This window comes from Candidatus Krumholzibacteriota bacterium, from assembly GCA_016932415.1.
GTDB lineage: Bacteria > Krumholzibacteriota > Krumholzibacteriia > Krumholzibacteriales > Krumholzibacteriaceae > Krumholzibacterium.
Window position 1 is genome coordinate 1 of the sequence record JAFGCX010000031.1, and the last position, 57,671, is coordinate 57,671.

Annotated in this window: 48 protein-coding genes (1 of these 48 running past the window's edge); 36 read left to right on the top strand and 12 right to left on the bottom strand. The window is 50.3% G+C overall.

What is annotated here, in order from left to right:
• Positions 1–162: 162 nt before the first annotated feature.
• From recJ to rseP, 15 genes are all read left to right on the top strand, one after another.
• Positions 163–1,881 (top strand): single-stranded-DNA-specific exonuclease RecJ, encoded by a 1,719-nt coding sequence (gene recJ / locus JW814_10750; protein MBN2071925.1) that lies wholly within the window; start codon positions 163–165, stop codon positions 1,879–1,881.
• Positions 1,878–2,330, top strand: coding sequence for a D-tyrosyl-tRNA(Tyr) deacylase (locus JW814_10755; protein MBN2071926.1), 453 nt, complete (start codon positions 1,878–1,880; stop codon positions 2,328–2,330). Before recJ ends, JW814_10755 begins: the two co-directional genes overlap by 4 nt.
• Positions 2,331–2,361: 31 nt before the next feature.
• Entirely contained in the window at positions 2,362–2,979 is a 618-nt protein-coding gene (gene maf, locus JW814_10760; protein MBN2071927.1) for a septum formation inhibitor Maf, read from the top strand.
• Positions 2,976–3,395 carry a YjbQ family protein gene (locus tag JW814_10765; GenBank protein MBN2071928.1) on the top strand — a complete coding sequence of 140 codons (420 nt, stop codon included), beginning with the start codon at positions 2,976–2,978 and terminating at the stop codon, positions 3,393–3,395. The genes maf and JW814_10765 overlap by 4 nt, the downstream gene beginning before the upstream one ends.
• Before the next feature lie 6 nt (positions 3,396–3,401).
• Positions 3,402–4,514 carry an S-methyl-5-thioribose-1-phosphate isomerase gene (gene mtnA / locus JW814_10770; protein ID MBN2071929.1) on the top strand — a complete coding sequence of 371 codons (1,113 nt, stop codon included), beginning with the start codon at positions 3,402–3,404 and terminating at the stop codon, positions 4,512–4,514.
• A 145-nt stretch (positions 4,515–4,659) separates the two neighbouring features.
• On the top strand, positions 4,660–5,091 hold the full coding sequence (gene rplM / locus JW814_10775) for a 50S ribosomal protein L13 (protein ID MBN2071930.1): 432 nt from the start codon (positions 4,660–4,662) through the stop codon (positions 5,089–5,091).
• A 58-nt stretch (positions 5,092–5,149) separates the two neighbouring features.
• Entirely contained in the window at positions 5,150–5,542 is a 393-nt protein-coding gene (rpsI, locus tag JW814_10780) for a 30S ribosomal protein S9 (protein ID MBN2071931.1), read from the top strand.
• 63 nt (positions 5,543–5,605) lie between these two features.
• The gene (rpsB, locus tag JW814_10785; GenBank protein MBN2071932.1) at positions 5,606–6,454 is read left to right on the top strand and encodes a 30S ribosomal protein S2; all 849 of its coding nucleotides are present in this window, start codon (positions 5,606–5,608) and stop codon (positions 6,452–6,454) included.
• A 24-nt stretch (positions 6,455–6,478) separates the two neighbouring features.
• Positions 6,479–7,075, top strand: a complete 597-nt coding sequence (tsf, locus tag JW814_10790) for a translation elongation factor Ts (GenBank protein ID MBN2071933.1) — start codon at positions 6,479–6,481, stop codon at positions 7,073–7,075.
• Between the two features lie 93 nt (positions 7,076–7,168).
• Positions 7,169–7,882 (top strand): UMP kinase, encoded by a 714-nt coding sequence (locus tag JW814_10795; protein ID MBN2071934.1) that lies wholly within the window; start codon positions 7,169–7,171, stop codon positions 7,880–7,882.
• Positions 7,883–7,892: 10 nt separating this feature from the next.
• Positions 7,893–8,456: a ribosome recycling factor gene (gene frr / locus JW814_10800; protein MBN2071935.1), complete on the top strand. Its 564-nt coding sequence runs from the start codon at positions 7,893–7,895 to the stop codon at positions 8,454–8,456.
• A gap of 35 nt (positions 8,457–8,491) precedes the next feature.
• Entirely contained in the window at positions 8,492–9,247 is a 756-nt protein-coding gene (locus JW814_10805) for an isoprenyl transferase (GenBank protein ID MBN2071936.1), read from the top strand.
• Positions 9,248–9,252: 5 nt separating this feature from the next.
• A complete protein-coding gene (locus JW814_10810) occupies positions 9,253–10,131 on the top strand; it encodes a phosphatidate cytidylyltransferase (GenBank protein ID MBN2071937.1) in 879 nt (292 codons plus the stop codon).
• Positions 10,132–10,151: 20 nt separating this feature from the next.
• A complete protein-coding gene (locus JW814_10815) occupies positions 10,152–11,315 on the top strand; it encodes a 1-deoxy-D-xylulose-5-phosphate reductoisomerase (GenBank protein ID MBN2071938.1) in 1,164 nt (387 codons plus the stop codon).
• A gap of 10 nt (positions 11,316–11,325) precedes the next feature.
• A complete protein-coding gene (gene rseP / locus JW814_10820; protein MBN2071939.1) occupies positions 11,326–12,666 on the top strand; it encodes an RIP metalloprotease RseP in 1,341 nt (446 codons plus the stop codon).
• Here rseP and JW814_10825 read toward each other — a convergent pair whose 3' ends face one another.
• A complete protein-coding gene (locus JW814_10825; GenBank protein ID MBN2071940.1) occupies positions 12,667–13,023 on the bottom strand; it encodes a hypothetical protein in 357 nt (118 codons plus the stop codon). It abuts the gene before it with no gap.
• Positions 13,024–13,118: 95 nt separating this feature from the next.
• On the opposite strand from JW814_10825, the gene bamA reads away from it, so the two are divergent.
• From bamA to JW814_10845, 4 genes are all read left to right on the top strand, one after another.
• Complete coding sequence (gene bamA / locus JW814_10830; GenBank protein MBN2071941.1) at positions 13,119–15,056, top strand: outer membrane protein assembly factor BamA; 1,938 nt, start codon at positions 13,119–13,121, stop codon at positions 15,054–15,056.
• A gap of 14 nt (positions 15,057–15,070) precedes the next feature.
• Positions 15,071–18,964, top strand: coding sequence for a translocation/assembly module TamB domain-containing protein (locus tag JW814_10835; GenBank protein ID MBN2071942.1), 3,894 nt, complete (start codon positions 15,071–15,073; stop codon positions 18,962–18,964).
• Between the two features lie 76 nt (positions 18,965–19,040).
• Entirely contained in the window at positions 19,041–22,292 is a 3,252-nt protein-coding gene (locus JW814_10840; GenBank protein MBN2071943.1) for a PD40 domain-containing protein, read from the top strand.
• Between the two features lie 116 nt (positions 22,293–22,408).
• On the top strand, positions 22,409–24,568 hold the full coding sequence (locus JW814_10845) for a UvrD-helicase domain-containing protein (GenBank protein ID MBN2071944.1): 2,160 nt from the start codon (positions 22,409–22,411) through the stop codon (positions 24,566–24,568).
• Between the two features lie 84 nt (positions 24,569–24,652).
• Here JW814_10845 and JW814_10850 read toward each other — a convergent pair whose 3' ends face one another.
• From JW814_10850 to JW814_10865, 4 genes are all read right to left on the bottom strand, one after another.
• The gene (locus JW814_10850) at positions 24,653–26,677 is read right to left on the bottom strand and encodes a glycosyltransferase family 39 protein (GenBank protein ID MBN2071945.1); all 2,025 of its coding nucleotides are present in this window, start codon (positions 26,675–26,677) and stop codon (positions 24,653–24,655) included.
• 13 nt (positions 26,678–26,690) lie between these two features.
• On the bottom strand, positions 26,691–27,725 hold the full coding sequence (locus JW814_10855; GenBank protein MBN2071946.1) for a PD40 domain-containing protein: 1,035 nt from the start codon (positions 27,723–27,725) through the stop codon (positions 26,691–26,693).
• 108 nt (positions 27,726–27,833) lie between these two features.
• On the bottom strand, positions 27,834–28,355 hold the full coding sequence (locus tag JW814_10860; protein MBN2071947.1) for a LemA family protein: 522 nt from the start codon (positions 28,353–28,355) through the stop codon (positions 27,834–27,836).
• A gap of 63 nt (positions 28,356–28,418) precedes the next feature.
• Positions 28,419–30,380 (bottom strand): DUF2207 domain-containing protein, encoded by a 1,962-nt coding sequence (locus JW814_10865; GenBank protein MBN2071948.1) that lies wholly within the window; start codon positions 30,378–30,380, stop codon positions 28,419–28,421.
• 205 nt (positions 30,381–30,585) lie between these two features.
• Between JW814_10865 and gatC the strand changes: the two genes are divergently transcribed.
• Genes gatC through gatB form a run of 3 tightly spaced genes read left to right on the top strand, consistent with a single transcriptional unit; the run spans position 30,586 to position 33,816 of the window.
• A complete protein-coding gene (gene gatC / locus JW814_10870) occupies positions 30,586–30,879 on the top strand; it encodes an Asp-tRNA(Asn)/Glu-tRNA(Gln) amidotransferase subunit GatC (GenBank protein ID MBN2071949.1) in 294 nt (97 codons plus the stop codon).
• A 21-nt stretch (positions 30,880–30,900) separates the two neighbouring features.
• Entirely contained in the window at positions 30,901–32,361 is a 1,461-nt protein-coding gene (gene gatA / locus JW814_10875) for an Asp-tRNA(Asn)/Glu-tRNA(Gln) amidotransferase subunit GatA (protein MBN2071950.1), read from the top strand.
• Positions 32,362–32,373: 12 nt separating this feature from the next.
• Entirely contained in the window at positions 32,374–33,816 is a 1,443-nt protein-coding gene (gene gatB / locus JW814_10880; protein ID MBN2071951.1) for an Asp-tRNA(Asn)/Glu-tRNA(Gln) amidotransferase subunit GatB, read from the top strand.
• 15 nt (positions 33,817–33,831) lie between these two features.
• Here gatB and JW814_10885 read toward each other — a convergent pair whose 3' ends face one another.
• A complete protein-coding gene (locus tag JW814_10885; protein ID MBN2071952.1) occupies positions 33,832–34,425 on the bottom strand; it encodes a zf-HC2 domain-containing protein in 594 nt (197 codons plus the stop codon).
• Complete coding sequence (locus tag JW814_10890) at positions 34,418–34,990, bottom strand: RNA polymerase sigma factor (GenBank protein ID MBN2071953.1); 573 nt, start codon at positions 34,988–34,990, stop codon at positions 34,418–34,420. The genes JW814_10885 and JW814_10890 overlap by 8 nt, the downstream gene beginning before the upstream one ends.
• 206 nt (positions 34,991–35,196) lie before the next feature.
• On the opposite strand from JW814_10890, the gene JW814_10895 reads away from it, so the two are divergent.
• From JW814_10895 to JW814_10940, 10 genes are all read left to right on the top strand, one after another.
• Positions 35,197–35,562: a hypothetical protein gene (locus tag JW814_10895; protein MBN2071954.1), complete on the top strand. Its 366-nt coding sequence runs from the start codon at positions 35,197–35,199 to the stop codon at positions 35,560–35,562.
• 169 nt (positions 35,563–35,731) lie between these two features.
• Positions 35,732–37,216 (top strand): WD40 repeat domain-containing protein, encoded by a 1,485-nt coding sequence (locus JW814_10900; GenBank protein ID MBN2071955.1) that lies wholly within the window; start codon positions 35,732–35,734, stop codon positions 37,214–37,216.
• Between the two features lie 167 nt (positions 37,217–37,383).
• Positions 37,384–38,025 (top strand): lamin tail domain-containing protein, encoded by a 642-nt coding sequence (locus JW814_10905; GenBank protein ID MBN2071956.1) that lies wholly within the window; start codon positions 37,384–37,386, stop codon positions 38,023–38,025.
• A 110-nt stretch (positions 38,026–38,135) separates the two neighbouring features.
• Complete coding sequence (locus JW814_10910; GenBank protein ID MBN2071957.1) at positions 38,136–39,863, top strand: hypothetical protein; 1,728 nt, start codon at positions 38,136–38,138, stop codon at positions 39,861–39,863.
• 80 nt (positions 39,864–39,943) lie between these two features.
• On the top strand, positions 39,944–40,468 hold the full coding sequence (cobO, locus tag JW814_10915; GenBank protein MBN2071958.1) for a cob(I)yrinic acid a,c-diamide adenosyltransferase: 525 nt from the start codon (positions 39,944–39,946) through the stop codon (positions 40,466–40,468).
• 76 nt (positions 40,469–40,544) lie between these two features.
• Positions 40,545–41,510, top strand: a complete 966-nt coding sequence (meaB, locus tag JW814_10920) for a methylmalonyl Co-A mutase-associated GTPase MeaB (GenBank protein MBN2071959.1) — start codon at positions 40,545–40,547, stop codon at positions 41,508–41,510.
• Between the two features lie 27 nt (positions 41,511–41,537).
• A complete protein-coding gene (locus JW814_10925; protein MBN2071960.1) occupies positions 41,538–43,196 on the top strand; it encodes a methylmalonyl-CoA mutase family protein in 1,659 nt (552 codons plus the stop codon).
• A gap of 38 nt (positions 43,197–43,234) precedes the next feature.
• Positions 43,235–43,630, top strand: a complete 396-nt coding sequence (locus tag JW814_10930; protein ID MBN2071961.1) for a cobalamin B12-binding domain-containing protein — start codon at positions 43,235–43,237, stop codon at positions 43,628–43,630.
• Between the two features lie 110 nt (positions 43,631–43,740).
• Positions 43,741–44,922, top strand: coding sequence for an acetyl-CoA C-acetyltransferase (locus JW814_10935; protein MBN2071962.1), 1,182 nt, complete (start codon positions 43,741–43,743; stop codon positions 44,920–44,922).
• A 55-nt stretch (positions 44,923–44,977) separates the two neighbouring features.
• Positions 44,978–45,832, top strand: a complete 855-nt coding sequence (locus JW814_10940) for a 3-hydroxybutyryl-CoA dehydrogenase (protein MBN2071963.1) — start codon at positions 44,978–44,980, stop codon at positions 45,830–45,832.
• 12 nt (positions 45,833–45,844) lie between these two features.
• Here the strand turns inward: JW814_10940 and mce are convergent, their stop codons facing one another.
• From mce to JW814_10955, 3 genes are read right to left on the bottom strand one after another with little or no spacing between them, the layout of a single operon-like run.
• On the bottom strand, positions 45,845–46,252 hold the full coding sequence (gene mce / locus JW814_10945; protein MBN2071964.1) for a methylmalonyl-CoA epimerase: 408 nt from the start codon (positions 46,250–46,252) through the stop codon (positions 45,845–45,847).
• Positions 46,253–46,289: 37 nt separating this feature from the next.
• Positions 46,290–47,969: a methylmalonyl-CoA mutase family protein gene (locus JW814_10950; GenBank protein ID MBN2071965.1), complete on the bottom strand. Its 1,680-nt coding sequence runs from the start codon at positions 47,967–47,969 to the stop codon at positions 46,290–46,292.
• Positions 47,970–47,980: 11 nt separating this feature from the next.
• Entirely contained in the window at positions 47,981–49,576 is a 1,596-nt protein-coding gene (locus tag JW814_10955) for an acyl-CoA carboxylase subunit beta (protein MBN2071966.1), read from the bottom strand.
• A 169-nt stretch (positions 49,577–49,745) separates the two neighbouring features.
• Between JW814_10955 and JW814_10960 the strand changes: the two genes are divergently transcribed.
• The gene (locus JW814_10960; protein ID MBN2071967.1) at positions 49,746–50,315 is read left to right on the top strand and encodes a hypothetical protein; all 570 of its coding nucleotides are present in this window, start codon (positions 49,746–49,748) and stop codon (positions 50,313–50,315) included.
• A gap of 14 nt (positions 50,316–50,329) precedes the next feature.
• Positions 50,330–53,173: a M6 family metalloprotease domain-containing protein gene (locus JW814_10965; protein ID MBN2071968.1), complete on the top strand. Its 2,844-nt coding sequence runs from the start codon at positions 50,330–50,332 to the stop codon at positions 53,171–53,173.
• Between the two features lie 16 nt (positions 53,174–53,189).
• On the opposite strand, the gene JW814_10970 is transcribed toward JW814_10965, so the two are convergent.
• A complete protein-coding gene (locus JW814_10970; GenBank protein ID MBN2071969.1) occupies positions 53,190–53,813 on the bottom strand; it encodes a hypothetical protein in 624 nt (207 codons plus the stop codon).
• A 143-nt stretch (positions 53,814–53,956) separates the two neighbouring features.
• Here JW814_10970 and JW814_10975 point away from each other — a divergent pair, with 143 nt between their 5' ends.
• Together JW814_10975 and JW814_10980 are read left to right on the top strand one after the other, a co-directional pair.
• Positions 53,957–54,628: a metal-dependent transcriptional regulator gene (locus JW814_10975; protein MBN2071970.1), complete on the top strand. Its 672-nt coding sequence runs from the start codon at positions 53,957–53,959 to the stop codon at positions 54,626–54,628.
• A gap of 32 nt (positions 54,629–54,660) precedes the next feature.
• Complete coding sequence (locus tag JW814_10980; GenBank protein ID MBN2071971.1) at positions 54,661–56,754, top strand: ferrous iron transporter B; 2,094 nt, start codon at positions 54,661–54,663, stop codon at positions 56,752–56,754.
• A gap of 2 nt (positions 56,755–56,756) precedes the next feature.
• Here the strand turns inward: JW814_10980 and JW814_10985 are convergent, their stop codons facing one another.
• Positions 56,757–57,671, bottom strand: the 3' portion of a protein-coding gene (locus JW814_10985; protein ID MBN2071972.1) for an isoamylase early set domain-containing protein. Its footprint extends 1,797 nt past the window's final position; 915 of the gene's 2,712 nt are visible here — the last part of the coding sequence; its start codon lies beyond the right edge, outside the window; the stop codon is at positions 56,757–56,759.

Below are 57,671 nucleotides of genomic sequence, written 5' to 3' on the forward strand. Positions count from 1 at the left end.
AGAAGAGGAGAAACGGCCCGTTTCGCTTGACTCTCGGGTAGGTCGATAGAGGCCGGTGGCAACTCCGGTCCCAGATAAATGATCACCGCCCGTCTTCACAGGCGGGGACAGGATCCGGCTTACAGGCCTGCTTTACCATTTCATATCGGAGAGATGCGAACAATGGAAAACTGGATCATCAACCATTATGACAACACTCTTGGTGACACCATCGCCGGAGCCCTGGGAATCGAGGCTGCCTGTGCCAGGTTATTGATCAACAGGGGGATCAGATCGGTTGAAGATGCACTCGAATTTCTTGAACCATCAATGACTCATCTTCACGATCCATTTCTTTTTTCGGAGATGGAAGAAGCGGTATCGCTGTTTGAAGGTATCGCCAATGAAGGCAGGAAGATCCTCATTCACGGCGATTACGATGCTGATGGCATATGCGGTACGGCACTTTTATATGAAGGACTGAAAAGGTACGGAGCTGATGTCCATTTTTTCGTTCCGGACAGGGCGAAAGACGGGTATGGCCTTTCAATGCGAGTGATGGAAAGAGGAATCGAGAAAAACCTTGGATTGCTGATTTCGACCGATTGCGGTTCGAGTGATGGAGAGGTGGTATCGTTCCTTTCCCGAAAAGGAGTCAAGACGATCATCACTGACCATCACGACATAGACGAAAGGATTCCCGAGGCAGATGTTTTTATCAATCCAAAGCTGCCGGGAGAAAAATACCCCTTCAGGGAACTCGCCGGAGTGGGAGTGGCGCTGAAGTTCCTTCAGGCTGTCGAGACGCGAACCGGTAAAGATCTCGGTCTTCCCGGGATGCTCGATCTTGTAGCCGTCGGGACGCTTGGTGATTATGTGAATCTGAATGACGAGAACAGGGTCCTGGTCTCGCTCGGGATGAAGACCCTGGGAAAATGGGAACGGGAGGGATTCAAGGCGCTTCAGGGCGCTTCCAATCTAGCCCGGAAAGGATTCACGGCGAGGCAGATCTGTTTTACCCTGGTACCCAGGTTGAATTCTCCCGGAAGGATAGGAAGCACGAGGGATACTGTTATCCTCCTGACCACTCATGACAGGGAAGAAGCAATCTCGATCGCCAGGACGATCGAGGAAAAAAATAATACGAGAAGATCGTTGGACAGTTCCGTAACGGAGGAAGCCTCGTATCTTGCCGATATAAATATCAGTAAAGGCGATCCGAACGCGCTCGTTTTTTCCTCGGAATCCTGGCATGAAGGGGTCGTAGGAATCGCCGCGTCGAGACTGACCGAAAAGTATTCGCTCCCCGCGGCTCTTATCGCGGTAAAAGGTGAGACTGGGAAAGGTTCGGTCCGGTCGGCGGGAAGGATCGACGTCAGAAAGACACTGGAATCGTGTTCAGAATATCTCGTAGCGTACGGCGGACACCGTGAAGCAGGGGGATTCAGTATCAGGAAGGAAGATATTTATGATTTCCGGAAAAAATTCAACATCGCTGCCGGAGATCAGTTCAACGTTGATGATGCCTGCGGGCAGCTTGTCATCGATATGGAGATCGAACCTGGCGATCGTGCTCATCAGCTGCTGGCGTTCCTTGATAGAATGGAACCATATGGACCGGGGAACAGGGAACCGTTATTCCTGGTCAGAAATATCAGGGTGATAGAGGGAAGCCGGATCGTCGGTAACGGCCATCTGAAAATATGCGGTATCGATACCAGTGGAATGACTCACGATTTCATTGGATTTTCCCTCGGACGCGCCTGGAATCCGGCTGATATAATGGGTAAATCGCTTGATATGGCAGTAAACCTGCGGATGAATTCCTGGCAGGGAAGAGAAGAACTCCAATACCAGGTGAAAGCGATAAGGTATTATCAGATAGAAAGCGTAATGCCATGAGAGTAGTGGTGCAGAGAGTCCGTGAAGCAAGTGTGGAGGTCGGCGGGAGGATTATATCCTCGATCGGACCCGGCGTTGTTGTGCTGGCCGCTTTTAAAAGCGGAGATACAGACGAAGATCTTGACTGGACAGCCAGAAAGATCCTTGAATTGAGGATCTTTGAGGACGATCAGGGAAAGATGAACAGGTCTCTGATCGATCTATCCGGTGAGGTGCTTGTCATCTCACAGTTCACGCTGTATGGTAATTGCAGGAAAGGAAGGCGTCCCGCTTACTCGGGCAGCGCTCCAGCGGAAGAGGCTATGAGGCTTTACAGGAGATTCATCGAGATCTCCACCGGCTATTATCCCAGAGTCGCTGAGGGTGAATTCGGTGCTCATATGAATGTCAGCCTGGTAAACGACGGGCCGGTGACACTGCTGATCGACAGGGAGACAGAGGGGATATGAAGGACGAAGTATCACAGGAAGGGCATAATTGATGAATCCGTTTTTATCATTTGAAGTCCAGCAGGACCTTATACTTGCCTCCGCGTCGCCGAGGCGCAGGGAGATCCTCGATAATCTCGGATTTGAGTTCGAGGTCTTTCCTTCTTCTGTCGATGAAGATGAAGTCATATGGACCGATCCGGTAAAAGTAGTCAGGCTCCTCTCGGAGTTAAAAGCAGTCGACGTTCAAAAGTCGCATCCTCTCAAGACTATTATAGCAGCTGACACAACGGTCGTCTGCGACGGCGAAGTGCTTGCCAAACCGGCAGGAAGGGATGACGCGGTCAAGATGCTGGAAACACTCTCGGGGCGCATGCATCAGGTGATCACCGGCGTTGTCCTAATATCCCCCCCTAATATCAGGTTCATAGAGGAAGAAACAACCGATGTCTTTTTCAGAAAAATATCATCAGCCGAGATATCGGAGTACATAGACACGGGGGAGCCTTTTGACAAGGCCGGGGCATACGCGATCCAGGGGTATGCTTCTCTTTTCGTGGAGAGGGTGGAGGGATGTTTTTACAACGTCGTCGGGTTGCCTGTGCCGAGACTTTTCAGGATGTTCAGGAAACTGGAAAAAGTAATATTGGCAGGGAAGGGGCAAGGATGACTGTTTTTGAAAAAGAAGCCAGATTCCCCACGGGGGGGGACGGAACGATAGTCGACATCACCGGCGACCTCAAGGCGGCTCTTGCCGAGAGCGGCATAAAATCGGGTCAGCTGAATGTCATAGTTCCAGGATCGACAGGAGCAATAACGGCTATAGAATATGAACCCGGTCTGATAGGAGATCTTCCCGAGTTTTTCGAGAAGATCATTCCATCGGGCAGATCGTATCGGCACGATGAGACCTGGGGGGATGGAAACGGATTTTCCCACCTGAGAGCGGCTCTCGTGGGACCATCCCTCTCGATCCCGGTCTCCGGGGGGAAGCTTGTCCTCGGGCAATGGCAGCAGGTCGTTTTTCTGGAATTCGACAACCGGCCGAGGAATAGAAAGATCCACATCAACATCATCGGAGAGTAAGAGGCGATGTTTTTTCGTACAGTAGATTATGTTGAAGGCGCGGTCAGGATCATCGATCAGACTCTCCTTCCTTCGGAAGAGAAGTATCTCGATCTCCGGACTGTAGAGGATGTCGCCGAAGCGATCAGATCTCTCAAAGTCCGCGGAGCACCGGCGATAGGGATCACGGCGGCTTATGGAGTGCTTCTTTCCCTTGAATCTGTTCTCATCAGGTCGGATCCAGATCTTCCGCGGTATATTTTCGATCGTGAGAAGGGAAGGACAGTCTCTGTATCCCGATCGGACGATTTTGACGCTCTGCGCAACGAGCTTTTTGGAGCGATAGATCTTCTTGCCGCGACCAGGCCAACCGCCATGAATCTTTTCTACGCTCTTGGGAGGATGAGGAGTATTGTCGAAAACGCCCCTGATGATATAGAGTCGCTCTGTGACAGGATAGAAAAAGAAGCATTTCTTGTATTCGAAGAGGAGATCGACCGGGAACTGATGATCGGCGAATATGGTTCTGGTATCATTGAAGACGGAATGAGAGTCCTTACGCACTGCAACGCGGGAGGACTGGCGACGGCGGGGTTCGGCACGGCTCTGGGAGTCATATATTCGGCGGTCTCCAGTGGAAAGAGGATAGAACTCTATGCCGACGAGACAAGGCCTCTTTTTCAGGGGAGCAGGCTGTCGGCATGGGAATCGATGAAAAAAGGTATCAAAACCACTATCCTGTGCGACAGCGCGGCCGCGTCGCTGATCGCCGCGGGGAAGATTGACGTGGTGATTACCGGAGCCGACAGAATAGCGATGAATGGAGATACGGCAAACAAGATAGGGACGCTCCCGCTGGCGATAATCTGTTCTAACTATGGAATCCCCTTTTACATAGCGGCACCGGTATCGACATTTGATCCTGAATCTGAAAGTGGAGAGGACATAGTCATCGAATACCGCGATAGTGAAGAATTGACCTCATATCAGGGAATCAGGATCGCTCCGGAGGGGGTAAACGTATATAATCCGGCGTTTGACGTCACCCCGGCTTCGCTGATTACCGCCATAATTACTGAAAAAGGATTGATAAAGAGCCCTTTTGATATTAATATAGGCAAAATGAGGTTATCGGAATGACAAAAGGCTAGTTTCAAATCCCGCTCTGATCGGCCTGTCTGCCATTTTAAGATAAATAATTAAAGAAACTTGACATATACAGGTGCCGGGTATATATTTTGATACTTAATTTTCCGGGGATAAGTGTGTTTTTCGGAGGAATATGATGCAAAAAACTACGGTATTAAAGCCGGGAGAGTTCGAAAGAAACTGGTATCTGATTGACGCCAATGGTAAAACGCTCGGCAGGCTGGCGTCGCGGATCGCCACGATTCTCAGAGGCAAGAACAAGCCAGGATATGCTCCTCACATGGATATCGGCGATTTTATCGTCGTTGTCAACGCCTCGAAAGTCAAGGTGACGGGCAACAAGCTTGAAGACAAGAATTACTGGTCCTACAGCGGGTATTCCGGTGGTCTGAGGTTGACGAGCCTCAAGGTCAAGATGGAAAAGGATCCGGTTTTTCCTCTGACGAACGCGGTCAAAGGCATGCTTCCCCATAACAAACTGGGGCGAAGACTGCTCAAAAAGCTTAAAGTTTATGCCGGAGCCCAGCATCCTCACAAGGCCCAGGCACCTGAGGTCCTTGAGTTTTAGTACGGACAGGTAAGGCCGGTAAGTCTTATACCTTTTAAACATGAGGGGAGGTGTTGATTTGTCGAAAGAAGTATTCCATTCGGTCGGAAGAAGGAAGTCATCTGTAGCGCGTATCTATCTTACAGAAGGAAAGGGTGACATCCTGGTCAACGGCGTATCTCTTCCCGAATACATGAAGAGGGAAAGCCTTACGCTTCTGGTCCGTCAGCCGTTGAATATTACGAACGCTGAGACCAAGTATGATATAAAGGCTACCGTCAAGGGAGGCGGAACCGCCGGACAGGCGGGAGCAATACGTCTCGGGATCTCAAGAGCTATCATATTGCACGATGAGACGATGAGAGGAGTCCTTAAATCAGGAGGATTTCTTACCAGAGACGCGAGAGAAAAAGAGCGTAAGAAATATGGCCAGCCAGGAGCGAGGAAGAAGTTCCAGTTCTCGAAGCGCTAGAGCCGACAATTCACACATCCCTTTTCGACCCATGGTGTCCCGTACGGGGATCGGGCCGGTAGAATGAAGGGGTGGAGGATAAACCAAAAGGAGAAAAAAGTGGAAGTCCAGATCAAGGATCTGCTGGAAGCGGGCGTTCATTTCGGGCACCAGACGCGGCGCTGGAACCCCAAGATGAAACCGTATATTTACAAAGAACAGAACAGCATTTATATCATCGACCTGCGTAAGACTCTCGATAAACTTAAAATCGCATATAGCATGCTTCATGAGATCGCCAGCGAGGGTAAGACTGTCCTTTTCGTGGGAACAAAAAGGCAGTCGAAGGAAAGCGTTCGCGATGATGCCACCAGATGCGGGATGTACTATATCAACGAACGCTGGCTCGGAGGCACATTAACGAACCACAAGACCATCGGCGCCAGTTTGAGCAAGATCGACGATTTTGAAGCAATGGAAAGAGATGGCAGGATCGAACAGTTGTCGAAGAAGGAACGGCTCGATATCGAAAAGAAGAAAGCCAAACTGTTGAAGATCCTTGCCGGTATTCGCGGCATGAGCAAAATGCCATCATGTGTCATAGTATTTGACACCAATAAAGAATCGATAGCTATAAGGGAAGCGAAAAGGCTGAATATTCCGATCATAGGCCTGGTCGACACGAACAGCGACCCTGATGAAGTCGACATCGCTATCCCTGCTAACGATGATGCCATACGTTCGATAAAATTATTCACAAAAACTCTGTCAGACGCTGTGATAGAAGGAAGAGCAAAATACCTGAAGAACAAGGATTTTGTCGAATCCAAGGGTAAGAAAAAGGAACAGGCGACAAGAGAGAATATAACGCCCGTCAGCAAAGCTCCCTCGGAGAAAGCTGTGACAGAACCGGAAGAGAAGAAATCAGAATAAAGATCAGCCCGGAGGAATTAATAAATGGAAATAACACCGAAATTAGTCAAGGAACTCAGGGACAGGACTAACGTTGGAATGATGGACTGCAAGAAGGCTCTTCAGGAGACCGGAGGAGATATCGAAGCGGCGATAAAGATCCTGCGCGAGAAAGGACTTTCTTCCGCTGCCAAAAGAGCGCACAGGGAAGCTAAGGAAGGTACGATCTTTTCATATATTCACAGCAATAACAAGCTCGGGGTCCTGGTCGAACTGAATTGTGAGACAGATTTTGTGGCAAGGACCGATGATTTCCAGGAACTGGGGAAGAATATCGCTATGCAGATCGCGGCGGCGAATCCTTCCGTTGTGAGCCGTGATGACGTTTCCGAAGAAGATCTTGAGCGTGAAAGAGAGATATTCAGAAACCAGGCGCTCAAGTCGGGAAAGCCGGAAAAGATACTTGATAAAATCGTTGAAGGAAAGATTGAAAAGTTCTACAGTGAGAATGTACTTCTTGAGCAGACCTATATAAAAGATGACAAGATCGTCGTCGGGGATCTGATCAAGGAAGTAATAGGGAAACTTGGAGAAAACATGGTTATTAGACGTTTTGTCCGGTTCCAGCTGGGAGAGGAATAATCCTGAACGGTGAAACAGGCTAAGTGAGACTGGTATAATAAAGAAAGCGTGGGAATATATAATTCCTGCGCTTTTTTATGAAGGGAGATCTCGATGACAGCGCGTCCAGAGATCAGGAGAGTGCTTCTGAAAGTAAGCGGGGAGGTCTTCGGTGGGGTGGAACAGAGTATAGATCTTGATATGACAGGAGAGTTCGCATCCGATTTAAAAGAGGCGCTTGAAACGGGAGTCGAGATCGCCGTGGTCGTGGGAGGTGGTAATATACTCAGGGGGTCGATGATCAGCGGAAAGAAGGTCCAGAGGATATCGGCGGACTATATGGGTATGCTCGGTACGGTCATAAACGCTCTCGCGCTCCAGGGTGTCCTGGAGGAAATGGGCGTGGAAGCAAGGGTGATGACTCCTTTCGGAGTAGGACAGGTCGCAGAACGGTTTATCAGGAGGGAAGCAGCCGGTCGTCTCCGCGAAGGGATGTTGCTGATTCTTGCCGGAGGAACGGGAAACCCTTATTTTACGACGGATACCGCGGCAGCGCTGAGAGCGGCGGAAATCGAGGCTGATATCCTGATAAAAGGGACAAAGGTGCAGGGTATCTATGACAGCGATCCAGTCAGGGATCCTTCAGCAAAACTGATAGAAGAGTTGAGTTTTTCTGAAGTACTCCGGGACGACCTTAGAGTTATGGATGGTACGGCGGTAGCATTATGCAGGGATAACGATATTCCGATCATTGTCTTCAATATAATGGAAAAGGGAAATCTCAAGAAGGTATTACAGGGCGAAAAGATAGGATCTATCGTAAGATAAGGAGGTTAAAATGGATCAGATTGACAAGATATTCTCGGAAACTGAAGATCATATGAAAAAATCGATTGAGATGACAGAGATGGAATTGGCTTCTATAAGGACTGGAAAAGCATCTCCCACGCTTCTCGACAGTGTAAAGGTCGACTATTACGGGTCTTCAGTACCTCTTAAACAGATCGCAAATATCGCGATCCCCGATGCCAGACTTATCACTGTTCAGCCCTGGGAAAAACCTATCGTAGGCGAAGTCGTGAAAGCGATACTCGCCTCGAATCTTGGACTGACTCCCCAGAGTGATGGCACCTTTATTCGAATACCCCTGCCGCCGCTGACTGAGGAAAGAAGGATCGAACTCGTAAAGTCAGTAAAGCACATAGTGGAGGACGGAAGGATAGCGATCAGAAATATTCGGCGGGAAGCCAATGACAGGGTGAAAAAACTGGAGAAATCCCATGATATATCAGAGGACGATTCTCATAAATACCAGAAGGAAATACAGGAAATGACTGATGAGTCGATCAAGGTACTCGACAATGTCTCTGACGTAAAAGAACAGGAAATAATGGAATTTTAATGACGAAGTGGTGGGAGGAGACGATCGGGACTGAGATGAAAGAAGAAGAAATAGAAAATGAGATAGAAGCCCTTAAAAAGACAAAAGGACTGCCGGAACATATAGCGATAATCATGGATGGAAACGGCAGGTGGGCCAGGAAAAGGAAATTGCCCCGGATCGCCGGACACAGGTCGGGAAGGGAATCAGTCCGCACGACCGTCCAGACATGCGCCAGGATAGGAATACCTGTCCTTTCCCTCTACACATTCTCGCTTGAAAACTGGAACAGGCCCGCGGGGGAAGTAAAAGCACTTATGTCGTTTCTAAGGAGAGTCCTTGAATCTGAATTCCTTGAACTCGACAAGAACAACATTCAGCTGAGGGCCATGGGAAGGCTCGACCTCCTCCCGAAGTCGACTAAAAAAGTCCTGGACGAGACGATTGAAAAGCTGTCCCGAAACGATGGAATGATCCTTAATCTATGTCTGAGTTACAGCGGCAGGGCCGAGATCGTCGATTCGGTGAAAGGGATCGCCCGTGATCTGATCGAAGGGAAAATCCAGGTCGATTCGATCGATGAGACACTTTTCAGGCAGTACCTTTACTCTCCCGATCTGCCCGATCCGGATCTTCTGATCAGAAGCAGTGGGGAATTGAGAATAAGCAACTTCCTTCTCTGGCAGATAGCCTATTCCGAAATTTTCGTCACGGATGTCCTCTGGCCCGATTTTCGGGAAGAGCACCTGTTGAAAGCTATCAATGAGTATCTGTGCCGTGATCGAAGATTCGGGGGTTTAAAAAGCAGGTAATAGGGATGAACGAAGATCATTCGGGCAGAGCCGGGAAGGCTGAAAAGTCCGGCGGCAAAAAAAGTACGATCCTTGACAGGCTGATAATGTCAGCGATATTCATTCCATGTTTTTTGATCACGGCAAGAAGAGGGGGGATCTATTACCTGATCCTGATCGATATGATCATCCTCGTGGGATTGTGGGAATTCTACCGGATGATGGAAGCAAAAGGGTTAAAACCATACAAGATAATAGGTATCCTGAGTGGAATAGCGCTTCCATGGTATATTTTCTTTCAGCAGGGTGTGTACGCCAACCTCCTTCTGACAGTCATCTTTATAGGAATTATGACGAGTGAACTCTGGAGAAAGGAAAAAGAAAGGGCTGTCTATCATATCTCCGTCACGATCTTTGGAGTCTTCTATGTCGCGTGGCTGGGAAGTCATTTTATACTCGTCCGCGAACTGCCGCAGATCCTCGGGCAGGATTATTCTGCTGGTTATTCATATGTCGTAATGATATTCGCTCTGACATGGAGCTATGACACGGGAGCTTATACGACAGGAAGGCTCTTTGGCAGGCACAAGTTATTTCCCTCGGTCTCGCCCGGCAAGACTGTCGAGGGCTCTATCGGGGGAGTCTTCTTCTCGATCGGTGGTATATTCATCGTCAGGGCTATAATGGCTCCTTACATCGGATGGATCGACGCAGTTCTTCTCGCCGTTGTAGCCTCTGTAATAGGACAGATCGGCGACCTGGTCGAATCGATGCTGAAAAGAGATGTCGATGTAAAGGATTCTTCCGAGACTATTCCCGGACACGGGGGAGTACTTGACAGGTTCGATTCAGTCCTGTTTACTGCTCCGGTGATATATTATCTGCTCAGATACTATTTGTTCTGATTACAGAGAAGGTAGCTACTTTGAAAAAAGTCGTCATTCTTGGTTCGACCGGATCGATAGGTAGAGCCGCGGTAGAGATCATTTCCCAGGCAAGTGATGATTTTGTCATAACGGGCCTGGCCGCGGAAAGCAATATCAATCAGATGCAGGAACAGCTTGCCGATTTTCCCGACGCATTTTTCTCGCTATACAGCGAGGCGGCTCTGAACAGGTTGATCAAAAAGGATCCTCTTCTTGGAAAAAGGGAGAGGGGGTCGGGATCGGATGGAGTCCTTGCCCTTGTAGAGGAAGGTGCCGCCGATATTGTGATAAATGCCATGGTAGGGATCTCGGGCCTGTTGCCGACGATCAAAGCTCTTGAAATGGGTAGCAGCGTAGCTCTGGCAAACAAAGAGGCTCTCGTAACCGGTGGTCATATAATAAACGACCTGATCCAGAATACTGCGGGACGGATCATACCGGTCGACAGTGAGCATTTCTCGCTTTCGCGATGCCTGAGGGGCAACAGGGAAGATACTCTGGAGATCATCCTGACCGCTTCAGGAGGACCTTTTTATAAAAGGGATATGACGGGCCTGTCAGACGTAACGGTAGAAGAAGTGCTCGACCATCCCACATGGAAAATGGGCAAAAAAGTCACCGTCGATTCGGCTCATCTTATCAACAAGGGACTTGAAGTAATAGAAGCGCACTGGCTTTTCGATTTCCCGTATGATTCGATAGGCGTGGTAATTCATCCTCAATCGATCGTGCATTCCCTTACCAGGATGAAAGATGGTTCGCTTCTGGCTCATCTCGGACCAGCGGATATGCGTCTTCCCATAATCAATGCCCTGTATTATCCCGTCGTAGCTCAATATCCGTGGGAACCACTGTCGGTAAATGATTTTGGAAGGCTTGATTTCGTCCAGTTTGAGAGGAAGGATTATCCAGGGTTCGATATCGTAATGCAGGCGGCGAAAGCCGGAGGCACCGCGCCGACCGTTCTAAATGCCGCTGATGAAGTAGCCGTCTCATCTTTTTTATCAGGAAAGACGGGATTTATGACGATTATAGATTGGATAAGAGAAGCGCTGGACGCGCATATTCCGTCTGAAGCTTCCTCTCTCGAAGATATTATTGAAGCGGACAGATGGACAAGAAGGTTTTTGAGTGAAAGACATAAAGATGCTGTTATAACCTGATGGAGGTTCCATGTTTCTAACAATAATCGCTTTTGTTTTTGTCTTGAGTATTGTTGTCCTGGTTCATGAACTGGGTCATTTTCTCGTGGCAAAGTTGAACGGGATTTACGTCATAACTTTTTCAATCGGTTTCGGCCCGAAAATACTCAGGTTCAAGTACGGGGAGACGGAATATGCGCTTTCAGCGCTTCCATTCGGCGGATACGTAAAATTTGCCGGAGAAAACGAGGGAGAAGAAGACAAGGAAGACGATTTCGAGAAGGATATTCCGGAAGAGAGACTGTATAAAAGCAAAAAGCCTGTCCAGAGGATGTCTGTTGTCCTCGCGGGACCGGCGATGAACGCGATTCTGGCTATCGTCCTTTACATATCGACTATATGGATACAGGGCATCTTCGTGAGGAATCCTGGCGATGTGGTCAGTGGTGTCATTGATGATTCTCCCGCCGCCGTGGCTGGCTTTCAGACGGGAGACAGGATTATAGAGATCAACTCGAAGATTTTAAAACCCGGCGAGGAGATAAGCGACCTGGTCGATTACACTGAAGGCGCGAGTTCCACATTCCGGTTTTTAAGAGGGATCGACACTCTTACCGCGCAAGTGACGCCCGAATGGAATGAGGAAGCGGGCCGGCTTACGATAGGGATCTTTTCGAGCAGCAGGCCGATAATCGGGGACGTAAAAAAGGACAGTCCGGCTTATAAAGCCGGGATCCGTAGCGGTGCGCTAATCCTGGCCATGAATGATACGACTGTCTATACCTACCTTGAAATGGCAGAGAAAATCTATTCGCGCAACGGGATCCCGATAGAATTCAAGTGGGAACTCAATGGGGAGATACACAGTTCCGTGATCACTCCCACATCGATGGACGCTCCATCAGGAGGAGAAAAACTCGATGTGATCCAGGTCGGCGCGATCGGTGTAGGGGAGTTTTACGAGAAGCAGAGAGTCTCTTTTCCCGTTGCCGTCAAATACGGGGCGAAGGCTTTCAGCAACCTCTTCGTGTCGATAATGAGTTTTCTCGGCAAACTGGTTACGGGAAAAGCCACACTCAAGGCTGTCGGAGGGCCGATAAGAGTCGGTGTCATGGCGGGGGATATGATCAGATGGGGATTCAGCTATCTGATTAACTTCCTGGCGTTTTTCTCGATGAACCTGGCGATCTTCAATCTGTTGCCGATCCTTCCATTTGACGGAGGCCATTTCGTCATTTTTGTGGTCGAGGCTCTGACCGGGTATAAACCCGGACCGAAGGTTCAGAATGTGATGGCCCAGACAGGATTTATCATCCTGATAATTCTAATGGTGTTCATACTTTTCCTTGATCTGTTCAATCTTGTGAGGTGATCACGGCTTTTCACGTTCAATGAGTAGTTCGATTCTGCTGAAAACGGCATGCCATCTCTCAGGGTTTTCCTTCAGGCTGTCAATTGTCCTGAGGATCCTTTCCTTATCGACACCTTCTTTGAGGGTATCCCATTTTTTTAGGCTGTCAGACGGATTATCTTGGAGATTTTTCTCTAATTCGTTTATTTTTACGTAGAGTTGGACAATATACCGTTCATCGGCTGTCAGAGTAAAATCCTTTTCCGGAGTTTTACCACCCGGGTTATCGCAGCCCGCGTGAAGAACAAGGAAGACCTGAATGACAGGAATGAAGATCAGTGATCTTATCCTCGAAATATTGCGAAACAAAGAACTCATGCTTTATCCGTGGTTGGTAGTTTCAATACAGTCTCACGAGATCCAGAGTAAGACATCATATCGCCACGTGAAGAACTTAAATATAAAATATGAAGTTGTCAATTAATATGGTGGCGAGGACAATCAATCAGAATTCTGGAAGAATCGTCATTATACTTTTTCTTGTAATGCTGATCGCCGGATATTCCTCCGATCTGTTATCAGATGATTTCGGTCTCGATCTCCCTTACGTCAAAAGGATCGTCATACTTGGCAACGTGACTTTTGACGACGGTATTCTCAAAAAGAGGATGAGGACCAGGGAAGCACGTTATTATAATATCTTCAACAAGCCACGTTTCAGAAGGGATTTCATCCGAAGGGACCTTGAAAGCCTGAAGACTTTCTATAGACTTAACGGATTTTTCGAAGTCACCGTTAATCTCGAGTCCATAGACAGGGATAAAAAGGGGAATCACGTCACATTACGTATCTTGGTGAATGAAGGTCCGCAATCGATTGTACGCAGTCTGCATTTTTCCGATCAGGATGCAGTCGCTCCGGAAACGCTGATAAAAGGCCTCAGACTTACAAAAGGTATGCCTTATAACCCGAACCTGGTGGAGACGGACAGGTACACCCTTTTCAGCCATTTTTTCAGAAAGGGATATCTTGGCGCGATGGTCGCCTGCAATACGAGGGTAGATTCAACGGATATTGATATATCGTGGGAAATTGCTCCAGGATCCCCGGTCAGAGTGGAGAAGATAGACATAAGCGGAAACCAGAAGGTCCGGGATGAGCTGATCCGAAGGGAATTAAAGATAGGATCGGGACAGTATTTTCAGCTCCGGAAAATAATCGAAAGCAAACAGAACCTTTATGATACGGGATGTTTCAGCTCGGTGGAGATAGAACCCAAAGCGTTGGATGTTGATAGCGGAAAAGTCGATCTTCAGTTACAGGTCAGGGAAAGGAAGATGGGATATCTCGAATCGGGTCTCGGTGTCGGAAATGTTCACGCTAACAGGGTCTTTGCCGAATGGGGGCAGAGGAATCTTCTGGGACGGGGATACGCGCTGGATATCAAAACGGCTTTTGCTTTCAGGATCTTCGAGGATAACAAGTATGCATTATCGGACGTCAAGTTTGAGAATAAATATCAACGGCACGAAGGCGAACTTAGATTCCCGCACATCCTGTCGACATGGAACACTTTTTCAGTGGGATCTTTTTACGAACGCGACGCCACAGTGGAACCGGTTATTGTCGAAGCGATCAGTTTTAACGGTACCGTATCGCGCAGGATCTCAAGGCAGACTTCACTTCTTCTTGGATATGTCTATGAAAAAATAAGAAGGCAGGATGCTATCGATGAAAAGGAAAGGTCACTTCGAAGGTCACTCGATTTTACTTACCACAGAGATACGAGGGATTTCTATTTTAATCCGCGGCGGGGAAGATACATCGCGCTTGAGGCGAGATACGCCGGTGGGATCCTCGGGGGAGACGATCATTACTATTCCATAGTACCGTCATTTCAGGATTATCGCCGCCTGTCAGAAGAGACGGTCCTTGCGTACAGGGTAAGGGCCGGTTACGCAAAAGCTTTTGGAGATAGCCGGGATACCGGGTTGCCGATCGAAAGCAGGTTTTTCCTCGGAGGAGGTAACTCTGTCAGGGGTTACCGCGAAAACACACTGGGACCTCTTAACAGCACGGGAACAGCCAGGGGAGGCAACATCATGCTTCTGGCGAATATTGAGATGAGGTTTCCACTGCCAGTGATCTCAAAATATAACTTCGGAGGAGCATTCTTCCTGGATGGCGGAAATGTCTGGGACTCCGTTTCCGATATAAAATTTGAAGAATTTGTTTTCATGAAGGAAAGATCCGATATATCGACCGCGGATTTCAGGTACAGTGCCGGTTTTGGATTGAGGTACTACACTCCGGTAGGACCTATCAGAATAGACGCGGGATTTCCGATAACCCGGCCCGTAGACATCGATTACGATTACTGGATCCACATCAGCCTCGGACAGATCTTTTAACGGAGCCAAGGGATTTGGTTAAAAAAATATTAAAATCAAGGATCACGTCATTCGTTTCGCTGATAATAAGCCTTCTGCTGACAATGACGATTGTCGCCGGGATCATCTTTCATACTGATTTCTTCGCGAAGAGAACGTCAACGATGTTTTCCCGGTATCTTTTCAGAGGGACCGGGTACACGCTGGAATTCAGGGCGATCTCCGGAAATCCGCTGGAGAGGATAAAAATCGAAGATCTTCGTATCAGGTACAGGAGCAGTGAGTACGCCTTTGACCTTCTGCGTGTCGAAGAGATCTTCCTTAGCTATGATCTCGCGTCGCTATTCTCAACCGAGCCGTCGATAAACGAAATTATTTTCAATAGACCTCATGCGTGGATCAAGCCTGATTCCACGGGGGAGAATATACTGCCATTTAATGGGACTTCCACGGGTCGGTCAGGCCAGGTGAGATTCAGGGTGGAAAAATTCGATATCAATAACGGACAGTTAATATACCAGGGGAATCAGAGAGCCGACGCGTTGAAGAATCTGAATCTGGAAGGTGCCGTACGTTCCGGGGAAAAAGGGATAATAGCCGATATCGGCTCGGGGAGTGCCGAGGATATAAGGCGAAAACTTCATATCAGGAATATAAGTGGCAATATAAGAAAGAACTCGGGAAGTCGATCTCCTGTAGACCGGATCGAAGTCAGTGACCTGTTCCTTGAACTGGATGAATCGTCGTTGCTGATCAACGGGACATTCGATCCCGATTCAACAAGGTTCGGGCTGAATATCGCCGCTGAACCATTTGATGTCGAGGAGATATCAAGGCTTGTAGGTATAGAATCGGGACAGTTTGGAGAACTGCAGGGAGTCCTCGCGGTAGAGGGTACGACGGGAGATCTCAAGATACGCGGTATGTTGAACGGTATATTGTCAGGATTCGCGCTTGATGGGTTCAAACTCGACCTCCGGTACGACACAAGAGCGGTTATGCTGAACAGTGGAGAAGGAAGATTAAATGGCGCCCTTGTGAATGGTAGCGGTGTTATGCCGGTCAGTGGTGAGCGGATCATCAAACTTGATCTCGACGTCAATGATCTTGACCTCTCTGCCGGTTTCATAAGAAATAATTCGATTCCCGACACAAGGTTCAACGGTATGTTGATATTGAGATATGATGTCGATTCGAAAGAATTGTATTTCACGATGGACCTGAAGGAAGGGCATCTCAGAAAAATACCATTCAGCACAATGACTGCTTCGGGCTCATACAGGGCTGATACTCTCTTTATGGACCAGATGACAATGGCATATCCGACTCATGATATTTCGACTACAGGTACGATATCCAGGGATGGTGGGATAAGGCTGTTCATCGATACCGAATGCGCTAAAGATGACACTTTGTTTTCATATTTCAATATAGACGAATATCGGGCGAATCTTAAGTTCAACGGAATATGGGAAGGCAGTTTTGCCCGATGGGACCTCAGGGCCAGCGGATGTTGCACGGACATATTCTACAAAGGAGCGTACGTTCCTTCCGGAGATATTAAATTTGCTTTAAGCAGGGACGAATCATTTCGTTTCCTTTTTGAGATGCGGGGGGATAGCTGCGATATTGCGCCGTTGTCGTTTTCAGGGATAGACCTGTCCCTGGAATACAATGACAACATAACAAGTATCAAGAGACTGTACCTGCAGAGGCCGGGCCTGGTCGCCGACATGCGTGGAGATCTGATAAAAAACGAAGATATAACCGAGATAGTATTCAATGAAGTCTCAATAGATGCCCTCGAGGAACGCTGGTTGAGCAATGGAAAATTCAGCGTCAACATAAGTGAATCAAGGATCGAGTTCGATGACCTGCAGCTTCATTCCAGGCTCGGGGCTCTCTATATGGGGTGTGTCGTGGGAAGAGAAGACCGGAGGATCAACGGGAACTTTACTTTCGACAGGCTTGGGCTGTCACTTTTTAACGCGGCTGGACTGATCAATAAGCCGGTAACGGGGAAGGGAGCGGGAGTGATAAATTGCCGAGGAACGATCGACCAGCCCGGTTTTGACCTCGATATGGTTCTTGAGCAGATGATCTATGACAGCCTTTCCGTGGATTCTCTGAAACTTGTCGCGAACTATTCGGACCGGATATTCGAGATCGATACTTTGTATATCGATTCTCCTGAAGGCATCCTTGAGATGAAAGGCACAGTCTCGGGAACTGATCCAAGAGAACTTTTAAAAGGGAGGGAAAAGGCGCTGCGCGGAGCCGTTGCCGATTTAGACGCCGTATGCGAGGATCTTTCACTCGTACCGCTTTTTTCACTTTCGGAAAAATCACCTTTTTCAGGTGGTGATTTTACGGGAATAATATCGGTCAGGGATTCACTGACCCATCCCCTTCTTGGAGTCGAGGGAAAGATCTCAGGGCTTTCAACCGATCGGTACAGGATCCCGATGATCGACATTTCAGCCGATATAGACAGACAGTCGCTCAAGCTCGATGGGATAATGGAATTATCACAAGGACAGAGAGGGAGATTCAACGGAAATATCAATCTGAATCACGAGAAATGGTTCTATTCGATAGACCAGCATGAACCGATATCGGTCGGATTGAGTATTCCCGACGGGGAGTTGTCCAGCATCACAGGCATGACCGATATAATCGCCGAGGCCGAAGGAAGGTTTTCAGCCGAATTCACCGTAACCGGTACTGCTTCAGAACCCAAGCTGCGGGGAAGACTGGATCTTGACCAGGCAGGTTTCAGGCTGGGAGGGATGGAGGAAAGATACAGGGGGATCAGGGCTGTAATAACCCTGGACGATACGCTGGTCACGATCAGGGAACTGCACGGGAAGGAAGGTAAGAACGGCAATTTCAATTGCGTGGGCAGCGTATCGCTCAAGGGATGGAGGCCAGAAAGGTATGACATAGATATAGAAGTCGACAAGATTCTCATAGCGAGCATTCCCGATGTAATGGCGATAGTAAGTGGAAACCTTGCAGTCGGAACTACTGAAAGCGGTGGAAAGAAGATTCCCGTAGTCACGGGCGACCTGAGTGTCAACAGGGCTGAGGTGTATATAGATTTCGGCGATTTCGCCTCTGTGCAGAAAAGTGGATCGCTTGAGCCGCCGGGATGGATGGCGGAGGTCGACCTGGAAGTGAAGGGAAATACGTGGCTGAAGACACCGGACGCCAACGTCGAGATGGAAGGTGCTGTCACTCTGCATCATGATCAGAAGGGGTCATACGTGCGCGGTTCCCTTAATCTTATAAGGGGCTGGTATAATGTCTATAATAACAAGTTCCGGGTATCTTCGGGGAAACTGGAATTCGTGCACGCCGACAGTTTCAGGCCTGTCATAGACGTTCAAGCCGAGACGAACGATCCCGAAGGCAGAAAGATCTATCTTACCCTTTCCTGGCACCAGGACGATATCGAACCGAGGCTTTCCCTGTATCACGAGGACGCTGGATACAGCGAGACTGATATCTGGAAAATGCTCGGAGGAGGAGTCATCGGAACGTCGGAAGGGGCGGGTGCGAGCTGGGATGCCATGAATACAGCCCAGAACCTGGCGGCCAACTACATAGAACGGATGTTAAACTCCCAGATGCAGGGAGTATTAATAGAAGTCGAGACGAGTGGAGGAGCAAGCAGCGCTACAGAAGGGTTCGAGCCGGAAGAGACGATTGTGGCGATCGGCAAGTATCTCTCGGAAGGCCTTTATGTCAAATATAAACAAGGGTTGTCTATCTCAACGGCGCGTCATTTCGAGGTAGAATACAGGTTGAGCCGGCTCTTCCTGATCCGTTCCGAAGTCATAATGTATTCCGAGAAAGTACTTCAGGGCAGAAGCAAAAGAAACAGCGATGAGATCAACGTGGATTTCAAGGTCCGCTGGGAATTCTGAGAGAAATGCCTTGAAATCAACGGAATGGAACGACATCTTTCAAGTGAAGCAGAGATTGAAGATTCGGAGGAGGAAGATGAAGAAAACTGCCGGAATAGTGTTATTTTTTCTGGCCCTTGATCTTTTCCTTTTACACCTGCCCCTTTCCAGTGTCAGCGCCCAGGCATGGTGGTTCGGAAAGAACAAGGTACAGTACAAGGATTTCGAATGGCAGATTCTCAAGACTCCTCATTTTGATATCCATTTCAACCAGGGGTACCGCGATCTCGCCGGCAGGACTGGCGTCGTCCTTGAATACGGTTACGGCAAGCTCTCCGTGGACCTGAGGCATCACATATCATGGCGTATACCGGTGATCCTTTACGGCAGCCATTCGGATTTTCAACAGACCAACACGACCTGGCAGCTGCTTCCCGAGGGCGTACAGGCTTTCGCCGAACCGAGCAGAAGGAGGGTCGTCCTTCATTTCAACGGTTCAAACGTCGATTTCAGTCACACCGCGATACATGAACTTGTCCATATTTTTCAATTCGACATTATATACGGAAGCCTTCTCAGATCAGTGTTTTCAAGGAATATGCTTTTTAATATTCCTCTCTGGTTTGCGGAGGGTACTGCGGAATATTTCTCTGCCGGAGGAGTCGACGATGAATGCAGGATGTTCATGCGCGACGGTACGATCTTCGATTATCTTCCTTACGATCTGAATTATGCCGGTGGATACATGAATTACAAGGCCGGACAGTCAGCAATATCCTATATCGCCGAGACTTATGGTAAGGAAAAGGTCATTGAACTGATGGATCAACTTCGGTTCAACAGGTCGATGGAGATGTCCCTTCATCGTACTATAGGTATCTCGACAGAGGAGCTTACGAAGAATTGGAAAAACAATCTCAGGCGGGAATACTGGCCCGAGTACGCCGATAAGATGGAGGCGGAATCAATCGCCAGAAAAGTCACCGATCATCTTAAGAAGCATAACTATATAAACTCAAAACCCGTATTTTCGCCTGATGGAGAGTATATCGCCTATTATTCTGACAGGAGCGGTCTTGAAGGTATCTATATAATGGATTCAGTCACAGGCAAGAAGAAGAAAAAACTTCTTGTCGGGTCGACATCGAGTCAGTTCGAATACATAAGGACGAGACTTTCAAGCCTGACGTGGAATCCTGAATCGTCGGAGATTGCTTTTGTCGCCAAGTCGGATGGAAGGGACAGGTTGTTTCGGATGGGTGTCCCGGGGGGAAATATCATCGAGGAGATAGACCTTCCACTCGATTTCTTTTTCAACCCGGTATGGTCGCCGGACGGAGAAAAGATCATTGTCGTGGGCACGCTCAGGGGGCAGACAGATCTCTTTTTTTATGACCTTGGAATGAAGAAACTTTTCCAGGTCACCGATGATACATGTGATGAAAAATATCCCGCCTGGTTCCCCGACGGAAAGAGGATCGTATATACACGTTATCCCGAACCCGTCAAGCAGCCTGTCTTCACGACTGACAGCACCGGAGTGGACAGGATTGAGAACCTCGACTATGCTGACATGAGTAACGTTCTTTCCGTCAAGGGTGATATCTGGATGATAGATATCCTGAGCGGAGAGAAAAGGCTCGTTATCTCCACTCCAGGCAACGACGAATCGCCACAGATACTATCCAATGGCCTGGAACTGTTATTTGTCTCGGATGAATCAGGGATAAGCAATCTTTACCGTGGAAGCTTCGAAATCGGAAGCTACCACCGTTTTACCGACATACTCGGAGGCCTGTTCAATCCTTCCGTCTCAAACGTCAAGGACCGTCTGGTCTTCTCCGCTTTTAACGCCGCCGGGTATGATCTTTTCATAATGGATAATTTCGAGGAAAAGTCGAGGGTGTCATATTCGACGGGTGGGCCCCTGTTGGCCGGGATCAAGGAGGAAAAATGGCCTTCGTTCGGAGTGCTTCCGGAGATCGATCCCTATGGAGGTTCCGGGTTGGAAGGTCCTGACCCTGAGGTTGAGCGGATCACTGTGGAAGAAAAGATGCCAGGGTCGCCCGACGGGAAGGAAGATCAATCGGTCGATACAAGTTCCGGTGCTGGAACCCCCCAGGGAGGAAGGTTTCCCGGCAGGAGATGGGAAAACGGAGCCGAAGTACCTGACGTGGTTATCAACGAAGATTCAAAAGAGAGGATCGATCCAGATTCGCTCGAGGCCCTGCGCGAATCTTTCAGAAAACGTGTGGGCACAGTTGAAAAGTACAGAATCAAATTCTCTCCCGACTACATAGGAAACGGAATGGGGGTCTATTTCGCGACCGGACTCGGGTTCGGACTGTCCAACCAGATCGCGTTCAGCGACCTTCTGGGTGACCATCACCTCTTTCTGGCGTTCAGCCTCTATGGATCGGTAGAAGACAGCGATATGATGCTGTCATATTACTATGTCAAGAAGAGGATCGATTATTCGCTCGGTATCTTTCAGTTCAAGAACTACCTCAATTCCAGGTTCTCCTCCGTGGGGGAGACATTTCTGGACTACAGATATTTTACCGAGAGGAACTACGGCCTTTTTGGTAATGCTTCTTTTCCCTTTTCTACTTTTACAAGGGCGGAGATGGAACTCCAGGCGTACATGAGTGAGAGGGAGTTTCTTATACTCGATGATGGATCGTATTACGGGTATACCGTTTATGACAGCGATGTATCGGTAAAGAGGATGTTGCAACCATCTTTTTCCATAGTTCATGACTCGGCTTACTACGGGTCTTTCGGACCAGTGATAGGGTCCAGATGGATGCTCAGTTTTTCAAGGGCCCTGTCGTTCAGTGGACGCGACATATCGAGGACGACGGCGTTTCTCGATTATCGCAGGTACAGACCTCTCTTCTACAGGAACTACCTTGCCTTCAGGACAGTGGCAAGCAGCAGCAACGGGGAAGATAGGCGGTATTTCTTCCTCGGAGGCCCGACGACGATGCGAGGATACGATTACCTGCAGTTCCAGGGTTCAAGGATGATGCTTTTCAACCTCGAGTACAGGTATCCACTCGTTGACGCGATAATATTCGGATGGCCGGGCAGATGGGCCTTGACGAATATCGGAGGGACGTTGTTTTTTGATACGGGATCTGTTTGGGGTGATGGAAGATATATCGAGAAGCTGCCCGCCGCAATAGACCCGGTGATGATAAACGATCTGGAGTTTTACAGTGATTTCGGGGTTGGATTCTATATGAGGATGGGTTTTCTCATATTTAATTTTCAGCTTGCCTGGCCGACTGATTTTTCAAATACCGGTGAACCGGTGTTCCATTTTTATCTGGGTCCGCAATTCTGATAATCCCGTATTTACCACATGGATCAGTAATGGTATTATATCCGGCACGGTATTTCGCGACTGCCGGTGAGCCGGACGATAGGTTTGCGGGTGAACAGCAAAAGGAAAAGCGCTTCATGATGAAATTCGATCTTAATCCGCGGCAGAAGGAAGCAGTGCTATCCACTGATGGATACTATCTTATTCTCGCCGGCGCGGGAAGCGGGAAAACAAGGGTCCTGACTGAAAGGATCGCCTACCTGATAAGAGAAAAAAATGTATCTCCGGAAAGGATCCTCGCCTTCACCTTCACTAATAAAGCGGCCGGAGAGATGCGAGCCCGCGTTGAAAGATCCCTTTCGCAAAGAAAAATTCCTTTCTGGGTCTCCACGTTCCATTCTACGGGGCTGAAAATATTACGGAAAGAGGCGAACAGGATCGGGTTCAGGAACAATTTCGCGATATATGACGAGGATGATTCGATCAGGTTGATCAAGGATATCATCAGGAAGAAAAACTGGAATCTCGATGAATATCCGCCTTCGATCGTCCGGAACAGGATCTCCGCGTGGAAGAACAGTCTTGTCACTCCCGACGAAGCGGTCGAGACAGCCATCGACGGTATTGAAGAGCTTCAGGCAAAGGTCTATCTTGCCTATGACATCGAACTGAAGAGATCCAATTCCTTTGATTTTGACGATCTGATAACCAGGGTCGTCGAACTCTTTACCGCCCATCCAAAGATAAGGGAAAGGTATGCCAGGCAATTCAAGTACGTCCTCGTTGACGAGTTCCAGGATACCAACACGATCCAGATGATGATGATCGATATGCTCGCGTCGAAGAACAGGAACCTGTTTGTCGTCGGAGACGACGATCAGGCTATCTATGGATGGCGGGGGGCGACGATCGAGAATATACTCCAGTTCGACAGGCTGTATGAAGGGACCGTAACGATCCGCCTCGAGGAGAATTATCGCTCTACAAACAATATTCTGTCCGCTTCCAACGCTGTCATATCGAATAATCTCGATCGCAAAGGGAAGAAGCTCTGGTCAAAAAAGGGTGATGGTGAAAAAGTACGGACAGTCTACGCGTCTGATGACAGGGGAGAGGCCCTCGCGGTAAGGGAAGCCGTGATGAGATTGATAAGGAACGGATACAGGAGGGATGAGATAGCAGTCCTCTACAGGACTCACGCCCAGTCAAGGGCGCTCGAAACGGCAATGATAAGGGGAGGGCTCCCATACCAGATAATCGGAGGAGTTAGGTTCTATGAGAGAAAAGAAATAAAAGACCTTCTCGGGTATCTGAAACTGGTCAACAATCCTGATGACAACCTTAATTTCAAGCGAGTGATAAATGTCCCGAAGAGAGGTATTGGAAACGTTACGATAGAAAGGATAGAGGAAGAAGCGGGGGACGGGAGTCTTCTGCCGGCAATCATATCGGGTGAGATACTCGACAGGTTTTCCTCATCCCAGAGGAAGCGTATAGAAGAATTTTCAAAACTGATTTCAGTAATGCGATTAAGGGCCAAAAACGACACGGCTTATGAAATACTGTCATATCTAATAGAAACAATTGGATACAGAGAATACTTAAAGGAAGATATCAAGACTGCGCAGGTGAGGCTGGAGAATGTAGAGGAATTGCTCAACGAGACGAAGAGATTCGCCGCTGTCTCGGATGACCCCTCGCTACCCGCATTTCTCGAGGAGATAGCTCTGATAAGCAATGTCGATTCGATGAGAGATGAAGACAAAATCGCTCTTATGACCCTTCACAATTCGAAAGGCCTCGAATACAGATCAGTGATGATCACGGGGCTCGAGGAAGGCCTGTTACCGCATTTCTCGTCTTTTGATGACGAGAGGGAGATGGAAGAGGAAAGAAGGCTTTTTTACGTCGGAATGACAAGGGCGAAAGAGGAATTATATCTTTTCTGCGCGGCAAGCAGGATGCAATTCGGCAACTGGAACGACAACCGACCTTCCAGGTTTCTCGAAGAGATCCCTGAAAAGTATAAGGAGATAACCGGCGTAAACCGGCAGATCGAAGGAGGGGGCGATATTTTCAGGCAGGTAGATCAGATCGAATCGCTGGAACGCGGTGAGGACAGGATAAGCAATGACAGCAGGTTCAGAGTAGGGGTCTCGATCTCTCATCCATCATTCGGCGAAGGGACGATAAAGAAGGTGGAAGGGACGGGGATGGAGATGAGAGTGACCGTTCACTTCACCGGATTCGGGCAGAAGAAATTCCTGGCTCATTACGCGCCATTCAGGTTCAATTAAAAGAAGAATAAGGCGAGAGACCGGGATATGATGATCACTCCGCGCTCTTTTTCCGAAGATGATGCCTCACAGCTCCACGGTCGTTTAAAACCGTCTGTCTGGCCGGATTCTTTCCCTCAGCCGTCTGAATGAATCTTTCGATCTTTGATCAGGCGCGGCTGTTTCCGCTTCTTCCAGCAGCTCGACGGCTTTTTCAGGACTATGTGTTGCCAACAGGCACCGGGTCATTCCAAGGATAAGAGAATTGTAACTCGAACTCCTCACTACGGGGAAATTGAAAGCGAGTTGATACGAGGCGATAGCCTGCCTGTAATAACCGAACGCTTCATAGTTAAGACCGAGATCGAGATAGAAAAGCTCCTCGCTTCCCGTTGCCAGGTCACCGGAAAGACTGAGTAAAGAAGGGAACTCGATCTCTTTCCTGCGCGAGAATTCCCGATGGTGGCGAGTGCTCCTGAATATCGTCAGAACGGGGCCGCTGGAAGCATCTTCCGCGCTTTTAAATACGATATCATAGTCTCTGGCCAGAGCAACGTAAAAAGCGTTCTGCTTTGAATATCTGGCCGGATCTTTCATATACCTCGAACAGACAGAACTGCTTGTGATTATTATATCGGCCATCCTGTAGAGAGAAAGGTCATAAAAACTCTCAGAACGTTCCGACACGGACTGGAACATCGGTATCGGAAGCAGAGCGTAATCGACGCGGCCGCCGATCCTTTCGAGGATCATCTTTCTGACCTTTTCCGGCTGGGCCGCGATCACCTGCGGTTTTATAAACTCCGGGCCGTAAGCTTCAGTCACAATAAACGAACCACTGGGAATATTCTCTCTGATCCATTCTTTCGCGATCGTTCGGTTATCCGGCCGGTATTTCTGAATATGCTCCGGACAGGAAGCGGCTATCGGAAAGGCGATCAGGAAAGAGAGGACAGACAGGGTGGAAAATCTGATCAACCGGGACAGTCTGGCCGTGAATATATACCGGTATGTCCCGGCGATCGCTGCCGAGGCAAAGATCAGCAGCAGCGGCAGGACGGGAAGGAGATATCTGTCCGCTTTCATCGACCAGGAGGATATTACCAGTAAATAAGGCAACGCGAATGAGGCGAATATTATCGAATTTTTATCGCGAATCCTGACCGCAAAGTAAAAGATGGCCGAGATCGAAAGAAAGAGAAGCGGCCATCCGGGCAACAGGCCGGGTAGCGAGCCGGCGTAGAATCTCAGCGATGACGTACTTTCGAGGCCAAAATGTCCGGATTGCATATGCTGACGCTCAAGGGAGATATCCTTCCAGAACTCCGGCCAGTCGAGGACGGTATATGGAGAGGTGATTATGAAGACGGCGATGGCTGTTGCCGACACGAGAAGGAGGGACCTGATGATGGAAGAGACGCTTTGATGTTTTGATCCTATCGCGGCGCGATCTTCACTCTTGTCAAAAAAAGCCGCGGCATGGACTGCCAGGAGCGGAATAAAAAGAAGCGCCGCCGTGTATTTCGTCGATATCGCCAGACCGGTAAATATCCCCGTGATTATCCTGACGCGGAAGCTGTCGCTTTTCAACAGTCTCGTCATCAGGATCAGGGACGCCGTGATGAAGAAGGTCAGTGGAATGTCTACTTCGATCAGCTGTGATTTGGAGATATGGAATGTGTTGAGTGCGAGAAGGATCGCTGAAATGATCCCGGCCGTTCTGCCGGCGAGTATCCGGCCGGCATGGAAGACCGCCGCTATCGTGGCGACACCGAACAGTGCTCCCACCGCGCGACCGGCATAGTAAAAGAGAGTCTTGTCGATTATATAGGCTGCCTGGAAATGGGCGGTTGATGAGATGATACCGGAGATCTTCATTGACAGAAAGAGTATCCCCTGGACCGCGAAATGGAGGTAGATCATAAGACCGGGATAATTAAAGAAATGTGGATTGAGATCAGGCGTCCTTCCGGTTCCCCAGCCCCACATCTCCCACGCTTTGATCAGCGGCGTCGCTTCCTCATATATCTCGGGCAGGGCCCAGCCCAGCCCCAGGAATCTAAAGACTGTTCCGGAGATCAGGACTATAAAAAGGACAGGGATATTCTTTTCAAGAAATAAGCGTTTCATATTATCCGCACGCTCACGGCCTGAGATCCTCTATAAACGAAGCGTCTATCCAGTATATCCCCGCGGATCCGCCGCCCGGTTCACTTGACATCCTTATCATAAGGTCGCGCGTCATGCCCCCATCGGGATGTTCGAATTCCTTTTTCATCCTTGCCGACATAAAAAATAAATATTTTCCATCGGGGGATATATACGCGGAATGTTCACGCCCTCCTGGCGTGTTGACCTTCGCGCCCATATTGACAAGGTCGGACCATGTGTCATCGGGATCGCGGAAACTTATGAAATAATCATCCCCGCCGAGTCCGTCTTCTCTGCCCGCGACCGGGACGATAATGAAATCCTCATCGGGAGATATGAAAGCGTTATACTGAGCCGAAGTGGAATTGACGTTTTCCGGGAGCTTCTCCGCTTCGGTATATTTTCCATCAATGAGCCGTGATCTGAAGATGTAGCTCGACCTGCCCTCGTTACGCGTAAAATAGAGCGTACCATCCCTTGTAATCGATGGAAAGAATTCAGCCGCTTCAGTCGTGATCGGAGGCCCGGGCGTGTAAGGTTCGCTCCACGAATCGCCGATCCTGTCCATCATCCATATATTCTGGCTTCCCGCGGCGATCCCGTTCGCCGAGTCAGGTCTGGTGGACAGAAACATGAATCTGCTTCCGTCGGGAGAGATGGCAGGTTCAGCGTCCATATAATCGGGATTTCCCGAGAAAGAGGCGACTTCCGGTTTTGTCCAGACTCCGTTGATATTCTTCGTACAGAGGATCTGGGTTATCCTGTAGAACCCGACAATAGCGGTGAAATATATCTCTTTTCCGTCCGGAGTCATGGCGATATCCCTCGTGAAGAGCCCTGTCGTCACAAGCCCCGGCGCGAACAGTTCAGGTTCGAGTCCGGGCGTGTCCTGTCCGAGATACTCGCCCGTAAGAACGGGAAACGTCTGGTCTCCGGACGAACGAGGACCGTCAGAGCAACCAGAAAGCATTATAAAAATGACCGGTACGACAGTGAGGGTCGATTTCAGTATCGAGGAAAGACGCATCAGACATACCTCCGCTAAAAAGAGATGACAGCCAACGGGCAGGCGGGCATGAGAATTATACATCAGGCCAGGCGACCGGGCAACAGTGATCTTGAAAGGCCGCCGGGATCAGCTGTCCAGGAACTCGAAATACTCGAGCTCCCTGAAATGGAATAACCGCGCGAGGATAAGATCAGGAAAACTGCTGATCAGCGTATTGTACCGCATCACTATATCGTTGTAGATCTGCCTGGAGAACCTTATTTTTTCCTCCGTCTCCTTCAGTTCATCCTGTAGCCTGATAAAATTACCACTGGCTTTGAGTGATGGATACTGTTCCTTCAGGGCGATGAGTGATTTCAATGACTTCGACAGATTATTTTCCTTTCCAGTCCTCTCTTTCTGCCTGGCGGCGACAGCTTCAGAACGGCTTTTCGTGACTTCATCGAAGACTCTGGCTTCGTGAGCGGCGTATCCCTTCACGATCTCGACGATATCAGGGATCAGCTGATGCCTGCGTTTAAGCTGTATATCGATCTGGGATGCGGCGTTTGAGCACCTGTTTCTGTATTTTACAAACCGGTTAAAGACTATCGCTATCCATACGAAAAGGGACGCGGCGGCAATCGAATAAATATAGATCCGGGTCATAACAGTTCACTTCCTGACTTTATCGATCAGCTTGCTGTATCCTCGAGCAATATCTCACGAATATCAGCCCGCTCCGCAACCGCCGCCACCGCCGCCGCCGCCACCACCACCGCTGAATCCGCCGCCGCTGCTGCTTGAACTCGATAGGGCTGATGAGAGGTTCTGCATGTTGGACATCGACGCGCTGAGCGATTCGAATGCCGCCATCGAGTCCAGTTGGCCCGTTCCCGCGCCATGAGCGGCATAGGGATGAAACCATACCGCGGCGGGAACTGTCGTCCCGAATTCACTGGCGACAAGTTTAAGGTTCCCCAGAAGCTTGTCGGCGACACCGAGGGCCGCGGCGTAGACAAGATAATCTTCCCACATGGCAAGAAGGGAAGGGCCGGCTTCTTTCATCGCCGAGAAATCGGTGATGAATTTCTTGAAGGCGTTCCATTTATTGTACATTATCGCCGCTTCGATCGATCTTCGGGCAAGAGGGATCGAAAGAAGCGCGCCTGTCAGGAATATAAAAGGACCGGCGATCACGAAGACAGGATTTCTGTCGCCAAGGAAAAAGGCGGCGGCGAAGATGATTCCACATAAAAGGGAGAATCCGACCCATCCGTTCCTTGCCTTTTCACTTCTTTCGTCGTCGAGTCTGTGGTTGTCCCTTTCAAAATCCTTTCTCAGATCTTTGGTCCTGTCTTTTATAAAGGCGAAATATTTCGTTCTCGAACCTTTTTTTTCTGCCGCCCATTTTTCAATTTCTTTGCTCGTAACAGTAGTGCCGTCTCCAGCGGAATTGAATACCACATCGAGAACGTCTTTTTCAAAATCGATAAGGGGACGTTCGCCGGAAGAAAGGCCGGGATCATCTCCCTTAAGAAGACTTTTGCCTTTGTCAGTAAGGGTATAGACGAGGTGCCGGCTTGTGAAAAGCAGGACTTTTTTCTCTTCTTCACTTATTTCCATATATCCATATCGCGCCGCCTGGAGAAGAGTAGCGGCGAAACCGTTTGACATCTTTTCTATCGCCGGTCTGCTCTGAGAGAGGATCGCCGGCAGCACGCACGGAGGTATTTTCCCCGGCGGTTCTCTTTCATATTCGTTATCATAATCGATGGCAGGTTCACGGCCGAATCTGATAAAGACCCAGATATATGCCGCGATAAAAAAGATGAAGAATACTCCTATCGTGACAAGGCCGTTCTTTATCGCTTTCATACTGTTTATAGCCTTTTCGATGCGCTTTTCCTCCGCCAGTCTCCACTCCTCGGTCACCCTTCTTTCATCTTCGAGAATCGATTGATAAGTCTCTCCCTGCCTGAGCTGCGCACCGGGGAAAATATCAGGGTCAAGCAGCGCCCTGATCTCGACAAAACTGTCAGCTCCTATCGCGTCCTGGGATATTTCGGCGTTTTCCCACGTATCGGATATCAGGAGTTTGCCCGGCCTTGCCTGGCTGTGAACGAAGACCTTGAACAGGCGCGGACTCTTTTCAGGCGGTATCAACCGGATATTCACCTTTCCGATGTACATATGCCTGTCTCCGATAGCTTTCCAGTAGAACTGGGCTACGTCACGGTAGCGCTGGATCGCGCCGGTGATCCTGTACCTGATACGGAATCGTTTTATCTCGTTCGAAGCAGAATAATACCATTTGATCGTCTCGCTTCTTCCTGAAGAAGAAAGCTCGGAATTGAGTTTCAACCCGTTACTCTCGTCCCATACGCCGAGGAAAACGACCCCATATCTTCCATACTGGCCATAAGTCTCCTTTTCAAGATCGGCCCAGGAGAATGATCCTTTGAAATCAAAAGACCGGATCTCCTCAACGTCGGCGCTTCCATCCGGAAGGAGAGTGAAGGTGATGTCCGTTTCCGGATGATGGAAACTTTTATTTGAAGCCTCGGACGATCCATGGCAGGTGATAAGCGTGATGACGGCGATCAATATCACGATCGGTATCCTTCCGGCAAGTCCGACGGCACCGTCTGGATGATCAGTCAGATAAAACGGAAATCCGGATTTTCGATTCATGATTCCTCCAGGTTTATATGTGTATGCTAAAATCCCTATGCCAGGCGATTATCAAATGCCCTACCGAATATCTATACAATATAAGATAGATAATATTCAAGGAAATGATACTATCGACCTGCGGAGTTGACATGTGGAGGTCAAACTTGATAGCTTCTGGAAGATCGGCAGAAAAAAGAGGAAGTTCTTCAAGATAGAGGTACAAATGAGCCTGTCGGAAAAAGAACTGGAACACCTTCAGGACCTGGCGAGAATAAAACTTGATCCTGAACTGAGGGAGAAATTCCGGTTTCAGCTTGATTCGATAATAAGATTTGTCGACGAACTCGGCAATATCGATCTTTCTCCGCGCGAAGAAGACGGACCTGACGGCATCGATCCGCGCAGCCTTCGAGAGGATATGCCAGGAGAGAGCCTTAAAAGAAAGACGATCCTTGAGGAAGCTCCCGAGAGTGACGGAAAATATTTCAACGTACCGCCCGTTCTCGACACTGAATAGCGACCAGTACGAAAGAACAATATGTCGAATATCACCGATTTAAGTATAAGCGATCTCCAGCGCCTCTGCCGGGACAGGAAAATAGGTCCTGTCGAAGTTGTGAAAGCATATCTCGAAGAGATAGATTCAAAAGAACCTATCGTCAAAGCTTTTCTGGAAGTCTACCACGAATCGTCGATAAAGCGGGCGAGAGAGCTCGAAGTCGCGCGACCGGATAATATGCCTCTCTACGGAGTCCCCATAGCCTTGAAAGATAATATATGCATGAAGGACAGGTTGCTTACCTGCGGTTCGAGGATATTACGGCACTACAGATCTCCCTATAACGCGACGGTCGTAAAGAGGCTGATTGAAGCGGGAGCGGTGATCATTGGTAAAACAAACCTCGATGAATTCGCGATGGGTTCCTCGACGGAAAATTCCGCTTTCCAGGTCACAAAAAACCCATGGAACGAGGAATGCGCGCCGGGTGGATCAAGCGGGGGATCGGCGGCAGCAGTCGCGTCGGGAATGGTTCCGGCAGCCCTTGGGTCGGATACCGGTGGTTCGATAAGACAGCCAGCCGCTTTCTGCGGCATCACGGGATTAAAGGGGACGTACGGGAGGGTCTCAAGATACGGACTGGCAGCTTTTGCAAGTTCGCTCGATCAGATCGGGCCTCTGGCGAGGGATGTAGATGATTGCGCCCTTATAATGGAAGTAATATCGGGCCATGATCCGAAAGACGCCAGTACGATCGGTGGACCTTCTCCGGGGCTTATCCATTCCATCGATCAGGGAATCAAAGGTATGAAGATCGCCATACCAGCCGGGATAGTGAAATGGGAAGTGGAAAAACCGATACTTGATTTCCTCGACGAGGCGGTCCGGATGATGCGGGGAGAAGGCGCTACGATAGATGAGACGGCACTTCCCGGTATGGAAACGTCGATAGCCTGTTATTATATCCTGGCAACCGCGGAAGCTTCTTCCAATCTTGCCCGGTATGACGGCGTAAAGTACGGGATGAGGGTCGAAAGCCAGTCGCTTCAGGAGATGTACGAAAATACGAGGGGAGAAGGCCTCGGTGATGAAGTACAGAGGAGGATATTGCTGGGCACTTATGTACTCTCCTCCGGTTATTACGAAGCTTACTACGGAAAAGCTAAGAGGGTGAAGGAGATGATTCGGGCCAGCTACGGAAAACTATTCGAAAAATATGACCTGATCGTCATGCCGACGACCCCGTCGACGGCTTTCAGGCTGGGCGAGAAAGTCGACGATCCGGTTTCGATGTATCTCTCGGATATATTTACCGCCTGGGTCAATATAGCAGGCCTCCCGGCAGTCTCGATCCCGGCAGGTCTATCTGATGACGGGTTGCCTGTCGGTATCCAGTTGATCGCCCCAACGGGAGAAGAGGTCCAATTAATGAAAGCAGCCAAATCGCTCGAAAGATCATTCCGTTTCCGCCAGAGGTTTCTGCCCCGGTCGTTAGTGTGACGGGAGAAGTATATGTCCGCTGAAAAATATGAAGTCGTCATCGGATTGGAAGTCCACGCGCAGCTTAATACGAAGAGTAAAATATTCTGCGACTGCAGGGCCGAATTCGGAGAGAGGCCAAACACTCTGACATGCCCGGTGTGTCTGGGGCTTCCCGGCGCCCTGCCGGTGCTGAACAGGGATGCGGTGCTTAAATGTGTCAGGCTCGGTCAGGCGCTCGGGTGTGACATCTCCCCGGTAAGCGAATTTGCCAGAAAAAACTACTTTTATCCGGATTGCCCGAAGAATTACCAGATCTCGATGTACGATCGTCCATTGTGCAAAAACGGATCGGTAGTGATCGAAACGGATGGAAATACGAAAAAGATCGGGATAGAGAGGATCCATCTCGAAGAGGACGCGGGAAAACTCGTTCATGGGATAGATGGACATAGCGGGATCGATTTCAACCGCTCCGGGATCCCATTGGCAGAGATAGTGACGAGACCGGAGATCAGCTCGGCGCCGGAGGCTGTGGAATTCCTCCGCCACCTCAGGCAGACAGTGCGATACCTCGATATCTGCGATGGTGACCTGGAGAAAGGATCGCTCAGGTGCGACGTAAACATCTCGATCATGCCGGGCGGTTCGAAGACACATGGGACCAGAACGGAAATAAAAAACCTTAATTCATTCAGAGCGGTCAAGGCGGGCATAGAGTTCGAGATAGAGAGACAGAAAGATCTCATAGAGAGTGGGCGGAAGATAACCAAGGTGACCCAGTTATGGGATGAATCGGAAAAAAGACTCATCCAGATGAGGGGAAAGGAAGAAACGAGCGATTACAGATATTTCCCTGAACCTGACCTTCCGCCTGTCATGGTGGATGAGTTTTTCATAAGAGAGGCCGAAGCTGAGATGCCTGAACTTCCCGATGAGAAGAAAAGAAGGTTCATCGAGGATTATCTGCTCTCCGAATATGAAGCCGGGGTTCTTACCGTGGAGAAGGGGTTGGCTGACTATTACGAAGCGCTGGTCGAGGAGACCCGCGATCCGAAGACGAGCTGCCACTGGGTGATGAGGGAGATACTCGGCGAATTGAATGAATCTGCGATCGCAATCGAGGAATTTTCCCTGACACCAGTGATGATCGCCGAACTTATCAGCCTGGCGGAGCGAGGCGTGATAAACGCTCCCGTAGCCCGCGAAGTATTCCTGGAGATGAAGTCGTCGGGAAGATCAGCCACCGAGATCGTAAGTGAGAGAAACCTGGAACAGATCAGTTCACCGGACGAACTGGAGGTCATGGTCGATCAGGTGATCGCTGACAATCAGGAGGAAGTCGAGCGATTCAGAAACGGCAATCCCAGGCTTCTCGGATTTTTTATTGGAGAGGCGATGAATAAGAGCGGAGGAAAAGCCAATCCACGGCTCCTCAATGAGATCTTCCTTAAAAAACTCCAGGATCCAGATTGAAAAAAATGACCGGGATCAATCCTGAAGGATCATCTTCGTCATGCGGAAGAAGACGACAACGATGGTCAGCGACATGAGGGCGGATATGGAAATTATCAATGTCTGATCCATCTCACCCGATCTCATGACGAGAGAACCGGTATCCTCGATAAATTTTGTGACGGCAGAGCAATACCGGGCCAATGCCGCTGAAAGGCTTGCCGTAATAGATTCGATCCCGTTACCGGTCAGACGATCGACAAGAGATGCATATTCCGAGGATAGCCGAAGCAGGACAGATTCTACGTCCCTCCGAAAAATCGATACCGCGGTGGCGGATAAAGCTATAAGAGCAGGCATAAGGAAGGGAAGACGGAAGATTGCCGACAGGGAAGCTTTTTTCTTTCCGATGTTCAATCGATCAAGCACCGATGATGAAATGACAGAGAGATCGGGCAATTCGCCGCTGAGAGCCTCGAGTGATGATTCGAGTTCGATATACCGGCCCAGGGCCATCGCGCAGCTCTCGCAGGTCCCGATATGATCTTTCACTGCCTTTGTCTCGGATACTGAAAGGTCTCCATCGATGTAGCGGGGCAGTATCTCTTCGAATTTCCGGCAATCATCCATTCCGGTCTCTCCTTCGATCATACTCGCTCTGATGTGAAAACATATCCTTCAATTCATTCCGGGCCCTGTGAAGATATGTCTTAACCGTTCCTATCGGGATCTCCATGATCTCGGATATCTCGATATATGATTTTTCCGCGAGGTACCTCAATTCGATCACTTCCCTGTATTTACCATCAAGCCTGGCGATAAGGCCGCGAATCTCGGCAGAATCCTGCCGGGCCAGGAATACCCTGTCGGGGCGCTGATTCGACGGCCCGGAAAGATCGATGGTATCGACCGGCACTGTCTCGGGCCTTTTTTTTCCCCTGGCGTTGAAAGATTCGTTTCTGGCGATCGTATATATCCAGGTCGATAATCTCGAGTCTCCACGGAACCGGGAGAGTCCGCGATATATTTTAATGAAAATATCCTGGACGAGATCATCGATGTCGTCGCTGTTTCCGATGACCGATCTGACCGCTGAATATACGACCGGGGCATGTTTTTCAATAATCGCACGAAAAGCTCTTTCACTTCCGTTAAGCGATTTTTTGACCAGTTCATTATCATCGGCACCTTTCAAAACCCGGTTCTCCATAACAGTATGACATTATAAACCCAGGAAATGTTTCATTAATCTAATGATATTCACAATAATGACACAAAAAACAGAAAAATCATAAACAATCCGATTATTCTGAAACAAATCGGAGGCCTGCCCGTCTAACTGGACAGAAAACGACGCAATCAGTCAGTTAAGGGTGGAAACGGTATTGAAAGGAGTACAAAATGCTTGAATTGAGTCCAGCGGTCGTGGGTATAGCTGTTCCGGTCATGTTTCTCATATGTGCTGTCGCGATCGTGATCACGGCCATTATAGTAAACGGAGGGCAGAAGGAACTTCGTCATCGTGAAAGGATACTCGCGATGGAGAAAGGTCTGGATCTGCCGAAAGATCCCCCAAAAAAGAAGCGCCCGGCATACCTGACGATGCGCGCCTGGGGACTTGTCTTTTCGTTCATCAGTATCGCTCTCCTCGTCGGATTGATACCGGAGGCCGGGTTTCGCCACGGTATGTGGGGACTTATGCCGGGTGGGCTTGGGGCAGGTCTGCTTATCGCGGCTTATCTCGAACAGAAGGATAAGAGCGAGTAAAAACAGTCTCGCACTCAAAGAGCATAAAAGGAAAAGCAGGTTTGTCCGGCTTTTCCTTTTTTTTCCGCGCCCGGGGGACTGGACTCGACAGGGCGATTAAGATTTTGACTGCGATAATAAGCCGTATTATCTTGAGATAGAGCCAGTTCCGGGAATCAAGAGGTGAAGGATGAGATTGTTCGCCCTGGTAGTCTGCCTGTCGACCCTCGTTTCAAGCTGCGCATGGATCGGTGATGATATCGATACCGGAGTTCCTCTCGTCAAGCCCGGTCCCGGCTTCAGGATCCCGGCGGATACTCTGTACGGAGCCGCGGGCAGAGTAATAGATGTCGAATTCGTTCCGAAGCAGAACAGGCTCGTTTCGCTGGCTGCAACCGGCAGTGAAAGCTCGGTGATCTCATTTTTTCACGCCCCGTCAGGGAAACTCGAAAATACGATGGAGAACGACAGGTTTCTTGATCTCGACACGGGATTCAGTAACGATGGCAGAAAATGGGCGATCGGAAGCAGAACGGTTTTTCTACTCAACACGGAAGACAAGAGGATCATCAGGGTCTTCGAATCAGATTCATACCAGCATCAGAAACTGCTTGATATAGATATGACCGTAGCCTGGCCGTTCGGGATCAGGAATTACGAGGTGATGAAGAAATATCATTACGTGACCGCGCTTGCGTTTTCGCGCGACGACAGGTATATGGCCTCGGGGCATGTCAACTGCCAGGTCAGGGTATGGGAGATCAGATCGGGTAAACTCCTCCTGACTCTATGGCTTTCAAAAATACACGAAGCTGTCTCTGATCTTGAATTCAGTCCTGATGGAAGGTTTATCGCCGCCACGCAAAATGACAGTAAGATCTACTTCTGGGAATTCCCTTCGGGAAAGGAGAGGCATATCGAGGGACACGGCAAATCGGTCAACGCTGTATCCTTTGATCCCTCGGGGAGGTGGCTTGCTTCGGGCAGTGATGACAGAACCGTCAGATTGTGGGATACCGGTACCGGTGACCTGCTCAGGGTATTCACGGGTCACGAAGATGACGTCCTTTCGACCGCTTTCACATCGAACGGGGAGTACATAGCGAGTGCCGGGAGAGATGGAAAAATAAAAATATGGGAAGCGCGTTCGGGATATGAGATCGTCACCCTGGCCGGTCATTCGGCCCAGGTGAACAGTATCTCATTCAACTCGAATGCGTCTCTGCTCGCGAGCGGCAGTGACGATATGACAGTAGTCATATGGGACATCTCCCGGTTTGACCTGGTGCGCGACAGTTCAGCGATCCCCATGGCGGTCTATCCCGCGAGGATAAGGGGGAAGGTCGAAGTTGATGACGAAAGCGGAGACGGCAGATTTTCACCGATGGAAAAGGGCAGCCTTTCCGTAACGGTGGAGAACACCGGAGAGGAAGCGGCGTACAGGGTAGTAATGATGATCCTGCCTTCAGGCGATACATCCGATTTTATAACAGGCGATTCGGATGTGATCGAGATGATACTGCCGGGAAAATCGGTGACCTCTGTTATACCGGTGATCCGAACGGAAAGCCCCGCAAACGGAGATGAAGCTGGATTTGAACTCCGATGCTACGAATTCAACGGTTTCCACCTGCAGGAACCGGTGAGGTTCTCGATCCCCAGGGCCCGGGAATGACCAAGGAAATAGCCCTGTCGGATATCTTTTCCGGACATTAAAATATCGCTGGCGAAAAATAGCGGAGAATGATAATATCTGATCCGTCCGGATGATCCTAAAGCGGCGGATCGTAGAGTTCCGGATACGATGGATGTTTTCCGGGATGTGATGAAGGGAGGATGAAGATGGGGAAAATATTCCGTTTCCTTATCCAGGTAACATTTCTAATCATAATTATTCTCGTTACTGCCTCTTCCGCGGGCGCCGAGGTCGTGATAAACGAGATCATGGCTGATCCGGCGAGGGACTGGGACGGCGACGGCGAGTACAATTACAGGGACGATGAATGGATCGAGATACTCAACACCGGCTCCTCAGGTGTCGATCTGTCAGGGTATCTGTTGAGCGACGGGGAAAGCGCGCCTGTCTGGAGATTCGGTTTTTCGGGGATGCTGATGCCGGGATCGGTGATGGTTGTATTTGGAAGCGATTCGAGGGCCTGGGAAGAATCGAATGACCAGCCGGTCTATGGCCTGAGCCTTAATAACGCGGGCGATCAGGTCTCCCTCTACCGCGTAGCAGATGGCGACACGATACTCGTCGATCATCTTGTCTTCAGCGACAAGGCAGCGGAGGATGACCGTACGCTTGGACGCTCGTTGGCCGATACCTGGCGCTGGGAACTGTACGACGCGTATAATCCCTGTACCGGTACATGCGATCCAGCCGGAAACGGGTGCTTGCCGACTCCCGGCCATTCGAACGGGTGCATAACCGCGGCAGGGGAAGATACCTGGGGGAGCATCAAACAGAAGTACCAGCAGTAGAGTAGCGTAGAAAAACAGATCATTACGGACCGCTGAGAAAGAATCTAAAATAATGATCCGCCGCTTTTTTCTTTACCGCAGAGCCTGGTGTATGATAGCGTTTATCCGTTATGGAATCTGAAAATACAGCAATATCCGAGGACAGGATCAACAGATGCTGGGAGTTTCTTTCCTGCGGGAGGGAGGACTGTCCCGCTCATGGCAAGACGGGGATCCCCTGCTGGGAGGTCACGGGACACAGGTGCCGCGACAAAGTCTTTGGCAGGATAGAGGAAAAACTGATACAGTGCTGCTTCAAATGCGATTTTTTCATCCAGCTCAAGGAAAGGATGAAAGGGAGAAGATGGGCCGATATAACACTCCTGGAGACTCTCGAGGACGCGCTGATCAGATCTTCCAAATATTCGAGCAAGGTCGAGGAACTCTACATGGAGGTGATCAGGCGCAGCAAGCTGATGAATCTGCTCAGCGAGGTCAGCAAGATCATAGCTCATCTGGATAAAGAGGAAGATATCATACTAGCGATCCTCACTGTCATAACTGCAAGGGAGGGGCTCGGATTCAACAGGGCGTTCATTTTTCTGAGAGGGAACGAGTATGACCTTCTCAGGGGAAAATATGCCCTTGGCCCGTCGACTCCGGAAGAGGCGGTCAATATCTGGAAGATCCTGGACAAGGATACGAAAGGTTCGATCGAGAAGTTGGTCGCCAAGGGTAAGAAGCTTCACTATCTCAAAAACAGCCTACTGACAAAACTGACAAGCGGGTTGAGTATCCCGACCGAAGGGGACAGCGGGATCATTTTCAGGGGACTCGACGAGATCAGATTCGTTAAAAGAGAAGACCTGACCACAGAAAACGACCTTGTAATCGCGGACTCTCTAGGGCTTGAGGATTTCTGCGTATGCCCGATCGCCACTGCCAAGGACAGGCTCGGGCTCGTCATTGTCGACAACAAGTTCACCGGGAAAGAGGTGACGCCGGAAGACGCGCACCTTTTAGAAATGATCGTAAGCCACGCAACTTCATCGCTTAAGGCGGCGCAGTTAAAGGAGTCTCTAAGGACTAATGTCGAGAGCCTCAAATCGGCATACAGAAAGTTGAAAGCGAACGAGGAAAGAATGATGAAAGCTGAGCGTCTCGCGATATCTGGCGAGATGACCTCTTCGGTCATTCATGAGATAAAAAACCCTCTCGTCTCGATCGGCGGATTCACCAGGAATCTTCTCAAGACCGGAGATTTCAACGAAAAAGACAGGGAGAAACTCGAAATCATCCTCAACGAGACGATCCGGCTGGAGACCTACCTTGAGAGTCTCAGTTCGAGCGTCAGCGAACTCAATATCGAGGACAGTAATATCAACCAGATACTCGAGGATAACTGCAATCTTCTTGAGAATGAATTCGAGGAGAAGAAGGTGAGGCTTTTTAAAAGCTTTGATCCGAATCTTCCTTACGCTCCTGTCGACCACGTCAAGATACACGAAGTATTCCTCAATATCTTCCAGAACTCCCTTGAGGCGGTCGACATGGAAGGATCGATATGGGTCAGAACGATCTATTCCACTGAGTCTAAAAGCGTTATCATAGAGATCTCGGATGACGGTTCGGGCATAGGGCAGGACCAGATGACCAGGATATTCACACCGTTCTTTACGACGAAGGAGAAAGGATCTGGACTCGGCCTCGCTTTCGCCCAGAGGATAATCAAGGACCATGGCGGGAATATAGCCGTCTCGAGCGTAAAGGGGCGAAAAACCTCATTTATCATCACTCTGCCCTCGGTACACTGCCGATTCATTGAAATTCACGAGTCTGCAATTGACAAATCGTCGTAAAACGTTTACCCTCCTTAATCTGTGTTAGGATTGGAGCCGCCTTCAACCGCGGCCGCGATTATTATCTGTGAGATTTTTATATGGATGGCGAAAAAGGCATAATAATGCTCTTCACCGGAAACGGCAAGGGGAAGACTACCGCTTCTCTCGGAGCCGCGATGAGAGCGGCCGGCCATAATTCTCGCGTTTTCATGATCCAGTTCATGAAAGGCAGGCTCTACGGAGAACTTGCCGCGGCAGAGGCGCTCGACAACCTGACAATCGAACAGCATGGCCGGGACGAATTCGTAGATCCTGAAGACCCGGAACAGATCGATATCGATCTGGCCAGGGGCGGTTGGAAAAGAATGCTCGAAGTCGTGGAGGAGGGTCTCTTCGATATGATCATTCTCGATGAGATCAACGTAGCCGTCTCTTTCGGATTGATCCCTCTCGAGGAAGTCATTCGATTCCTTGAAAGCAGGCCTGAAGATCTCGACGTCATCCTGACCGGCAGGTACGCTCCCGATGAGTTGGTCGAGCTTGCCGATACTGTGACAGAGATGCGTGAGATCAAACATCATTACAACCAGGGTGTGCAGATGAGGAAAGGGATCGAGTTTTGACAGGAAAAGATATTTCTCTTTTCCAACGGGACCAGAGTCGGAGTCTCAGTCAGACCACGATCCAGCAAGGTGACAGATGAGGCCAGGATACGACATAGACAAGCTTCTCGAACGATTCGACGCGGGACAGGTCGCCGCCGCGGCGAGATTGATCACGATCCTCGAAAACGGTGGGGAAGACGCGGAAAAGGTACTTGATGGGATATTCAGCAAAACTAAAGATGCTTACAGGGTCGGTTTTACAGGTCCTCCCGGAGCGGGAAAGAGCAGCCTTCTTTACAAGGTGACGGAAAAGTTCAGGGAGAAAGGGCGAAAGATCGGAATACTGGCTATAGACCCGACAAGCCCCTTCAGCGGGGGAGCCCTTCTTGGCGACAGGATCAGAATGCAGAACCTTTCAGAGTATCCCGACGTATTCGTCCGGAGCCTTGCAAGCAGGGGAAGCCTCGGCGGTATCTCAAACTGCACCGATGAAGTCACCGACCTGATGGATGCCTTCGGGAAAGACCTCGTGTTGATCGAGACAGTCGGAGTAGGGCAGTCCGAGTTGGAGATATCGGAGAAAGCGCATACAGTGGTAGTCATCCTGGTTCCCGAATCGGGCGACGCCATCCAGGCGATGAAAGCGGGATTGATGGAGATCGGGGATATCTTCGTGATGAACAAATCAGATCATAAGGACGCCGAGATGGCGGCCGGAGAAATAGCCAATTCACTCAGGCTGAAAGATATTCCCAAGGGGCACTGGGAACCGAAAGTCCTTCTTACCTCGGCTCGCGAGGGGACCGGAATAGATGAACTGGTCGAAACGATAGAGGAACACAGGGCGTATCTGGTCGAGCACGATCTTATATCCGCGAAAAGGAGGGAGATCCTTTTTTCCAGGGTGCGAAACGCCCTCATGGACAGGATCGAGAAAAGACTGAGAAACAGCGAGATCGTCAGGGATATCATGAAGAACCGGATGGAAGAGGTATATATGGGAAGACTCACTCCCTATGCCCTGGTCCATGAACTTGAAAAGACAGTTTCAATAAGGTAGCTGCTTCATCGGAGACTGGAGTACAGGATGGATAAAAAAAAGATCTACGAGGAACAGAAGAAAAAATATGAAGAGGAATATTCAAGCCGTGGTCTTCAGGATATCGAGTTCACTACAGTCTCCGGCGCGCCGGTGAGGAAACTCGCCGTTCCCGAAGATATTGAAGGCATCGATTATTCCGATGATCTTGGATTTCCCGGACAATATCCATATACCCGGGGCGTATATCCGACGATGTACCGCGGCCGTTTCTGGACAATGAGGCAGTTTGCCGGTTTCGGAACGGCATCGGATACCAATCAGAGGTATCACTATCTTCTCGATCATGGACAGACAGGACTTTCCGTAGCTTTTGATATGCCGACGATCATGGGATACGATTCGGATCACAAAAGATCGGAAGGTGAAGTCGGAAGATGCGGAGTAGCAATAGATTCACTGCGGGACATGGAGATCCTTTTCGATGGAATAGACCTTGCCGGAATAACAACATCGATGACGATCAACGCTCCCGCTTCGATTCTGCTCGCTTTCTATCTTTCAGCCGGAGAGAAAAAAGGAACCTCGCTGGGCAGCATGGGAGGGACGATACAGAATGATATCCTCAAGGAGTATATCGCCCAGAAATCGTGGATATTCCCACCCGGGCCGTCGATGAGGATCATCACCGACATACTCGGTTTCTGCAGCGATCACGTTCCCAGGTGGAACACGATCAGCATAAGCGGATATCATATCCGGGAAGCCGGATCGACAGCGGTCCAGGAACTGGCCTTCACTCTTGCCGACGGTTTCGCCTATGTGGAAGCGGGAATAGCCGCCGGGCTCGATGTCGACAGGTTCGCTCCGAGACTCTCTTTCTTTTTCAACGCCCATCTCGATTTCTTCGAGGAGATAGCCAAGTACAGGGCGGCGAGAAGGATCTGGGCAAAGAGAATGAAGGAAAAATACGGAGCAAAAGATGAACGTTCGCTTCTGCTGAGATTCCATACCCAGACGGCAGGATGTTCCCTTACGGCCCAGCAGCCCGAAAACAACATCGTGCGGACAGCTTTCCAGGGATTATCGGCCGTACTTGGCGGTACGCAGTCTCTGCATACCAATTCGATGGATGAGACCCTCGCGCTTCCTTCCGAGAAAGCCGTCAGGATAGCCCTGAGGACGCAGCAGATAATCGCCCACGAGACCGGGGTGATCAATACGGCGGATCCCCTTGCGGGAAGTTATTTCATTGAGGCTCTTACCATGGAGATGGAAGAGGAAGCGGAAAAATATTTCAAAAAAATAGATGAGTTCGGGGGAGTAGTCAAAGCGATAGAAGAAGGGTTTTTTCAGAAAGAAATCGGAAAGGCGGCGTACGAATATCAGAAAGCGGTTGAAGCGAAAAGAAAGATCATAGTCGGGCTCAACGAATTCGGACTCGAAGGCGAGACGATAGATATCCCCCTTCTGAAGATCGACCAGAAGGTGGAAGAATCACAGCGCAAAGCGGTCGGCAGGGTGAGAGAGGAAAGGGATAACGACAAGGTGGAGAGGGAGCTCGAATCGCTCGAAAAAGCAGCCAGAGGAAATGACAACCTGATGCCGCATATCATCCGGTGCGCGAAGTGTTACGCGACAGAAGGTGAGATTATAGAGACCCTGAAAAAAGTTTTTGGCGAGTATCGCGAACCGCTGTTCTATTGATTCCGCGATACGGCGTGTCTGTAAGGAGGAAAGAAAAGATGTCAAGAAAAGTAAGAGTCCTCGTCGCGAAACCCGGACTGGATGGACATGACCGGGGAGCAAAAGTCGTGGCGAACGCTTTGAAAGACGCCGGGATGGAGGTCATATATACCGGTCTTCACCAGACGCCGGAAATGATAGCCGAATCGGCGATACAGGAAGATGTCGACGTGGTAGGGCTCAGCATCCTGTCAGGAGCGCATATGACGATGTTTCCGAGGGTGATGGAACTTCTAAGGGAGAAGGGTGCCGAACATATAATCGTTTTCGGAGGCGGTATCGTACCGGTCGAGGACGTCGAAAAGCTTGAAAAGTCCGGAGTTTCGAAGATATTCGGGCCGGGGACTGACACGCGCGACATAATTGATTATATTAATTCGGTATTCGCGGAATGATCTGACCGCGATCGCGTCGGGAAGCGGGGGCAGATATTGCCGGTCCGCGCCGGACAGCGGGAAATGGATATTAAAATAGTGTTGAACAACTCAAGAAGGAGGAACGGTAGATGAGCGAAGTAGTGATCGCCGGCGCGGTGAGGACCGCGATGGGTAAATTCCAGGGAGGATTATCTTCCTTTACCGCGCCCCAGCTCGGGGCAAAGGCGATAGAGGAAGCAGTAAAAAGAGCGGGGATCGAAAAAAGCCTGGTCACTGAAGTAATCATGGGCAATGTGGTGGGTGCGGGGCTGGGGCAGAATCCCGCGCGCCAGGCGGCTCTCGGTGCAAAACTGGATTTCGCGGTCTCGGCTCTTACCGTGAACAAGGTATGCGGTTCAGGGTTGAAAGCGGTTGTACTCGGTACGCAGGCTCTGAAACTCGGTGATGAGGAGATCGTAGTCGCCGGTGGGATGGAATCGATGAGCAACGCTCCGTATATCCTTCGACAGGCCAGGACGGGGTACCGTCTTGGTGACGGGAAGATAGTGGATACGATGGTGTACGATGGCCTGTGGGACGCCTATAACGATTTTCATATGGGTAACACGGGGGAGATCACGGCCGAAAGGTATGGCGTATCCCGCAAGGAGATGGACGAATACGCTTATAACAGCCACCGTAAGGCGGTCGCGGCGATCAAATCGGGAAAGTTCAAGGACGAGATCTTCCCGGTCGAGGTCCCGGTAAGAAAAGGTGATCCTGTCATCTTCGATACCGATGAAGGCCCGAGAGCTGAAGTCAGTATCGAGACAATGGGAAAACTCAAACCTGTCTTCAAGAAAGACGGTGTGATAACCGCCGGTAACGCGTCGCAGATAAGCGACGGAGCGTCAGCGCTGGTCCTTATGACAGACACGAAAGCTTCCAAGCTTGGCATCGAGCCTGTGGCGAGGGTAACGGGCTACGCGACGGGGGGTCTCGAACCGGAACTCGTCATGATGGCCCCCACAGTGGCCGTTCCAAAACTTCTGAAAAAGACCGGCATGAAACTCGACGATTTCGACCTCATTGAACTGAACGAGGCATTCGCCGTTCAGCCGTGCGCGGTCATGAAAAATCTAGGCATGGATCCGGAAAAGGTCAATATCAATGGTGGAGCCGTGGCGTTGGGACATCCGATAGGTTGCTCCGGCACCAGGATACTGGTCACCCTTATACACGCGCTAATGCATACGGGCGGGAAAAAAGGCCTCGCGACTCTATGTCTCGGTGGAGGAAACGCGGTCGCTTTAAGTATAGAGATGTTGTAGGAGAGAGAGGCCCGCTCCGGCGCGGGACGTCTTTCGAGTTTTGAAGGAGAGTAATATGGCAATAGAAAAGGTCGCCGTAATAGGCGCTGGGACCATGGGCAATGGCATCGCGCAAGTGTTCGCGGCGCATTCATTCGAGGTCCTGATGATCGACGTGAAGGAAGAATTCGTCAAGAGAGGGCTCGACGCGATCGATAAAAGCCTGGCAAGGATGGTGAAAAAGGAAAAGATATCGGAAGGGGAAAAGGGCGAGATCCTCGGCAGGATCACTACTTCGACCGATACCTCCGACGCGGCCTCATGCCAGGTGGTAGTCGAGGCGGTCTTCGAGGATTTTGAGGCGAAAGCGGCGATATTCAGAAAACTTGACGATGTTTGCGGGAAAGAGACGATTTTCGCCAGCAATACATCCTCGATCTCGATCACCGCGCTCGGAGCAGCTTCAGGCAGACCGGACAGGTTCATCGGAATGCATTTCATGAACCCCGTTCCCTTGATGAAACTCGTCGAGATCATCAGGGGGTTAGCGACAAGCGACGAGACGACAGGCCTGATAACCGGTCTCAGCGAAAAACTTTCCAAGACTCCGATAGAGGTAAACGATTATCCCGGTTTCATCGCCAACAGGATACTGATGCCGATGATAAACGAGGCTTGCTACTGTCTGATGGAGGGTGTCGCGACTGCCGAAGCGATAGACGGAGTGATGAAACTCGGTATGGCCCATCCGATGGGGCCTTTGACGCTGGCGGACCTCATAGGTCTTGATATCTGTCTCAATATTCTCAGGGTCCTCCATGACGGTCTAGGAGACCCGAAATACAGGCCATGTCCCCTGCTTGTCAAAAAAGTTGAGGCGGGATACCTCGGAAGAAAGTCGGGGAAAGGTTTCTACGATTACGTAAGCTGACAGATCTGGCGGTTATTTCTCCTCCAGTTCGATAAGGACTTTCATAGTCGATCCTGGATGGAGGAACGCAACCGGGTGTCCTTCGGCTCCGTCGCGGGGCACCCGGTCGATCAATTCTATACCCTCGGAAGACAGTTCATCGAGAATCTTCCTGATATCATCGACTTCAAACGAAAGGTGATGGATTCCAGGCCCGCGTTTATCGACGAATTTCGTTATCGCGCTCTCCGGTGTTATTCCCTCCAGAAGCTCTATCTTCGTGTTGCCGGTCGAAAGAAAAGCGATCTTCAATCCCCTGTCGGGAAGCGTCTTTTCTTCGATAAGTTCAAAACCGAGAATATCGCGATAGAGTCTTTTAGCCTCATCGATATCTTTCACGGCGATCCCAATATGATCAAGTTTTTTCAGTCTGTCCCGCATCTTTTTACCTCCTGAGGATCTGCCGGCGGCCGGCCAACTATATTGTCGAGCCAGGCGAGTAACGTCCGAAAACCTTTTCAAGCGACGTAGAGATCTCGCCGAGAGTGCAATTTCCTTTTACCGCTTCTATTATCAGAGGCATGAGGTTGCCAGTCCCTCTGCAGCCGTTCTCCACCGCGAGAAGGAGAGAGGCGATCTTATCCTTATCCCTTTTTTCCTTGAAAGCTTTCAATCTGGCGACATGCCGTTTCTCGATATCGGGATCTATGATGAATTCCCTCACCCTGGCAGAGTCACCACCTGTATATTTATTAACGCCGACGACTATGATATCCTTTGCTTCGACGCTCTTCTGGTATTCATAAGCGCTTCTTTCGATCTCTTTCTGTGGGAACTGTGCTTCTATAGCTCTGGTCATTCCGCCGATCTCTTCGATACGGCCCATAAGATCGAGAGCCTTTTTCTCGATCTCATCGGTCATCTTCTCTACGTAGTAACTTCCGCCGAGAGGGTCTATCGTCTCGCACGCTCCCGATTCTTCCGCTATTAGTTGCTGTGTCCTCAGAGCTGTCAGCACTGAATCCTCGGATGGCAGGCTGAGAGCCTCATCCTTGGAATTGGTATGCAGCGACTGGGTACCGCCAAGCACAGCCGCCAGCGCCTGCATCGCCACCCTTACGACATTGTTCTCGACCTGCTGCGCGGTAAGAGAGCAACCGGCCGTCTGTGAATGGAATCTAAGAAGACATGATTTGTCCTTTTTCGCTCCGAAGCGTTCCTTCATAATCCTGGCGTAGATCCTTCTTGCCGCCCTGAATTTCGCCACCTCTTCGAAGACGTTATTATGCACGCAGAAGAAAAACGACAACCTGGGAGCGAATTCATCGACTTCGAGCCCGGCATCGAGGGCAGCCTTTACATATTCGACAGCGTCGGCCAGGGTGAAAGCGATCTCCTGCACAGCCGATGATCCCGCTTCTCGAATATGGTATCCGCTTATGCTGATAGTATTCCATTTTGGAGCGTTCATCCTGCACCATGAGAAGATATCGGTGATGATCCTCATCGAGGGAGCGGGAGGATAGATATATGTTCCCCTGGCGTAATATTCCTTAAGGATATCGTTCTGGATCGTTCCGGCTATCTTGTCAGTCGGTACACCTGTCTCTTCGGCGAGGGCGGCGTACATGGCGAGAAGGATCGAGGCGGTCGCGTTTATTGTCATTGAAGTCGAGACGCGGTCGAGTGGAATATCCTTCATGAGCCTTCTGAAATCCTCGATCGAGTCGATCGCGACTCCCGTCCTGCCGATCTCCCCTTCAGCCATCCTGTGATCGGAATCGTATCCCATCTGTGTCGGGAGGTCGAAAGCTACGGAGAGTCCGGTCTGGCCTCTCTCGAGAAGATACCTGAATCTTTCGTTCGTCTCCTCAGCCGAACCGAAACCGGCGTACTGTCTCATCGTCCAGAACTTTCCGCGGAACATCGTCGGATAGACGCCGCGGGTGAAGGGGAATGAACCGGGAAATCCGAGGCGTTTTTCGTAGGTGCTTTCCGGGGCGTCTTCGGGAAGATACAGCGGGCCGATCTCTATGCCGGAAGTCGTGGCGAAGCGCTCCCTGCGTTCATTACCCTTATCCTTGAAAGGAGTGTAGATGTTTTTCCACCAGTCGTCCTTCGTCACAGCGTTCCTCTTTGCATCTGGCATCGATCTCATACCTCCGGGTCCTACAGGGGGATGTTTCCATGTTTTTTGGGGGGAAGTTGCTGTCTCTTGTTGAGAAGGCTCTCAAGAGCGCTTATCAGCATCGGTCTTGTACTGTCCGGAGAGATGACGTCGTCGAGATATCCCAGAGAAGCGGCGATGTAGGGGTTCTCAAACTGCTCCGCATAGTGATCTATCTGTCTCTGCAACTCCTTTTCGGGGTCATCAGACATCTTGATCTCTTTCCTGTAAAGGATATTGGCCGCTCCCTCGGCGCCCATCACGGCCAACTCGGCTGTCGGCCAGGCGATATTGTAATCAGAGCGGATATGCTTGCTCGACATGACGCAATAAGCTCCTCCGTAAGCCTTTCTCGTGACGACAGTCAGTTTCGGCACTGTCGCTTCACAGTAGGCATAGATAAGTTTAGCGCCGTGCTTTATTATCCCAGCCCATTCCTGGTCGGTGCCGGGAAGGAATCCAGGTACATCCTCGAAGGTTATGAGCGGGATATTGAAAGCGTCGCAGAAACGGATGAACCTCGCTCCCTTTATCGAAGATTCAATGTCGAGGACTCCGGCAAGATGCTTCGGCTGGTTCGCCACTATCCCGACGACATGACCGTTGAGGCGAGCGTATCCGACGACGATATTTTTGGCGTACATCTTCTGGACTTCAAGGAATTCGCCGTCATCGACTACAAGGTTGATCACGTCGGTTATGTCATATGGGGCGTTAGCGTTTTCCGGTACGATCTCGTTGAGACGCGGGTCCATCCGATTCGGGTCATCGGAAGGTGGAAGATAGGGAGGGTCTTCGAGATTGTTCTGCGGAAGATATGAGAGAAGGCGATGGATCTGATCGATGCAATCGTCGTCGTCCTCGGCGAGGAAATGGGCGACGCCGCTCTTTGTGTTATGGGTTCTTGCTCCGCCAAGTTCTTCCTGCGTCACATCCTCGTGGGTGACCTTCTTGATCACGTTGGGGCCGGTGATGAACATATGGCTGGTACCGTCGACCATGAAGATGAAATCTGTCAGGGCGGGGGAATATACCGCTCCTCCGGCGCTCGGGCCCATTATCGCCGATATCTGTGGCACCACGCCCGAGGCGAGCGTGTTTCTCAGAAATATCGAAGCGTAGCCCGCCAGGCTGGCGACGCCCTCCTGAATTCTCGCTCCACCACTGTCGGAGAGCCCTACGACGGGAGCTCCGTTATCCAGGGCGATATCCATCAGTCTTATGATCTTGCCGGCGTTCGATTCGCTTAAAGATCCTCCAAAGACCGTAAAGTCCTGCGCGAAAGCGTAGGTCAAACGGCCATTTACCAGGCCGTGACCGCATACGACACCGTCTCCCACCATTTTTTTTTCAGCAAGTCCCGGCCAGGTCGATCTATGCGTCACGAATACGCCAAGTTCCTGAAATGAGTCCTCGTCAAAAAGCAGATGAATCCTTTCCCGAGCGGTCAGTCTTCCTGATTTGTGTATCTTCTCGATCCGTTCCCTTCCTCCACCGAGAAGCGCCTGTTTGCGTTTTTTTTCGAGAGTCTCGAATTTCTCTTTTCTTGATTTCAAAACTGATCCTCCCCCGGAGGGTTCCGGAATTCCTTTATACATAAATAATCGATATACTTACTCACCTATATTATTTAAAGATCCAGTCGTGGTCAATGGATTATAATGAATTTGATTGTAAAACTCGCCGCTTGGGATTATCATGTCACTTTCCATTTTGGCTCTTGTGCCGCCTGAAATGTTATTGCATTTTAATAAAAGGAGGTCAGCGATGAACTGGAAATCACTGTTTTTCAGAACAGTCGTACCCGTCTTATCGCTCGTATTCGTCTTTTCGTGCGCGAAGAAAGAGGAAGCGGCGACGGAAAACAAACCCGAAGGTGGAGAAGAGGTCTTATCTTACGTTTCCGACGAGGTCAGTTTCGGGCTTTTTTTCGACAGCGAGGGGACGAGCAGGACGATCAAACTGAAGAAGGACCAGAAGGAATTCACCGGTTATCTGTTCGTCGATCTTCCTCCGCAGACTTCGATAGCCGCTGTCCAGTGGAAGCTTGAACTGCCCGAAGGGGTAGAGCTTGTCAATGACAAGTACCGCGATGAGCGGATCATGTCTATTGGCCAGATAAAGGTAGGGTTGAGCGAAAGATTCAAACCTTGCCTCGAAGGGCCAAAGGTATTGATACATACCCTGACATTCCTGGTTGTCGCCGATCTGGAGAATGCCACCTTTTCTATTCTCCCGACCCAGGACAGCAAGACACTCGGAATCGCTTCATGCGAAGAAGGGTTCCCTGAGATCAGAGCTTCCGCGTACAAGGCGGTCGTAAACCCAGGCAACTGATTTCCGGTGTTATTTTGAAACTGTTTTTTTCAACGACCAGATTTTTTTGCGGACTTGCCCTGGCTCTGATCCTGCTGGGCACGATCCCCGGCGCGGGCCTTTCGAGGCCGGTCTCTCCCCGAGACGGCGGCCCCATGCCCGAGTCCTGTCTGAAGACGCTCAAGGAAGAGAAAGGCGCTTTCAGGCCTGGGCTAAGGTGGTTGAAAAGCAGAAGGTCTTTTCTTCACGATAAAAATCATTTTATGCCGTTCCCCGATGCCTCTGCCGGAGGATCGGGAGCGGTCATCAAGGGGAGCACTCTGCCGCCGGTTACCGGTGATTTCGTAATACCTGTGATAACAGGCGCCTTCAGCGATTTCAGCGAGACGCCGGAGTCTGTGGAAGAACTCCAGAGAATACTCTTCGATGGTCCGGCTTTTCCGGGAACTTTTTCCGAATATTACAGCGAGAACTCTTTCGGGAATCTTGACGTCTCAGGAAAAGTATACGGCTGGGCGGAGCTTTCGCAACCAGAGATATATTATACAGGGCCGGTGAATCACGGCCTTACTCCCGGCGTATCGCACACGGACGAGATGATCGCCGAGACTGTCGCCGCTCTCGACGGCGTCATCGATTTCGGTCTTTATGACAACGATGGCCCCGACGGTGTGGCAAATTCGGGGGATGACGACGGTTATGTCGATCTTCTCGTCATTGTTCATCCCGCAAGGGGAGGAGAATGCGGCGGTCCCGATCATATCTGGTCTCATTCATGGCAGTATTCATCATGGAACGAAGAGAGGGAGCCTCTCGAGACGCAGGATATATCCGCCGGTGGAGGCCATATAGTCATCGATGATTATTTTATAGCCCCTGCAGTTTCCTGCGAAGGCGGTCTGATAGAGATAGGAGTCTTCTGCCACGAGTTCGGCCATTCCCTCGGGCTTCCGGACCTTTATGACTATAACGGCGGAGGAAGAGGGATAGGTTTCTGGGGACTGATGGGGAGTGGTAACTGGAATACTCCCAAGTCGCCGGCGCACCTGTCCGCGTGGTCGCGCGAACAGCTTGGCTGGATAGATCCTGTAGAGATCGGCTGGGTCGAAGAGGAGCGCGTTCTTGAATCGATAAACGAGGGTGGAACTGTCCTGAAACTGGTATTGCCATCGAAACGTTTCCGCAGGATGCCGAATCCGTTCCCAGTGGGCGGAAAAGCGATGATTTGCGCCTATACCGAAGCCGAGGCGTCGGCGAGGGGATGGAACGGAGGAGCGGGGTATGGGAACGGGTGGAACGAATCGATCTTTCATCCATTTCACACTGATGGAAACGGCAGCTTGATCTTTGAATACAATATCGGCTTGGATGTCGAACCGGAGTACGATAACGTCTATCTCTATCTCGACGCCGGTGGTAGTTCGCATCTCGTCGCTCAGTATACGGGAACGGTCTACCCGTTCAGGGAGGAGATAGACCTGGAGCCGTTTCTTCCCCAGGGTCCGGTGGATTTCATCATGAGGTTTCTCTTCGTCTCGGATTTTAATTTCAGCGACGAGGACAACAGGTACGATTCAATGGAAGGCTGGTCGCTGAATATCGATAACGTCGGACTTTACGGGGGTGGTAACGAGTATACATGCGATTTCGAGAAAGATGAGGGGGGTTGGCGTTGCGGCTCTGATCCTGCCGAATATTTTCTCGTCGAGAACCGCCAGCGGGGAGGTTTTGATATGAACCTTCCCGGTTCGGGACTTCTGGTGTGGCACGCCGAAAACAGCATAGCCTTCTCGGATCTTGGTAACAGTGGGGGATATTCCAATACGCAGGCGCGGGGTCTCGTCCTGCAGGAAGCTGACGGGCAGTTCGATCTGCTTGCGTATCTGGTCCCGCCCAATACCGGCGACAAGGGCGACCCTTTTCCGGGAAGCACTGGAAATAGTGATTTCGACTCGTACACGGTGCCGTCGAGCAGGGGAAACGACGGGCTTTCAACCCCTGTTTCGATACGTGGGATCTCCGGAGGATCGGCATTCTTCAGAGCAGGGATGCCCGCCCCCGTGATTTCCTCAGTCGAGCCTGGTTCTGTTGTCAGGGGAGAGGATCAGACAGTGATCCTTGATATAGCAGGTTCCGGATTCCTCTATGGCTCGACCTGTTTCCTTTCCAACGGCGCGACGATCATTCCAGCCATGGAGACCGAATGGTTCGGAGAGGGATCGTTAGAGGGATCGTTCGAAGCGGAACAGCTCTACCGCGGCCTGTGGGATCTTACCGTCATAAGCGGAGACGCTCAGACATCCTCTCTCCCCGGCGCTCTCGCTGTCGAGTCGGTCTTCGGTCCGTTCAGAGTAGAATCGATGAGAAGTACGATAGATATCTTATGGGATGTCTACCTTACCGAAGGGCTCACAGGGTGCATGCTTTACAGAAAGTCGGAAGGGACAGGTTTCGTACCGGTAAGGGCGGATACTTTCAGGGAAGGCTCTGGGGAATTCATCTGGTCGGACAGCGGCGTCATACCGGAGATAGAGTATTCATACAGGATAACCGCCTTTTATCCCGGCAGGTCGGAGGACCTGATCCTTGCCGGGCCGTGGAGTATCGAGGATGAACCCTTTTCTCTCGATCGTGCCTATCCCAACCCGTTCGCGGAATCGGTATCGGTCGATTTTTTCCTCGACCGGCCTATGATGATAGAGATGCTCGTCTATGATGTGTCGGGCCGGCGCATCGATTCGATCGAACGGGCGCCGTACACGAGAGGTGAAAATACGATAGTATGGATCCCTCGCTCCGGGACATCGGCATCTGTCTATTTTATTATCCTTGATAACGGTACCGCGAAAAAAACCGTCAAAGTCGTATTCCTCCCCTGACCTGTCGATACCCGTTCTAAAACGAGTATGATGCTCCCAGCGAGAAGGTATAATGGACGAACTGGGAGTTTTGCGCCGAGACGCTCTGCCGGTCGAAACGGTAGATAGTATACTCGTACGGAGCATAAAGTACGTCGATTCCCGCCTCAACGAGCATCTTCTTCCATACATACCTTCCGAGGTTCAACCCGGTGACCAGGTAAAAGGTCGTCTGTGATGGTTTGAAGGTGTCGGTGGGGGTGACCGTTATAGGGTTTGCCGATTGAAGCGCGAAGGCCGCTCTTACTCCGGGCCTGAACGGAAGGAAATGGGATGAGAAGGCGATCAGGCCTATCTGGCTGTTGAATCCATGAATATTCTCTCCGTTGCCGCTGCAGGCATACGATCCGAGCCTGCTTTCCAGATAAAGATTGGTATATATCTCGTAACGGAACGCGGCATCGATCCCCGCGGCCTGATCGAGTCCGAAATAATCGGCGTCAAGCGCCGAAAAGGAACCAAGAAGCGCGATGTTTATCCTGCGGTCGGTCTGAGTCAACGCGGTGGAAGATAAAAGATGAAGGGACAAGAGGCAGATGACCAGTATTATCGCCGATCTGGCAAGAATCTTCGCGGACAGAGGAACTGAGTTAATCGCCAATTCGTCTCCTTTCGAGTAGCGCCTTATCTTCCTTTTTCAGTACAAATATAATGATAAATATGATTTAAAGAAAGAAATATTGAGATTGACAGGAGATAAGGCGATATTTAGACTCAGCCATCGTTGGAAGGGAGGTCGGCAGGATGGATAAAAAAATTTGTTTTCATGATCCTGAAGATGAAGTGCTGGAGGCGGTCTGGGTAATAATGGAACGCGGAAAACCTGTTGATGATGAAGGAATTATCAATAGAGACCACCGGGGGATCATAACGGCCGAGATGATTCGTTCGCTTGTCGGCAGTGGACTTCTGAAAAAAAAGGGCGAAGGGTATGATTTCACGGTGGAAGGCAGGGCCCGGGGAGAAAAGATCATCAGGAGACACAGACTTGCCGAGAGGCTTCTTGCCGATGTCCTGAATGTCAGGAATAATGAATATATTGAGACGAACGCCTGCCGCTTCGAACATTTCCTTTCTCCCGAAGTGACAGATCATATATGCGTCCTGCTCGGTCATCCCAAGTTATGTCCGCACGGCAACCCGATTCCGCCCGGTGAATGCTGCGAGAGAGCTCAACGCCAGGTAGAATCGGCGGTGATACCGCTCAGCCGTCTTCGCTCCGGAGAAAAAGGAAGGGTCCTTTACATGACTATGAAAGACCATGACAGGCTCGATCGCCTTACTTCCCTGGGATTGTTTCCTGGGCGGCAGATCAAGGTCCACCAGAGAGAGCCATCATTTGTCGTCTTTCTTGACGAGACGCAGCTTGCTCTCGACAAGAAGATCGTAGAGGATATTTATATTATCAGAAGCTGAACGACAGCGAGAATAACGTTACGGATATTTCAGTGGAAACAGCCCAAAACAAAAAAATTCTCCTCGTAGGAAATCCAAACGTAGGTAAAAGCGTAATATTCAATTATCTCACCGGAAGCTATACCGTTATATCGAACTATCCCGGAACGACAGTCGAGGTATCATCCGGGGCAATGAGACACAGGCACGACAGGGAAGTGATAGATACTCCCGGTGTCAACTCGCTTTTTCCCGCCAGCGAAGATGAAAAGGTCACCAGGGACATCCTTCTTCAGAACACCGATGCCACTGTCATCCAGGTGATAGACGCGAAAAACATATATCGTGGTCTTATCCTCACCACTCAGATCGCCGAAACAGGTTGCAGGATGATAGTCGTCCTGAACATGATGGATGAGGCGAGACAGAGGGGGGTCGAGATCGATGTCGAACTTCTTTCATCGGTCCTCGGAGTCGATGTGATCGAGACGGTAGCTGTCGAAAAGCGCGGTCTTTCAAGGCTCGTGTCGGTCATCAATTCAGACAGCGCCGTAACGTGCGGGATCAGCGTCGAATATCCTCCTGTCATCGCCAGAGCGGTATCGGAAGCGAAAGAGCGCGTCAATGGCCTGGCTAAATACGATCTGTTCAGCCTGTTGACTCTGATCTCTGGCGACATCGATATCTTCGAGGACGATCTGGAAGTGGACGGGAAAAAACTTGGTGGCATCACGGCGTTGATGAAACAGAAGGAAGAGGAGATGCCCGAGCCGGTCTCTTACCAGATAATCTCGGCGAGAAAAAAGGAAGTCGATAAGATCATCGATAAAGCGGTGATCAGAAAAGAGGCGGGGAGATCGGCAGGCGGCAGGGGATTCTTCAATTTTATACCGGCGCTTTCGATAGCCGGCGTATGGCTGGTCCTGATCCTGTTTTTCGGGAGAGCGAATCTCATGGATTGGGGCCTCTGTCCGACCCTTCCGGTCCTCTTTCTCATGGTGCTGGGCATTTCGATCGCCGGCGCCGAGCGGATGGACCGTTTCACCCTTCACCCGGTCACGGGGTATCTGATGCTCGCCGCCGTGATATTTCTTATCTACGAACTGGTCGGGGTCTTCGCGGCCGGCAGTCTGGTCGATTTCCTCGAAAACGGCCTTTTTCGCAGGTTTGTGATCCCCTTCGCGGCAAAGTATTCAGGAGATGGTTTCATATCCGACCTTCTTGTCGGTGACTACGGCATCATCAGTATGGGGTTGACATATTCGATATCGATTGTTCTGCCGATAGTAGTCATGTTCTTTCTCGTCTTCGGGATCCTCGAGGATACCGGGTATTTCCCCAGGCTGACGGTTCTGACTAACAATGGATTCAAGATCCTGGGTGTAAACGGAAAAGCGACCCTGCCGTTCGTTCTCGGATTCGGGTGCGTGACGATGGCTGTGCTTGCCAGCAGGATCCTTGAATCGAGAAAAGAAAGGATCATCGTCGTCACCCTTCTCGCCCTCGCTGTTCCATGTTCAGCGCAACTGGGCGTGATGCTGGCACTGATGTCGGCGATCTCGTTCAGAGCAGTCCTTATGATCAGCTTTATAGTCATCGCCGAACTTCTGGTCGCCGGGTTTATCCTCGGGCGCCTGCTCGCCGGAAAGACATCCGATTTCATAATCGAGCTTCCCCCGCTGCGAGTGCCGAGAGCGGCAAATATAATCCTTAAGACAGGGGCGAGGGCGAAGTGGTTTCTGAAAGAAGCTCTTCCATATTTCATACTTGCCACTTTGATCCTTTTCACCCTCGACAAGTCGGGCGGCATGAAGATCGTCTACTGGCTCGTCGAACCGGTGACGTCAAGATTTCTCGGGCTTCCGGTCGAGACGGCCGCGGTATTCATAGTCGGATTTTTCAGAAGGGATTACGGTGCGGCTGGATTGTACAGTCTCTGGCAGAGCGGCCAGCTGTCGGGAAACCAGATCGTCGTATCGCTTGTCGTGATGAGTCTCTTTCTTCCGTGCCTTGCGACATTGATAGTCACGGTGAAGGAACTGGGCGTGAAGGTGGCGTCGGCGATATTGCTGCTTGTAGCGACAGTCTCGATCCTCACGGGAGGTCTTCTGAACTACCTGCTGACACTTCTTCGAGTCAATTTCTGATCTTATTTGACGATCAGGACCGAGTTGAAACTTCCGAATCCGTCAGGTTCCTGGTTCTCGTTCGCAGGGTCTATGATCTTCAGTTTCTTGTCGATCAGGAATCGATATGTGTACCTGCCGCTGGGAAGGGTAAGGAGCGCCTGCCAAGTCCCGCGAGCGCTCTTTCTCATCGGGGCGGCATCGGCCGCCCAGTTGTTGAATTCGCCGATGACCGACACTTCGGTGGCATCGGGATAATTCAGGCTGAAAGTCACGCCGCGCGGCTGGTCGGTAACTTCTCCAGCGATCTGTCCGGTAGTATTTATTCGGTCCGAGGGTGGATCATCCGGCATGCTGTATGTCTTGTTGACGAGACCGGCAACCGGCAATCCTGATTCATCGACGATCGTCAGAAGGACCGGCGATGGCTGATCGGTCCAGAAAGAAGAGATAAGGAGCGAATTATGTCCTTTTCTCAGGACCGCGGTCCCGGAGTATGCCTGCCCGGTGCTGCTGGCGGATAATATCTCCGTCGAATTGATCCAGAACGAGACTGAATTCGGCGTATCGATCGACCATTTTACTTTTTTCCCCGTTGTCAGCTCGACGGCTGTGTAAAGAAGCATCGCCCTTTCCGATCCCGAGCCGTAAAGACGATCGGGGAGAACGGCCCCGCGCGAATCTATCGCCCCCGGAGCCACATTTCTCCACCTCAGGGTCCTGCCGTCGACAGACATATAAGTGCTGTATAGATCGTCCTGGAGCTGGACCGCTTCTTCAAGAGCCCATCTTCGGTTCTTTACCGGGCCGAGGTGCAGCCAGTCGAAGGGCCTGAGGAGTTTCTCTTCGAAGAGCGCGATTCTCTTTCCGTCAAGTATCACTGACAGGGAAAAGGGGTATACGCCTGGTGAAAGCCCGCCCGCGAGAGAAATTTCAAG

Excerpts from the sequence above, each read along its gene's own strand:
- recJ (MBN2071925.1), top strand. The coding sequence starts at position 163 with ATGGAAAACTGGATCATCAACCATTATGACAACACTCTTGGTGACACC.
- JW814_10755 (MBN2071926.1), top strand. The coding sequence starts at position 1,878 with ATGAGAGTAGTGGTGCAGAGAGTCCGTGAAGCAAGTGTGGAGGTCGGC.
- maf (MBN2071927.1), top strand. The coding sequence starts at position 2,362 with ATGAATCCGTTTTTATCATTTGAAGTCCAGCAGGACCTTATACTTGCC.
- JW814_10765 (MBN2071928.1), top strand. The coding sequence starts at position 2,976 with ATGACTGTTTTTGAAAAAGAAGCCAGATTCCCCACGGGGGGGGACGGA.
- mtnA (MBN2071929.1), top strand. The coding sequence starts at position 3,402 with ATGTTTTTTCGTACAGTAGATTATGTTGAAGGCGCGGTCAGGATCATC.
- rplM (MBN2071930.1), top strand. The coding sequence starts at position 4,660 with ATGCAAAAAACTACGGTATTAAAGCCGGGAGAGTTCGAAAGAAACTGG.
- rpsB (MBN2071932.1), top strand. The coding sequence starts at position 5,606 with ATGAAGGGGTGGAGGATAAACCAAAAGGAGAAAAAAGTGGAAGTCCAG.
- tsf (MBN2071933.1), top strand. The coding sequence starts at position 6,479 with ATGGAAATAACACCGAAATTAGTCAAGGAACTCAGGGACAGGACTAAC.
- JW814_10795 (MBN2071934.1), top strand. The coding sequence starts at position 7,169 with ATGACAGCGCGTCCAGAGATCAGGAGAGTGCTTCTGAAAGTAAGCGGG.
- frr (MBN2071935.1), top strand. The coding sequence starts at position 7,893 with ATGGATCAGATTGACAAGATATTCTCGGAAACTGAAGATCATATGAAA.
- JW814_10805 (MBN2071936.1), top strand. The coding sequence starts at position 8,492 with ATGAAAGAAGAAGAAATAGAAAATGAGATAGAAGCCCTTAAAAAGACA.
- JW814_10810 (MBN2071937.1), top strand. The coding sequence starts at position 9,253 with ATGAACGAAGATCATTCGGGCAGAGCCGGGAAGGCTGAAAAGTCCGGC.
- rseP (MBN2071939.1), top strand. The coding sequence starts at position 11,326 with ATGTTTCTAACAATAATCGCTTTTGTTTTTGTCTTGAGTATTGTTGTC.
- JW814_10825 (MBN2071940.1), bottom strand. The coding sequence starts at position 13,023 with ATGAGTTCTTTGTTTCGCAATATTTCGAGGATAAGATCACTGATCTTC.
- JW814_10840 (MBN2071943.1), top strand. The coding sequence starts at position 19,041 with ATGAAGAAAACTGCCGGAATAGTGTTATTTTTTCTGGCCCTTGATCTT.
- JW814_10845 (MBN2071944.1), top strand. The coding sequence starts at position 22,409 with ATGATGAAATTCGATCTTAATCCGCGGCAGAAGGAAGCAGTGCTATCC.
- JW814_10850 (MBN2071945.1), bottom strand. The coding sequence starts at position 26,677 with ATGAAACGCTTATTTCTTGAAAAGAATATCCCTGTCCTTTTTATAGTC.
- JW814_10855 (MBN2071946.1), bottom strand. The coding sequence starts at position 27,725 with ATGCGTCTTTCCTCGATACTGAAATCGACCCTCACTGTCGTACCGGTC.
- JW814_10860 (MBN2071947.1), bottom strand. The coding sequence starts at position 28,355 with ATGACCCGGATCTATATTTATTCGATTGCCGCCGCGTCCCTTTTCGTA.
- JW814_10865 (MBN2071948.1), bottom strand. The coding sequence starts at position 30,380 with ATGAATCGAAAATCCGGATTTCCGTTTTATCTGACTGATCATCCAGAC.
- gatC (MBN2071949.1), top strand. The coding sequence starts at position 30,586 with ATGAGCCTGTCGGAAAAAGAACTGGAACACCTTCAGGACCTGGCGAGA.
- gatA (MBN2071950.1), top strand. The coding sequence starts at position 30,901 with ATGTCGAATATCACCGATTTAAGTATAAGCGATCTCCAGCGCCTCTGC.
- gatB (MBN2071951.1), top strand. The coding sequence starts at position 32,374 with ATGTCCGCTGAAAAATATGAAGTCGTCATCGGATTGGAAGTCCACGCG.
- JW814_10885 (MBN2071952.1), bottom strand. The coding sequence starts at position 34,425 with ATGGATGATTGCCGGAAATTCGAAGAGATACTGCCCCGCTACATCGAT.
- JW814_10895 (MBN2071954.1), top strand. The coding sequence starts at position 35,197 with ATGCTTGAATTGAGTCCAGCGGTCGTGGGTATAGCTGTTCCGGTCATG.
- JW814_10900 (MBN2071955.1), top strand. The coding sequence starts at position 35,732 with ATGAGATTGTTCGCCCTGGTAGTCTGCCTGTCGACCCTCGTTTCAAGC.
- JW814_10905 (MBN2071956.1), top strand. The coding sequence starts at position 37,384 with ATGGGGAAAATATTCCGTTTCCTTATCCAGGTAACATTTCTAATCATA.
- JW814_10910 (MBN2071957.1), top strand. The coding sequence starts at position 38,136 with ATGGAATCTGAAAATACAGCAATATCCGAGGACAGGATCAACAGATGC.
- cobO (MBN2071958.1), top strand. The coding sequence starts at position 39,944 with ATGGATGGCGAAAAAGGCATAATAATGCTCTTCACCGGAAACGGCAAG.
- meaB (MBN2071959.1), top strand. The coding sequence starts at position 40,545 with ATGAGGCCAGGATACGACATAGACAAGCTTCTCGAACGATTCGACGCG.
- JW814_10925 (MBN2071960.1), top strand. The coding sequence starts at position 41,538 with ATGGATAAAAAAAAGATCTACGAGGAACAGAAGAAAAAATATGAAGAG.
- JW814_10930 (MBN2071961.1), top strand. The coding sequence starts at position 43,235 with ATGTCAAGAAAAGTAAGAGTCCTCGTCGCGAAACCCGGACTGGATGGA.
- JW814_10935 (MBN2071962.1), top strand. The coding sequence starts at position 43,741 with ATGAGCGAAGTAGTGATCGCCGGCGCGGTGAGGACCGCGATGGGTAAA.
- JW814_10940 (MBN2071963.1), top strand. The coding sequence starts at position 44,978 with ATGGCAATAGAAAAGGTCGCCGTAATAGGCGCTGGGACCATGGGCAAT.
- mce (MBN2071964.1), bottom strand. The coding sequence starts at position 46,252 with ATGCGGGACAGACTGAAAAAACTTGATCATATTGGGATCGCCGTGAAA.
- JW814_10950 (MBN2071965.1), bottom strand. The coding sequence starts at position 47,969 with ATGAGATCGATGCCAGATGCAAAGAGGAACGCTGTGACGAAGGACGAC.
- JW814_10955 (MBN2071966.1), bottom strand. The coding sequence starts at position 49,576 with ATGTATAAAGGAATTCCGGAACCCTCCGGGGGAGGATCAGTTTTGAAA.
- JW814_10960 (MBN2071967.1), top strand. The coding sequence starts at position 49,746 with ATGAACTGGAAATCACTGTTTTTCAGAACAGTCGTACCCGTCTTATCG.
- JW814_10975 (MBN2071970.1), top strand. The coding sequence starts at position 53,957 with ATGGATAAAAAAATTTGTTTTCATGATCCTGAAGATGAAGTGCTGGAG.